At 56.0% G+C, this 57671-nt stretch carries 46 protein-coding genes and 3 pseudogenes (1 of these 49 running past the window's edge); 24 read left to right on the plus strand and 25 right to left on the minus strand.

All coding sequences use genetic code 11. The features are described from left to right. Positions 1 to 615 precede the first annotated feature (615 nt). The 8 genes from AC2FFA_RS10105 to AC2FFA_RS10140 all read left to right on the plus strand — a co-directional run bounded on the left by AC2FFA_RS10105 (position 616) and on the right by AC2FFA_RS10140 (position 11559). A complete protein-coding gene (locus AC2FFA_RS10105; protein ID WP_496670713.1) occupies positions 616 to 1641 on the plus strand; it encodes a LacI family DNA-binding transcriptional regulator in 1026 nt (341 codons plus the stop codon). Positions 1642 to 1735: 94 nt separating this feature from the next. After that, the gene (locus tag AC2FFA_RS10110; protein WP_117873314.1) at positions 1736 to 3037 is read left to right on the plus strand and encodes an ABC transporter substrate-binding protein; all 1302 of its coding nucleotides are present in this window, start codon (positions 1736 to 1738) and stop codon (positions 3035 to 3037) included. 106 nt (positions 3038 to 3143) lie between these two features. Then, entirely contained in the window at positions 3144 to 4010 is an 867-nt protein-coding gene (locus tag AC2FFA_RS10115) for a carbohydrate ABC transporter permease (RefSeq protein WP_117873316.1), read from the plus strand. Between the two features lie 12 nt (positions 4011 to 4022). After that, positions 4023 to 4853, plus strand: coding sequence for a carbohydrate ABC transporter permease (locus AC2FFA_RS10120; RefSeq protein ID WP_117873318.1), 831 nt, complete (start codon positions 4023 to 4025; stop codon positions 4851 to 4853). Positions 4854 to 4865: 12 nt separating this feature from the next. After that, the gene (locus tag AC2FFA_RS10125; RefSeq protein WP_496851536.1) at positions 4866 to 5870 is read left to right on the plus strand and encodes an ABC transporter ATP-binding protein; all 1005 of its coding nucleotides are present in this window, start codon (positions 4866 to 4868) and stop codon (positions 5868 to 5870) included. Next, entirely contained in the window at positions 5867 to 6640 is a 774-nt protein-coding gene (locus AC2FFA_RS10130) for an L-iditol 2-dehydrogenase (RefSeq protein ID WP_496851538.1), read from the plus strand. The genes AC2FFA_RS10125 and AC2FFA_RS10130 overlap by 4 nt, the downstream gene beginning before the upstream one ends. After that, a complete protein-coding gene (locus AC2FFA_RS10135; RefSeq protein ID WP_496851540.1) occupies positions 6640 to 8145 on the plus strand; it encodes a mannitol dehydrogenase family protein in 1506 nt (501 codons plus the stop codon). The genes AC2FFA_RS10130 and AC2FFA_RS10135 overlap by 1 nt, the downstream gene beginning before the upstream one ends. A gap of 489 nt (positions 8146 to 8634) precedes the next feature. Further along, positions 8635 to 11559 carry a M10 family metallopeptidase C-terminal domain-containing protein gene (locus AC2FFA_RS10140; RefSeq protein WP_496851542.1) on the plus strand — a complete coding sequence of 975 codons (2925 nt, stop codon included), beginning with the start codon at positions 8635 to 8637 and terminating at the stop codon, positions 11557 to 11559. Between the two features lie 106 nt (positions 11560 to 11665). Here the strand turns inward: AC2FFA_RS10140 and AC2FFA_RS10145 are convergent. Next, positions 11666 to 11785 (minus strand): annotated as a pseudogene (locus AC2FFA_RS10145) (IS3 family transposase); the annotation flags it as partial. A 373-nt stretch (positions 11786 to 12158) separates the two neighbouring features. Further along, positions 12159 to 12848, minus strand: coding sequence for a GntR family transcriptional regulator (locus AC2FFA_RS10150; RefSeq protein ID WP_496682981.1), 690 nt, complete (start codon positions 12846 to 12848; stop codon positions 12159 to 12161). Positions 12849 to 12960: 112 nt separating this feature from the next. Between AC2FFA_RS10150 and AC2FFA_RS10155 the strand changes: the two are divergent. The 3 genes and pseudogenes from AC2FFA_RS10155 (at position 12961) to AC2FFA_RS10165 (ending at position 17113) form a co-directional block, all read left to right on the plus strand. Continuing rightward, a pseudogene (locus AC2FFA_RS10155) lies at positions 12961 to 13846 on the plus strand (AbrB family transcriptional regulator). A 211-nt stretch (positions 13847 to 14057) separates the two neighbouring features. After that, the gene (locus AC2FFA_RS10160) at positions 14058 to 15797 is read left to right on the plus strand and encodes a type I secretion system permease/ATPase (RefSeq protein WP_371415324.1); all 1740 of its coding nucleotides are present in this window, start codon (positions 14058 to 14060) and stop codon (positions 15795 to 15797) included. Then, positions 15797 to 17113, plus strand: coding sequence for an HlyD family type I secretion periplasmic adaptor subunit (locus AC2FFA_RS10165; RefSeq protein ID WP_496718209.1), 1317 nt, complete (start codon positions 15797 to 15799; stop codon positions 17111 to 17113). The genes AC2FFA_RS10160 and AC2FFA_RS10165 overlap by 1 nt, the downstream gene beginning before the upstream one ends. An 11-nt stretch (positions 17114 to 17124) precedes the next feature. Here AC2FFA_RS10165 and AC2FFA_RS10170 read toward each other — a convergent pair whose 3' ends face one another. From AC2FFA_RS10170 to AC2FFA_RS10180, 3 genes are read right to left on the minus strand one after another with little or no spacing between them, the layout of a single operon-like run. Continuing rightward, the gene (locus tag AC2FFA_RS10170; RefSeq protein WP_496851544.1) at positions 17125 to 18132 is read right to left on the minus strand and encodes an ABC transporter substrate-binding protein; all 1008 of its coding nucleotides are present in this window, start codon (positions 18130 to 18132) and stop codon (positions 17125 to 17127) included. Then, entirely contained in the window at positions 18111 to 19478 is a 1368-nt protein-coding gene (locus AC2FFA_RS10175; RefSeq protein ID WP_496851546.1) for a sensor histidine kinase, read from the minus strand. The genes AC2FFA_RS10170 and AC2FFA_RS10175 overlap by 22 nt, the downstream gene beginning before the upstream one ends. Next, positions 19468 to 20136, minus strand: coding sequence for a response regulator transcription factor (locus AC2FFA_RS10180; RefSeq protein WP_117873333.1), 669 nt, complete (start codon positions 20134 to 20136; stop codon positions 19468 to 19470). The genes AC2FFA_RS10175 and AC2FFA_RS10180 overlap by 11 nt, the downstream gene beginning before the upstream one ends. A gap of 108 nt (positions 20137 to 20244) precedes the next feature. On the opposite strand from AC2FFA_RS10180, the gene AC2FFA_RS10185 reads away from it, so the two are divergent. From AC2FFA_RS10185 to AC2FFA_RS10205, 5 genes are all read left to right on the plus strand, one after another. After that, positions 20245 to 21225: a Bug family tripartite tricarboxylate transporter substrate binding protein gene (locus tag AC2FFA_RS10185; protein ID WP_117873335.1), complete on the plus strand. Its 981-nt coding sequence runs from the start codon at positions 20245 to 20247 to the stop codon at positions 21223 to 21225. Positions 21226 to 21292: 67 nt separating this feature from the next. Then, the gene (locus tag AC2FFA_RS10190; RefSeq protein WP_117873337.1) at positions 21293 to 21775 is read left to right on the plus strand and encodes a tripartite tricarboxylate transporter TctB family protein; all 483 of its coding nucleotides are present in this window, start codon (positions 21293 to 21295) and stop codon (positions 21773 to 21775) included. Position 21776: 1 nt separating this feature from the next. Further along, positions 21777 to 23288, plus strand: coding sequence for a tripartite tricarboxylate transporter permease (locus tag AC2FFA_RS10195; RefSeq protein WP_496851549.1), 1512 nt, complete (start codon positions 21777 to 21779; stop codon positions 23286 to 23288). Further along, the gene (locus AC2FFA_RS10200; RefSeq protein ID WP_496851550.1) at positions 23281 to 24465 is read left to right on the plus strand and encodes a CaiB/BaiF CoA transferase family protein; all 1185 of its coding nucleotides are present in this window, start codon (positions 23281 to 23283) and stop codon (positions 24463 to 24465) included. Before AC2FFA_RS10195 ends, AC2FFA_RS10200 begins: the two co-directional genes overlap by 8 nt. Next, complete coding sequence (locus AC2FFA_RS10205) at positions 24462 to 25229, plus strand: citryl-CoA lyase (protein ID WP_496851552.1); 768 nt, start codon at positions 24462 to 24464, stop codon at positions 25227 to 25229. The genes AC2FFA_RS10200 and AC2FFA_RS10205 overlap by 4 nt, the downstream gene beginning before the upstream one ends. 4 nt (positions 25230 to 25233) lie before the next feature. Here AC2FFA_RS10205 and AC2FFA_RS10210 read toward each other — a convergent pair whose 3' ends face one another. From AC2FFA_RS10210 to AC2FFA_RS10240, 7 genes are all read right to left on the minus strand, one after another. Further along, positions 25234 to 26430: an acetate/propionate family kinase gene (locus AC2FFA_RS10210; RefSeq protein WP_496851554.1), complete on the minus strand. Its 1197-nt coding sequence runs from the start codon at positions 26428 to 26430 to the stop codon at positions 25234 to 25236. Continuing rightward, positions 26427 to 27824: a bifunctional enoyl-CoA hydratase/phosphate acetyltransferase gene (locus AC2FFA_RS10215; RefSeq protein ID WP_496851556.1), complete on the minus strand. Its 1398-nt coding sequence runs from the start codon at positions 27822 to 27824 to the stop codon at positions 26427 to 26429. Before AC2FFA_RS10215 ends, AC2FFA_RS10210 begins: the two co-directional genes overlap by 4 nt. A 172-nt stretch (positions 27825 to 27996) precedes the next feature. Beyond that, complete coding sequence (locus tag AC2FFA_RS10220; protein WP_496851558.1) at positions 27997 to 30174, minus strand: Tex family protein; 2178 nt, start codon at positions 30172 to 30174, stop codon at positions 27997 to 27999. Positions 30175 to 30327: 153 nt separating this feature from the next. Further along, complete coding sequence (locus tag AC2FFA_RS10225; protein ID WP_496851560.1) at positions 30328 to 31068, minus strand: aspartate/glutamate racemase family protein; 741 nt, start codon at positions 31066 to 31068, stop codon at positions 30328 to 30330. A 39-nt stretch (positions 31069 to 31107) separates the two neighbouring features. Next, positions 31108 to 32346 (minus strand): NAD(P)/FAD-dependent oxidoreductase, encoded by a 1239-nt coding sequence (locus tag AC2FFA_RS10230; protein ID WP_496851562.1) that lies wholly within the window; start codon positions 32344 to 32346, stop codon positions 31108 to 31110. A 1-nt stretch (position 32347) separates the two neighbouring features. After that, positions 32348 to 34561 carry a TRAP transporter permease gene (locus AC2FFA_RS10235; RefSeq protein ID WP_496851564.1) on the minus strand — a complete coding sequence of 738 codons (2214 nt, stop codon included), beginning with the start codon at positions 34559 to 34561 and terminating at the stop codon, positions 32348 to 32350. 79 nt (positions 34562 to 34640) lie between these two features. Continuing rightward, a complete protein-coding gene (locus AC2FFA_RS10240) occupies positions 34641 to 35648 on the minus strand; it encodes a TAXI family TRAP transporter solute-binding subunit (RefSeq protein WP_496851566.1) in 1008 nt (335 codons plus the stop codon). A 129-nt stretch (positions 35649 to 35777) separates the two neighbouring features. Here AC2FFA_RS10240 and AC2FFA_RS10245 point away from each other — a divergent pair, with 129 nt between their 5' ends. Further along, on the plus strand, positions 35778 to 36722 hold the full coding sequence (locus AC2FFA_RS10245; protein WP_496718198.1) for a LysR family transcriptional regulator: 945 nt from the start codon (positions 35778 to 35780) through the stop codon (positions 36720 to 36722). A 44-nt stretch (positions 36723 to 36766) separates the two neighbouring features. Here AC2FFA_RS10245 and AC2FFA_RS10250 read toward each other — a convergent pair whose 3' ends face one another. The 4 genes from AC2FFA_RS10250 to AC2FFA_RS10265 all read right to left on the minus strand — a co-directional run bounded on the left by AC2FFA_RS10250 (position 36767) and on the right by AC2FFA_RS10265 (position 42791). After that, entirely contained in the window at positions 36767 to 38980 is a 2214-nt protein-coding gene (locus AC2FFA_RS10250) for a hybrid sensor histidine kinase/response regulator (RefSeq protein WP_496851569.1), read from the minus strand. Between the two features lie 3 nt (positions 38981 to 38983). Further along, positions 38984 to 40153 carry an FIST N-terminal domain-containing protein gene (locus tag AC2FFA_RS10255; protein WP_496851571.1) on the minus strand — a complete coding sequence of 390 codons (1170 nt, stop codon included), beginning with the start codon at positions 40151 to 40153 and terminating at the stop codon, positions 38984 to 38986. A gap of 46 nt (positions 40154 to 40199) precedes the next feature. Next, positions 40200 to 40883, minus strand: a complete 684-nt coding sequence (locus tag AC2FFA_RS10260) for a response regulator (RefSeq protein ID WP_496851573.1) — start codon at positions 40881 to 40883, stop codon at positions 40200 to 40202. Positions 40884 to 41024: 141 nt separating this feature from the next. Then, on the minus strand, positions 41025 to 42791 hold the full coding sequence (locus AC2FFA_RS10265) for a PQQ-dependent methanol/ethanol family dehydrogenase (protein ID WP_496718194.1): 1767 nt from the start codon (positions 42789 to 42791) through the stop codon (positions 41025 to 41027). A gap of 175 nt (positions 42792 to 42966) precedes the next feature. Between AC2FFA_RS10265 and AC2FFA_RS10270 the strand changes: the two genes are divergently transcribed. Then, the gene (locus tag AC2FFA_RS10270; RefSeq protein WP_496851575.1) at positions 42967 to 43521 is read left to right on the plus strand and encodes a hypothetical protein; all 555 of its coding nucleotides are present in this window, start codon (positions 42967 to 42969) and stop codon (positions 43519 to 43521) included. A gap of 2 nt (positions 43522 to 43523) precedes the next feature. Here the strand turns inward: AC2FFA_RS10270 and AC2FFA_RS10275 are convergent, their stop codons facing one another. The 6 genes and pseudogenes from AC2FFA_RS10275 to AC2FFA_RS10300 all read right to left on the minus strand — a co-directional run bounded on the left by AC2FFA_RS10275 (position 43524) and on the right by AC2FFA_RS10300 (position 47929). Beyond that, entirely contained in the window at positions 43524 to 43919 is a 396-nt protein-coding gene (locus tag AC2FFA_RS10275) for a c-type cytochrome (protein WP_496851577.1), read from the minus strand. 121 nt (positions 43920 to 44040) lie between these two features. Continuing rightward, complete coding sequence (locus AC2FFA_RS10280) at positions 44041 to 44580, minus strand: sel1 repeat family protein (RefSeq protein WP_496851579.1); 540 nt, start codon at positions 44578 to 44580, stop codon at positions 44041 to 44043. A 555-nt stretch (positions 44581 to 45135) separates the two neighbouring features. Beyond that, positions 45136 to 45225 (minus strand): annotated as a pseudogene (locus tag AC2FFA_RS10285) (ABC transporter ATP-binding protein); the annotation flags it as partial. Positions 45226 to 45335: 110 nt separating this feature from the next. Beyond that, positions 45336 to 45743, minus strand: coding sequence for a cupredoxin domain-containing protein (locus tag AC2FFA_RS10290; RefSeq protein WP_496851582.1), 408 nt, complete (start codon positions 45741 to 45743; stop codon positions 45336 to 45338). Positions 45744 to 45800: 57 nt separating this feature from the next. After that, positions 45801 to 46763 carry a YVTN family beta-propeller repeat protein gene (locus AC2FFA_RS10295; RefSeq protein WP_496851584.1) on the minus strand — a complete coding sequence of 321 codons (963 nt, stop codon included), beginning with the start codon at positions 46761 to 46763 and terminating at the stop codon, positions 45801 to 45803. Between the two features lie 2 nt (positions 46764 to 46765). Beyond that, positions 46766 to 47929 (minus strand): ABC transporter substrate-binding protein, encoded by a 1164-nt coding sequence (locus tag AC2FFA_RS10300; protein ID WP_496851586.1) that lies wholly within the window; start codon positions 47927 to 47929, stop codon positions 46766 to 46768. 163 nt (positions 47930 to 48092) lie between these two features. Here AC2FFA_RS10300 and pedF point away from each other — a divergent pair, with 163 nt between their 5' ends. The 6 genes from pedF (at position 48093) to AC2FFA_RS10330 (ending at position 54123) form a co-directional block, all read left to right on the plus strand. After that, positions 48093 to 48773, plus strand: a complete 681-nt coding sequence (pedF, locus tag AC2FFA_RS10305; RefSeq protein ID WP_117873375.1) for a cytochrome c-550 PedF — start codon at positions 48093 to 48095, stop codon at positions 48771 to 48773. A 78-nt stretch (positions 48774 to 48851) separates the two neighbouring features. Next, complete coding sequence (locus AC2FFA_RS10310) at positions 48852 to 49688, plus strand: substrate-binding periplasmic protein (RefSeq protein WP_496851588.1); 837 nt, start codon at positions 48852 to 48854, stop codon at positions 49686 to 49688. 71 nt (positions 49689 to 49759) lie between these two features. Further along, entirely contained in the window at positions 49760 to 50284 is a 525-nt protein-coding gene (locus AC2FFA_RS10315; RefSeq protein ID WP_496851590.1) for an SRPBCC family protein, read from the plus strand. 28 nt (positions 50285 to 50312) lie between these two features. After that, complete coding sequence (locus AC2FFA_RS10320; RefSeq protein WP_117873381.1) at positions 50313 to 50795, plus strand: (2Fe-2S)-binding protein; 483 nt, start codon at positions 50313 to 50315, stop codon at positions 50793 to 50795. 80 nt (positions 50796 to 50875) lie between these two features. Next, on the plus strand, positions 50876 to 53236 hold the full coding sequence (locus AC2FFA_RS10325; protein ID WP_496851592.1) for a xanthine dehydrogenase family protein molybdopterin-binding subunit: 2361 nt from the start codon (positions 50876 to 50878) through the stop codon (positions 53234 to 53236). A 95-nt stretch (positions 53237 to 53331) separates the two neighbouring features. Further along, entirely contained in the window at positions 53332 to 54123 is a 792-nt protein-coding gene (locus AC2FFA_RS10330) for an FAD binding domain-containing protein (protein ID WP_496670795.1), read from the plus strand. Between the two features lie 46 nt (positions 54124 to 54169). Here AC2FFA_RS10330 and AC2FFA_RS10335 read toward each other — a convergent pair whose 3' ends face one another. From AC2FFA_RS10335 to AC2FFA_RS10345, 3 genes are all read right to left on the minus strand, one after another. Continuing rightward, positions 54170 to 55057 (minus strand): FAD:protein FMN transferase, encoded by an 888-nt coding sequence (locus AC2FFA_RS10335; protein ID WP_496851594.1) that lies wholly within the window; start codon positions 55055 to 55057, stop codon positions 54170 to 54172. Beyond that, positions 55054 to 57093 (minus strand): 4Fe-4S binding protein, encoded by a 2040-nt coding sequence (locus tag AC2FFA_RS10340; RefSeq protein ID WP_496851596.1) that lies wholly within the window; start codon positions 57091 to 57093, stop codon positions 55054 to 55056. Before AC2FFA_RS10340 ends, AC2FFA_RS10335 begins: the two co-directional genes overlap by 4 nt. 417 nt (positions 57094 to 57510) lie before the next feature. Then, positions 57511 to 57671: the 3' end of a BCCT family transporter gene (locus AC2FFA_RS10345; RefSeq protein ID WP_496851598.1), read on the minus strand. 1666 nt of this gene lie beyond the right edge of the window; 161 of the gene's 1827 nt are visible here — the last part of the coding sequence; its start codon lies off the right edge, out of view — the gene reads right to left on this strand; it ends in the stop codon at positions 57511 to 57513.

Below are 57671 nucleotides of genomic sequence, written 5' to 3' on the forward strand. Positions count from 1 at the left end.
TCAATCCATCCAAGCCTGCATCTTTGGTCCATGGGTATAGACCGCGGGTCCCAGCTGTACGCGCCAAAATGGCCTCAACGGATTTTCCTGCTCCATGTGTCTGTCGGACCGGTTCATAGACGTCGGCAGGACAGCATAGGCTTCTGATGGCACGAGGTATTTGTCCCTTGCAGCCTCAAGATTGTCGATTCTCGCTAAGAACTGAACCCGTGGTCCCCCAAGACTTGACCCATGTTTGTTAACGCACCAAGTGGTCTCAAGCCGTTTTAATCCCTTGGCAGATGATATGAGATTTTCGAATACATCTGTCGGAGCCAAAACGGGAAAAACCTTGTGATCTTAGGTGCAGTTTGGTCCGACCGGGAATGCGCCTGCGATGTGGCCAACTTTCGGTTGGGCGATGTGAAACTCATTGAGGATTTGCACGTATTCGATCGTTATCTGCATAGGCAAGTTCGACCACCGATGTTGCGGCATCGATCCCGAGATTCTGTTGAACTCTTTGCGACGTGTCGGTTGCGTGAGGTTGCTCTGGCTATTGATTTTTTTGCGCGCGCAAAGAATATGTAAAACTATGATAAGTTCATGGCGAACAAAACCAGCAGGCAGACTGGCATGACCAAGATAAAGAATATGGAAGAGTTTGCGGCCCTCAGCGGCATCTCGCGACCCACGGTTTCTAAATATTTCCACGATCCCGACAGTGTTCGCCCCACAACGCGGAGTCGTATCGAAGAAGCGTTGGAGCGGTTTGACTATCGCCCCAACATTTATGCGGTCAACCAGAACCGGAAGCTGACCAAGAATATCGGAATCGTCGTGCCCTATCTGGCTGATCCGTTCTTTGCCGAAATCGCGCGCTATTTGGAACAAAGCTGTATCGCAGCTGGATATCGCCCGTTCCTGTTCAGCTCTCATGGTGAGCAAAAACTGGAAACCGAAATTCTGGACGGCTTGCAATCCATGAAGCCAGCCGGGGTTCTTTTGGCACCTTTGGGGCGCATCTCGGACAGATCAGCAATAGAGAAATTCTGCGCCAACGTACCCACAGTTTTGTTCGACAGTAACTTGGATGGTTTAGGGGCCGCATTCGTAGGTTCCGACAACTTCAGCTTTGTCTCACAAACCGTTGAATACATGACCCGTACCGGTGAACCGCCCTCGTTCTTCGAAATGCGCACTCCTGCGAACCCAAATGCCAACAAACGAAGGAAAGCCTACATCGAAGTGATGGAGCGCCTCGGATTTGAACCGCATATAATCAAAGTCGACGGCAAAGGTTGGGCGTTTGAAGAAATCGGCCAAAGAGGCGCACTGAACGTTCTGGGGGAACGTGGATTGCGAACCAACTCGGTGTTGTGCAGCAATGATCGCCTGGCCATCGGCTTTCTTGCAGCTTGCTACAAACAGGGGATTCGAGTCGGTCGGAATGACGATTGCAAGTTGCGTGTGGCGTCAAATGATGACCACCCTTTCGCGCAGTTTACTTGCCCATCCCTGACAACGGCTGCGCATGACTACGACAATGTCGCCGACCGCAGTGTGAAAACACTGTTCCAACTCATTGAAAGTGGAGGGAAATTCAAAACGAGATCTGAAACGTTGTTCCCTGCAAGACTGGTTTTGAGGGATTCCGCGTAATCTTAAAAATTAACGCGCGTAAAGTTTTTATTGACGCCGCGACAATTTTTGCATTACGTTCTCTGCACGACATCCAAGCTCAGGGAGGACAGGGATGTATTTGAGAAACGCACTTCGTGCGGCGACTGCAATGACACTCGTCGCGACGGCAGCAGCTCATGCGGATACCTTAACAATAGCGACCGTGAACAACGGCGACATGATCCGGATGCAGGGCTATACCGATAAATTCACCGAGGCGACCGGAATTGACGTCGAATGGGTGACGTTGGAAGAAAACGTGCTGCGTCAGCGCGTAACGACCGACATCACGACCAAAGGCGGTACGTTCGACATCATGACAATCGGCATGTATGAGACGCCGATCTGGGGCGCGAACGGCTGGCTGGTGCCGCTGGATGGCCTGTCCGAAGAATACGACGTTGGTGACATTCTGCCAGCGATGGCAGGTGGGTTGAGCCATGACGGAACGCTTTTCGCGGCACCGTTTTATGGTGAAAGCTCGATGATCATGTACCGCACTGACCTTATGGAAAAGGCGGGCATGGAAATGCCGGATGCGCCGACCTGGCAGTTCATCAAAGAGGCCGCCGCCGCGATGACCGACCGCGACGCCGAGATCAACGGCATCTGCCTTCGCGGCAAAGCCGGTTGGGGTGAAGGCGGAGCCTTTATCACTGCGATGTCCAATTCATTCGGCGCCCGCTGGTTCGACGAAGAATGGAAGCCCCAGTTCGATCAGCCGGAGTGGGCAGACACGCTGAATTTCTACGTTGAAATGATGAACGAATCCGGTCCTGCCGGCTATGCCACCAATGGGTTCAACGAAAACCTGTCGCTGTTCCAGCAAGGCAAATGCGGCATGTGGATCGACGCGACAGTTGCGGCGTCTTTCGTGACCAACCCTAACGACTCTACGGTCGCAGATCACGTAGGATTTGCGCTGGCACCCGACACTGGATTGGGCAAGCGGTCCAACTGGCTTTGGGCGTGGGCACTGGCTATTCCTGCTGGCACACAGCAAGAAGATGCTGCCAAGCAATTCATCGAATGGGCGACCTCAAAGGACTACATTGAGTTAGTGGCCGAAAGCGAAGGATGGGCAAACGTTCCCCCGGGTGCACGTACGTCTCTGTACGAAAACCCGGAATACCAAAAGGTTCCGTTCGCCAAGATGACACTGGACTCAATCCTGTCAGCTGATCCGAACAGCCCGACGGTAAAACCTGTCCCGTATGTTGGCATCCAGTTTGCCGCGATCCCGGAATTCGCAGGCATTGCCACACAGGTGAGCCAGGAGTTCTCGGCGGTATATGCCGGACAGCAAACGGTTGAGGAAGCACTTGCCAAAGCGCAGGCTTTCACAGCTGAAGAAATGGAAGCCGCCGGTTACTGAGGCATCCTCCCAACGGGTGGGCAGAGGTCTGCCCCCCGTTCAACCCTTCCACAATTCGCGTTTTTCTCGCAGGCTGAGTTACGCCTGAACAGAGAGGGTTTGCGTTATGGCTACTCAACAATCCCGATCAGTTGCCCGCCTGATGATGGCACCCGCAGTGGTCCTGCTGCTTGGCTGGATGCTCGTGCCTCTGACGATGACGCTGTATTTTTCTTTCAAGAAATACCTGCCGCTGCGTGGAGGTGATCTGGGTTGGGTCGGGTTCGACAACTACGTTCGTTTCGTATCCTCCAGTTCCTTCTGGCCTGCAGTTCAGGCGACTTTGGTGATCGTTGGCGGCGTGCTGGTGATTACGGTCGTCCTGGGCATTCTGCTGGCCATGCTACTGGATCAGCCCATGTGGGGACAGGGCGTTGTCCGCATTCTTGTGATTGCGCCATTCTTTGTCATGCCGACCGTATCAGCGCTGGTCTGGAAAAACATGTTCATGGACCCGGTGAACGGTTTGCTGGCCCATCTGTGGCGCTTTTTCGGGGCTGAGCCGATTTCGTGGCTGTCCGAGGCGTCGATGACTTCGATCGTCATGATCGTTTCGTGGCAATGGCTGCCCTTTGCAACGCTGATCCTGCTGACCGCTATCCAATCTCTGGACAGTGAACAGCTGGAAGCGGCCGAAATGGATGGCGCGCCGCCGCTGAAACGCTTTTATCACATCATCCTGCCGCATCTTGGTCGCGCCATAACGATTGTGATCCTGATCCAGACGATTTTTCTATTGTCGATCTTCGCCGAGATTTTCGTGACCACCGGCGGCGCCTTCGGCACCCGTACACTGACCTACATGATCTTCCAGCGCGTTTTGGAAAGCCAGAACGTTGGCCTCGGATCTGCCGGTGGTGTCTATGCAATCATCCTTGCCAATATCGTTGCCATCTTCCTGATGCGCATTGTCGGCAAAAACCTGGACGCGTGAGGAGACAAAACCATGGCCCGCACCGTCACGACACAACGCAAAACACTAAACACTGCCTTTGCCTGGGCCGTAGGTCTGCTGATCTTCTTCCCAATCCTCTGGACGATCCTGACCAGCTTCAAGACCGAGGCGCAGGCAATTGCAAGCCCACCGATCTTCCTCAACTTCGACTGGACGCTCGAAAATTACGCCATCGTGCAAGAGCGCTCGGACTACATGCGGTTCCTGTGGAATTCGGTCATCATCGCAGGCGGATCGACCGTTCTGGGTGTGATCGTGGCGATACCCGCAGCCTGGGCGATGGCGTTTGTTCCGTCCAAACGCACCAAGGACATTCTGTTGTGGATGCTGTCCACAAAGATGTTGCCTGCAGTTGGTGTTCTGTACCCGATTTACTTGCTGTTCATTCAGCTGGGTTTGCTGGACAGTCGCGGTGGGCTGGTCGTGGTGCTGATGCTGATCAACTTGCCGATCATCGTCTGGATGCTCTACACCTATTTCCGCGAAATTCCCGGAGAGATCTTGGAAGCGGCGCGCATGGACGGCGCGACTTTGAAAGAGGAAATCCTCTACGTCCTGACCCCAATGGCCATTCCCGGCATCGCATCAACCGTTCTGTTGAACTTCATTCTGGCCTGGAACGAGGCATTCTGGACGCTCAACCTGACTGCCGTTGATGCTGCACCGCTTACGGCCTTCATCGCCAGCTATTCCAGCCCGGAAGGTTTGTTCTTTGCCAAGCTCAGCGCGGCGTCGACCATGGCGATTGCACCTATTCTGATCCTCGGCTGGTTCAGCCAGAAACAACTTGTCCGCGGCCTGACCTTCGGCGCTGTGAAATAAGGAACACGACTCATGGGACGTATACAACTCAAGTCTGTGACCAAGAAATTTGGCGACGTTGAGGTTATTCCACCCTTGGACCTGACCATTGAAGATGGCGAATTCACCGTTTTCGTCGGCCCATCGGGTTGTGGCAAGTCCACGCTCCTGCGCCTGATCGCGGGGCTGGAGGATATCACCAGCGGCCACATAGAAATCGATGGCGCAGATGCAACAGACGTGCCGCCCGCCAAACGAGGACTGGCTATGGTGTTCCAGTCTTATGCGCTTTACCCGCATATGACCGTTCGCAAGAACATCGCATTTCCGCTGCGCATGGCGAAACTGGACCAGGCTGAAATCGACAGGCGGGTTGAGGGCGCGGCCAGTGTCTTGAACCTGACCGACTACCTGGATCGCCGCCCGGGCCAGTTGTCCGGTGGTCAGCGTCAGCGCGTCGCCATTGGTCGGGCCATTGTTCGTGAACCCGCTGCTTTCCTGTTCGATGAACCGCTCTCCAACCTCGACGCAGCACTGCGGGTCGGCATGCGGTTGGAAATCAGCGAACTGCATGAACGCCTCGCCACAACGATGATCTACGTGACCCACGATCAGGTAGAAGCCATGACGATGGCCGATAAGATTGTTGTACTGCAAGCCGGTGTGATCGAACAAGTAGGCAGCCCGCTGGAATTATATCGGACGCCGCGCAACCTGTTTGTAGCGGGGTTCATTGGTTCACCCAAGATGAACTTCATCGCAGGACCGGAGGCCGCAAAACACGGGGCCCAAACGATAGGTATTAGACCGGAACACATTGCAGTTTCGGAAACCGAAGGAGAATGGTCCGGGGTCGTTAGCGTCTCGGAACACCTTGGTTCGGACACATTTTTCCATATCCACGAAACCGGTTTGGCTGAAACGATTACCGTGCGTGCAGACGGTGAGGTCGGTTTCCGTCATGGGGATCGCATACACCTGACACCACGCGCCGATGTGATCCATCGATTTGACGTAGACGGCCTGCGGATCGAATGAAACGTCTGACGGGCAAAACAGCCCTGATCACTGGGGCAGCGCGGGGCATTGGATTGGCATTTGCCAGGGCCTATGTGGCAGAGGGTGCGCGCGTCGCCGTCGCCGACATCGACTTCCAGCGCGCGCAGGACGTAGTCGCCGACATTGGCGCGGCGGCTTTCGCTGTCGAGATGGACGTGACCAACCAGCTGAGCATTGATCAGGCTGTAGCAAAAACCGCGACCCAATTCGGCCCGATCGACATTTTGATCAACAACGCAGCTATCTTCACCGCCGCACCAATCATTGAGATTGAACGCGCCGACTACAATCGCGTTTTTGACATCAACGTCGGGGGTGCGCTGTTTACGATGCAGGCAGTTGCCAAACATATGATCGAGCACGGAACCAAAGGCCGAATTATCAATATGGCCTCGCAGGCGGGACGAAGGGGCGAACCTTTGGTTGCTGTCTACTGCGCCAGCAAGGCGGCGATCATATCCCTTACCCAATCGGCGGGGCTGAACCTGATCTCTCATGGGATCAATGTAAACGCGATTGCCCCCGGTGTCGTCGATGGCGAACATTGGGACGGCGTGGACGCCTTTTTTGCAAAGCATGAAGGCAAGCCCCTTGGCCAGAAAAAGCGTGAAGTGGCGGCAGCTGTTCCATATGGCCGGATGGGGCGCGCGGAAGACCTGACAGGCATGGCGGTTTTTCTGGCCTCTTACGAGGCCAAGTACATCGTCGCGCAGACTTACAATATCGACGGCGGAAACTGGATGAGCTGATGGACCCTGTGGCGAACGCGAAATCTCCTACACTGCTGCGGCAAGACCGCCTTTCAGATCTGCCAACAACCATGAATACTCCGAAGTATGAACGTTCGGATCTGACGCCGGGCATCGTTCACATTGGATTGGGTAACTTCCATCGCGCGCATCAGGCCTGGTATATTCACCAGCTCATGCAACAGGGGCAGGCCCATGACTGGGCGATCGTCGGGGCGGGTGTGCGAAGCTATGACGCCGCTATGCGAGAGCGACTGCTTGCACAGGACTGCCTTACAACGCTGATCGAGTTGGGTCCAAAAGGAATGTCTGCTGAGGTGATTGGCCCAATGATCGATTACCTGCCGATCGAGGAAAACAACGCCGCCCTCATCCAGGCGATGGCCGCGCCGGCTACTCGGATTGTTTCGCTGACCGTTACCGAAGGTGGTTATTTTCTGGATGCCAACAACGGCGCCTTCGATACTGATCACACTGACATTCGTCATGATGCAGATAACCCCAATCAGCCCCGTACGGCCTTCGGTGCGATGGTTGCGGCCCTCAGACAACGGCGCGCCGAGGGCTTGAAGCCGTATACGGCGCTCAGTTGCGATAATCTTCAAGGCAACGGATCAATTTTGCGAAACTGTATTGTCGGATTGGCGCGCATGTCCGACCCGGAACTGGCCAGCTGGATTGACAGGAATGGCGCGTTCCCGAATTCAATGGTGGATTGCATCGTGCCAGCAACGACTGACCAATTGGTTTCGCAATGCCTTACCCTTGGCGTCGATGACAAAGCGCCCGTCTCGCATGAGAACTTTCGCCAATGGGTAATCGAGGATGCCTTCTGTGCCGGGCGCCCGCCTCTCGAAAAGGTCGGAGTAACACTGACCCACAACGTTCATAGTTACGAGAAAATGAAGTTGCGCATTTTGAACGGAGGTCATCAACTGCTCGCAAATGTCGGAGAAATACTGAATGTTCCGACGATTGCCGACTGCATGAAGGATCCGGCCATCGCGGCATTCTTTGGAAAAGTGCAAGCTGAAGAAATCCTGCCTCATGTCGAAGCCGTTCCCGAAACAACTGCGCAAGAGTACCTTGAGTTGGTTGAAAGGCGATTTGCAAACACTGCGATTCTTGATACCACACGCAGGGTCGCATTCGACGGATCGGCACGACATCCGGGATTCTTGCTGCCTTCGCTGCGCGATGCACTTGCATCAGGTTCTTCTGTACACGGGCTCGCGCTTGCCGAAGCGTTCTGGTGCCGGATGTGTGCGGGTGTTCGTGAAGATGGCTCCGAGATCACTCCTAATGACCCCCAGTGGGAAAGCCTGAACAGAACAGCGCTGGCGTCCAAAACCGAACCTGAGCTTTGGCTGGAGCAGGGTTTCTACAGCGGTGACTTTGGAATCAGCCCACACTTTTCCAAAGCCTTTGCCCGCTGGCTGACGCTGATATGGCAGCGTGGCAGCCGAGTCGCCATTGCTGAGTATGTCGCCAACGGTTCAACGTAGCAAATCGCTCTCGGCGCTCAGTTCGATCGGTGTGCATGCACCGCGGTTTCTGGCTTTTGGAATTTTATCTGATGTCAGCGCAAATGGAACGCGTAATCAGGCGAAAGACGTGTGGATACCACCTTCGGCGATCCTGACTGATACAAAAACACTGGAAATCCCCCCCCGACAGAGCCTGCAAGGCAAGTCTTTGCGGGGATAAGGAAAAACCTACCCTCCGGATCAAAAGCGTCAAGAGGAGTTCCGCAAGCTGAGGCGGAAATTGGGTCGAGCACCCCACCGCAATCGGCCGCAGGTGTCGCCGTACAGGTAGTGCTCGCGATATTCTGTGCACTCATGAGACGATTCTACCGTTGAAAGAAAGTGTCATTTGAAACATGGTGTCACCTACTGTTTCAAAAGGATCGGTGCGTAATAGCTTGTCATAAAAAGAACAATTTAAGCGTGCATCCGAGTGCAATCTAATCTTCCGACGTACAGGGCTGTGCAATGGCTACTACGACTATAATTCCAAGACCTTCCGCTTCTTCTCCGCTCAGCTCGATACAAGGTTTTGTTGCCTACGGTGACGGCAATCCTTCGAACACCACCGTAATTTCCTATCACTTCGAACAATACGTGGGCACACAAGCGTGGAGTGCAGAATACAAGGCGGAATTCCGAGCGGCTCTCTCTGCTATCGAGGCCGTGGCAAATGTGAGCTTTGTCGAGTCCGGCAGTGCTTCAGCCGACTTGGTGGAAGCTATTGCGCCCACAAGTTTTTTTACAGATCCCAGAACGCTTGGCTACCACTACACGCCATCAAGTCGTCCCTCCGAAGGGGCTTTCAATACCGCTTTTTGGACCGCTAATTCTGGTCTAGGTGGCAACGGCGATCCGGGTGGTTACTTCTTTACTACATTGGTTCATGAACTGGGGCATGCTCTGGGGTTGGCTCACCCGCACGATTCTTTCCTAGGAACAACCGTGATGAATGGCGTCACATCGCCATTCAATTCATTCGGGACCGGTAACCTGAATCAGGGTGTCTACACGGTGATGTCGTATAATGACGGCTGGACCCAACAGAACGGAATTCTCTCTGTCAACGCAACTTATGGTGGTTCAACTGGGTTCGGCGCTCTGGACATTGCTGCGTTGCAGGCGATGTATGGCGCCAATACCAGCCACAACTCTGCCAACAATACCTACACGCTTCCTTGGGCAAACGTTGCGGGTACCGGCTATCAGTCTATTTGGGATACTGGTGGAAACGATACCATCCAGCATGTTGGCAGTTCGAAGGCGCGGATCGACCTGCGGGCCGCAACACTGGACTATTCCGAGACCGGCGGCGGCGTAGTGTCTTACGCAGAGGGCATAAAGGGCGGCTTTACAATCGCTCATGGCGTTGTGATTGAAAACGCGATCGGTGGGACCGGTGACGACGTGATCGTCGGGAATACCGCTCAGAACGTTCTGAATGGCAACCATGGTCACGACAAGATCTATTCAGTGTCCGACGGAACCAACAACAATACCGTTTATGGCGGCTTGGGGAACGACACCATTTATCTGGCGAACGGTTCCGGCGCTGACCAGGTTTCCGGTGGCCAGGGCGATGATTGGGCCATTGTTACCAACAATGCCGGCTCGTTTTCCGGAGGAAGCGGTACTGACACAGTCCGATTTGTCAGCGCCATCAGCAGCTATCTGTTCATCAAAAACGGCACGAAATACGAATTTATCGATGCCGTGTCGCGTATCACCTTTACGGTGGAAGATGATGTCGAGGCCATTCAATTCCTGAATGGATCACAGGCGTATAGCCGTTCGAACATCGAAACGGCCATGCAACTCTCGGATATCGAGACAGCCGGCACGACATTGAAACACGCAACTCAGGGCATTTACGTACTGGATGCAGGCAGCTCGAACGTGACGCTGATTTTTAATGGTCAGGCTGTTGGTCAAAACACGATTGCCGGCTGGCAGGCCATTCAGGCCGAGGCTTCGGGCGGCGGTTACAAAGTGTTGTGGAAAAACGTGGATGGGACATATGGGGAATGGACCGTCAACTCCAATGGTCAGTTCCTCAGCAGCAGCAGCATCGGCAATGTGGCAGATGTTGAGGCCTTCTATGGCGCTGATTTGAACAATGACGGGCTGACGGGTCACGGTACGGTCACGCTTGAATCCAATGGCTCCACGACACTCGTTTCGTCAAGTCTGGGTTCGTATTTTATTAACGGCACCATTGAACTGACGCTCAACGGTGCCAAGGCCGGCCCGGGCAGCTTCCCCGGCTGGCAGGCCATTCAGGCTGAGGCTTCTGGCGGCGGCTACAGGGTGCTATGGAAGAATTCGGACGGTACGTTTGGGGAATGGGTGGCCGATGCCAGTGGCCGTTTTGTCAGCAGCAGCACCATAGACGACGTTCGAGATGTCGAGGTCTTCTATGGCGCCAACCTGAACAATGATGCACAAATCGGCCATATCACGACCAGCATCGAGTCCAACGGTTCCACGACGCTGGGATGGTCAACCAATGGCGCATATGTAATTGGCGGCAACATCGACTTGAAGCTCAACCAGGTTATTGCCGGTCCTGGCAGCTTCCCCGGCTGGCATGCGCTTCAGGCCGAGGCTTCTGGCGGCGGTTATCGGGTGTTGTGGAAGAATTCCGACGGGTCTTACGGAGAATGGACTACGAACGCGGCTGGTGAATTCCAGAGCAGTGCAACAATCAACAATGTTGCGGATGTCGAGGTCTTCTATGGCGTTGACCTGAACAATGACGGGCTGACGGGTCATGGAACGATCAACATTGAATCCAACGGCGGGACAACGCTGGGGGCGTCAACCCAGGGTGAATATCTGATTGACGGCACCACGACTTTGACATTCAACAACGCCACTGTCGGGCCGAACAGTTTCCCTGGCTGGCAGGCCATTCAGGCCGAAGCTTCGGGCGGCGGCTACAGGGTGTTGTGGAAGAATTCGGATGGGTCCTATGGGGAATGGGTCACGGATTCCAATGGTGTATATGTCGGTTCCAACACCATCGCTGACGTGGCGGCAGTCGAAACCTTCTATGGCTTTGATATCGACGGCAGTGGGACAGTCGGAAACGGACTGCCCAAACTCGCTCGAGTTACGGCAGCCGATCAGAACACACCGACGGGTGAAGAAAATTTGGGAATGTCTGATTGGGATGAAACGGTCGATTATCTGAAGTTCGTCGCCGATCTTGGCGGTCACGAAGACGCAGAAGACGACTACACGCTGGTAAGCTTGCATCAGGCTCAGGATACGGTGCTCCCTGTTTCCGAAGACCCCTTGGCCGCCTTGTCGAGTGGAAACATGGACATCGAGGACGACGAGACCAGTCCGACACTTATGCCCCTTTTGGACGAAGACAGCTTTTGGGTTTAGAAAAACTTTGGCGCTGGAAGCGGCCCGTTCGGTTAGACTGACGGTGCCGTTTCCGGCGTAGTTCAAAGTGGACGTGTCGCATGTTAGTGCGGCCCCAAGTGCTTGGTTAGACCACTTTCCGTTCGAAGGCGGCTGGGCTTTTCCAACCTATTGCTGAGTGCCGTCGACGTGGGTTGTAGACGCCATTGATGTATTCGAAGATTGCCAATTTGGCAGTTGTTCGGGTCGGCTAGGGTCGCAGCCAAATCAGCACCGCATTGGCAACTGCATCCCTCATCGTGCCCTGCCCCAAGATCGAACCGGCCATGATTTCCCCGGCGTCGCCAAAGGTTTCTTGTTTCGCCGTTTGCGGGCGAACATTGCGCTGTTTCGACGACCTCGAGCCCCAGACAAGTGAAGGTTACGCAAGTCCACTGAGAAAATTCGCAGAATGGCGGCTTGCGGCTTAGGCATGTGTTCGACTTCGCCGTATGTCCCGATCAAAAGGTCCGAGAGGCTTGAATGAATGCAGTGAAAATGTCGGGTGTGATGAGAATTGCCACCACCGATCACAGTGATGTTCTAAGCATCTTTGTGAGGAGGTATTTTTTACGTTTGTCCTATTGACCTTGATCGGTTGTGCGGTCGCGTTTTTGAAGGGCGCGAATGCGCATCCTCTGGGCAGCCTCAATATGTGCTCGCATTTCCATCTCGGCCGCTGCGCTGTCGCGAGATTTGAGGGCTGTCATAATGCACCGATGTTCAGCGACTGCGGCATCCGCCCGCTCATTGTCCAACAGTTGTGACGGTCCAAGAAACAGCAGCGCCTTTTGCAATGAAAGCATGGATTTCGTCAGAAACCGGTTTTTGGCCGCATCCAACAGCGTGGCGTGAAACACCCGGTTGATCCGGGCAGCTTCCGGCCCGGTACCTGCTTTGGCAAGTCGGTCGTTCAGAACCTCCAGCTCGTCCAATTCGACATCTGACGCAGCTCGGGCCGCCAGGCGGGCCGCAGTACCTTCGAGCACGGCGCGCATCTCATAGAGCTCCATCACTTCGGCATAACTCAGGCTTCGGACCGATGCGCCCTGTCTCGGCACATGCGTGACAAGCCCATCAGCCTCAAGCTGTCGGATCGCTTCGCGAACAGGAGTTCGGCTGACGCCCAGCCGTTCAGACAGGTCTATTTCTCTCAAGCGATCGCTGGGCAAAAGCGCGCCTTCGCGAATCTCATCCAGCAGCCGCTGATACACGGTATTGCCTTGTGGGCCCGGCTGTTTCGCGTCGTCCTGGTAGATCATCATGCTCATACTTGCATTTTGCATCCAGTCGAATACAACAGAATACATTATGGGTCAATGGCAACGGAATTCAAGTTTTTCCCGTTTCAAAGAACCCCTTTCCCGCCTTGTGAAAAGGTAGGTGATTTTTGGAATTGCAGTGCTTGGCACAGCAGTCTTTTGGATATTGGGTCTTCCGCTACCGTTCTTGTTCGGCCCCATGGCCGCTTGCCTGATCGCCGCACTGGCCCAGGCGCCGATGAACGGGTTTGGGCAGGTTTCCGTCGCAGTCAGGACGGTCTTGGGCGTTGCAGTTGGTGCATCGATCACGCCAGCGCTATTCGTCAATTTGCCCAAGATGGCCGCATCGATCATGTCGGTCCCCGCCTTCATTGTCCTGATCGCTCTTATTGGTGTGCCGTTTTTCGCAAAGTCTGGGGGTTTGACGAAAAACCGCTTTTTACGCGGCGATGCCGGGCGGATTGCAGGACATAAACCTTTTTTGGCACCGAGGCTGGAGCCGAGCCGAGAACCCTGTCTTTGATCCATGGTACGCGCGTGTTGATCATCGTCACTTTGGTACCATTGTTCCTGACGGTTTACTACGGTGCCGACCTCACCAACCCTATTGGGCAGCCAGCGCATGAGTTACCAGTTCATGAGCTGCTGCTGATGGTTCTGGCGGCACTTATTGGCTGGAAAGGTGGAGAAAAATTGCGCTATTGGAGTAAAGTATGTCGGCGTGACTTGGGGTGAATTGCGCCGGATCGTTGCCTATGTTGTTGTGCTGGCCATTCTGGCCGCAGGATTCACTGCCGTAGTTACAACTCTTGAGTTGGGAAGCCCCGTCGAAGCTTTTCTTGCTTTCGCTCCGGGGGGGGCAGGCCGAGATGACGGTTCTGGCAATTGTTTCGGGCGCTGATCTAAGCTTTGTCATCACTCATCACCTGACACGGATCGTGCTGGTCATCATCGGCGCACCCATCGCCGCCAACCTAATCTTGCGTTGGTCCAATCCGCGGAAATAGTCAGGTCCTTTAGGCATCGACCCCAGAGCTTTGATGCGATAGTGGCGCAAAACACAAATGTTATGACATTCTTTTTGGCATTGGCCAAAAAGTGCCCTTTCCTGTGCATGGTCTGCGGTTTCTTGCTCAAAAAAACATGTGCAAACTTGGCAACGCTGAACTAACTTTCTAAATGCGGCGTTGCCTTCCGGAATGATGTGGATTTAAAACTGTGAAACCTCAACACCGCGTATCAGCGGCCCCTCGCCATGAATTGCGCAAAGTGCGCAATCAGGGCATCGCCTTTCTGGCCTTGGCGTTTTTGTTCAGCATCTTCGTTAACCTGCTCATGCTCACAGGTCCCCTGTTCATGTTGCAGGTATATGACCGGGTTCTTGGCTCGCGAGCGGTTGAAACTCTGACCGCACTGTTTTTGCTCGTCGCATTGCTTTATGCGCTGATGGCTATGCTCGATTATGCGCGTGGTCGCATCGTTGCCCGCTTTGGCGCCCGGTTCCAGTCGCAACTGGATGAACGCGTTTTCGAAGCCACATTGCGCCGATCCCTGGTGCCTCAGGTGCGATCAGCTCCGGCGACCGCACTGCGAGATCTGGAGGCCATTCGTACCTTGTGTTCTTCGCCCGTATTGCTTGCAGTGATGGATATTCCGTGGACGCCCGTTTTCCTCGGGGCAATTTTCCTGTTTCATCCACTTCTTGGCTGGTTGGCAGTTGCAAGCGGCTTGCTACTGGTAATGATTGCACTGCTTAACCAGGCCCTGACCAGCCGAAAGGTGGCCGCTGCGCAATCTGCAGCGGCACGAGCGAACGCTTTCTCTGAGCAGGCGAGGCAAGCGGCGGAAGTTGTGCGTTCTCAGGGAATGCAGGCGGACGTCACCAAGCGGTGGTTGAACCAGCGAACGGATGCTTTGCGTCAAAGCATTTCTGCCAGTGACTGGACCGGTAGCTTCACGTCGCTGACTAAATCGCTTCGGCTATTTCTTCAATCGGCTATGCTGGCTCTGGGCGCGTGGCTGGTTCTGCAAAACGAAATGACTCCGGGTGCGATGATTGCAGGCTCGATCCTTTTGGGGCGTGCCTTGGCACCGGTCGAGCAGGCTGTCGGCCAATGGGGATTGATCGAACGGGCACGCACGTCCTGGATCTCTCTGACCCGGTTTCTGGACCAGACACCGCCGGAAGAACAGCGGATACGTTTGCCGATCCCCAAGTCGCAACTGGAAGCCAAATCCCTGACAGTAATCCCTCCGGGCGCTTCTGCGCCAACGTTGCGGAATGTGAACTTGAAACTGGAACCGGGAAAGGCGCTTGGTGTCATCGGAAAAAGCGGATCGGGCAAGACGACCCTAGCCAAGGCATTGCTTGGGCTTTGGAGGCCCGCAGCCGGCGAGATCCGGTTGGGCGGCGCCACTTTGGACCAATACGATCCAAACGATCTGGGCAGCCATATCGGGTACTTGCCGCAGCAGGTCACTCTGTTTAACGGAACCGTTGCTGAGAACATTGCGCGGATGTCGGAAAACCCGGATTCCGAGGCGGTGGTTGCGGCGGCCAAAAAGGCCAATGCACACGAACTGATCCTGTCATTGGAAAAAGGCTATGGCACATTCCTTGAGGGCAATGACAGTCAGTTGTCGGGCGGTCAGAAACAGCGCATAGCGTTAGCCCGCGCGCTATATGGCGATCCGGTCTTGCTCATTCTTGACGAGCCGAACTCGGCCCTGGACGCAGACGGCACCGAAGCCTTAAATGCGGCCGTGCGTGGCCTCAAGGCGGCAGGAAAAGGCGCCATCATCATGACGCACCGCCCGCAGGCCATTTCGGAATGTGACGATCTGGCAGTCGTCGAAAAAGGCCAAGTGGTCAGGTTCGGCAGTCGCGATGAGGTTCTGAACGCAATGGTCCAGAATGCGGGCGCGATTAAGCGCAAGCTCAGCCCCGTAGGTGAATAATGGCGAAAAAATCTACTAAAAAGCCGCTGCCAGTCTGGGGCATCAAAACTCCTGCGTTTGTAGGATTTCTTGCCCTTGGCATTCTGGTTGGCGGATTGGGGCTTTGGGCCGTGAAAACGCGGCTGGCCGGAGCAATTGTTTCTCCGGGTGTAATCGAAGTGCAGAGCAATCGTCAGGTCGTTGAACATCCAGACGGCGGCGTGGTTGGCGAGATTTTCGTGCGCGACGGTGATGGAGTCGCTTCGGGCGATTTGCTTTTGCGGTTGGATGACACGTTTATGTCGTCGGAACAGACTATTGTAGAGTCTCAACTCTTTGATCTGCTGGCCCGCCGTGCCCGGCTTGAGGCCGAACGGGACGGTTTGACATCCGAAGACTTGGCGGCACGCCTGGCCGAGGTTCAAAAAGAAAACAACATTGATCCCGACCTGATTGAGGGACAACAGAACCTGTTTGACGCCCGCCTGGAAACTCTGTCCAAGCAGGATGAGCAGCTGCGCAAACAGCTGGTTCAGATCGAAAGCGAGATTGAAGGCACACAGGCTCAGTTGGTCTCATTGCGCCGCCAGACCGAGTTGATTGAGGCGGAGTTGGAAGATCAGCAAAGCCTGTTGAGCAGGGGTTTGACGCAGAACAGCCGGGTTCTGGCGCTGCAACGGGAAGAGGCCAGCCTTACAGGTGAAATCGGCAAGTTGGAAGCGGCTGTCGCGCGACTGAAGGGACAGATTGCGTCTACCGAGATTCAGATTGTCGAACTGACCGCGACCCGACGGGAAGAAGCAATTACCACTTTGCGGGACGCTCAGGCACAGGTAGCGGAACTGTGGGAGCGACGCCTGTCCTTGGCAGAACGTTTGACCAGGCTGGAAATCCGTGCGCCTGTCAGTGGAACTGTCTACGGCAGTCAGGTCTTTGCATTGCAATCCGTCATTCAGCCGGGCGAACCTATGATGTATGTGGTTCCGCAGGACACGCCGCTACTGGTTGCTGCGCGGGTCGATGCAATCCATGTGGATCAATTGCATGTTGGGCAACCCGTTGCCCTGCGGTTCCCGGCGTTCAATCAACGCGAAACGCCCGAACTTGAGGGACAGGTCAACAACGTCTCAGCGGACACATTCACGGATGAACAGTCTGGTTTCACCTTTTACCGCGCCGAAGTAGTGCTGAATGACGGTGAGATCGACCGGCTCAATGGTCAGGAACTATTGCCGGGCATGCCGGTTGAGACACTGATCAAGACCGATGAACGCACACCGTTGTCCTACCTTGTGAAACCAATGGCGGACTACTTCAATCGCGCGTTTCGCGAATGATGCGGACGCGGTTATCGCTGGATAACCGCGTTTTCCCATTCAGCCAGAAAACGGCGGCGTTTCAGCTTGTCCAGAAATGTCATGAGGGCCGGGTCCAGCCCAATCGTTTCGCGGTCAGTGCCAGTCTCGTGTGTTGCCAAGGGTGGCAAGGTAACGCGGTCGCCTACCCGCTCGGTTTGGTTGGAAATCAGGTGTTTGAGAAAAGACGTGGCAGCGTCCGGTTGAGGGGTGCCATTCAATACCATCGCTGTACGCATCATGGTTGTCTGAAAATCTGATGGCAGGATGATTTCCACGGTGTCCTTGCTTCCGGCGCGGGCTTCGGCATAGCTGCCCAGAACATTGTAAGCCACCGCAATCTCTCCATTGACGAGGTCATCAATCATATCTGCCGAACAACAGTACAGGCGCACGTCCAATCCACCCATTACCTCCATGAGCCGCCAATAGGTCTCAGACGCACGGGCATCCTGTGTTGCGAACAGGTAACCCAGACCGGATTGACGGATATCATAGGTACCTACTCGGCCCCGAAAATCATCGGGGTGCATACGAAGGATTTCAATCAGTTGTTGCCGGGTCTCTGGGATATGGCCACCGGCAAAGGCCGCCCGGTTGACCATTATGGTCGCGGGTTCAGAGGTGAAAGCGAAAAGGCTTTGATGCCATTGCGCCCAGGATGGCAGTGATATGTCGTCAATGATGCGCCCAAATCCGTCGTTTGCCAGCTTCAGTTGCAGATCCATCGCACTGGAGATTACGACATCAAAATCTTCGGGCGCGGCACGGACTATTCGGTCAATATCCGCGGTGCCTGTCACCATGTATTCAACAGAGATACCGGGGTTTTCTTCGATAAAATCGGCGATCAATGGCTTGAACAGAAAGGTGTCCGTGCTTGAGATGACGCGAAGACGCACCTCATCCGTCGAGGCGTTGAATACCTGCCTGTCCTCCCAGATCTGGGCGACAGCAACGACAGGAAGACTGAAGAAGATCAAAGCGATAAAACTACGCAAGCGCCGCCCCCTTGCCGATTGGCCAGTTCCAGTGTGCCGCCATGGGCAGTTGCGACGTCCTGAACGATAGTAAGGCCCAATCCCGATCCGATGGTACCGCTTGCGTTCTGCCCGCGTTCAAAGCGGCGTGTCAGCGTATCGATTTCGTTTGGGTGAAACCCCGACCCACGGTCTTTGACGATTATCTGAATGTGTGGTTCTGAAACAACCTCTATGCGGACAAAACTGTCCGCAGGAGCATATTTCAGAGCATTGTCGATCATGTTTCGCACAGCGTTTTGAATAAGGATGGGGTCACCTGAATAGGAAACCTTTGGATCGCCGCTCAGGGAAAGTGACAAGTCCTTCATCTCGGCTATTGGCGTCAGGCGTTGCACCAGATCATGGACCAAAGCGTTGAGATCAATGTCTTCGCGCTCCAGATGATCGGCACGGAACGTGATCATCGCGTGGTCCAGCAATTGCCCTGCCGCGCGCGAACTTTCATCAATGGCCCGCACCATCGAGCGCAAAGCTTCTCGGTTTTCTTCCTTTTCGACCCTCTGCAAGGTGGCATCGGCGTAAGATCGGACTGTTGCCAGAGGGGTACGTACCCGATGAGCAGCCTCGGCGATAAAGTCTTCCGATTGGCTCAGCGACTGATCCAGTCGCCCCATCAATGAGTTCAACGACGCCACCAACGGAGCCATTTCGCGGGGTACGGGTTTTTTAAACGGGCTCAGGTCCTGCGGGCCGCGCCGCGTGACAGAAGTCGTAAGCCTGTTCAATTGGCCGATAGTAGATGAAGTTGCCCAAAACGACAGTGCTGCGGCAAGGGCAAAAAAACTGATGCCCAATACCGCTGCGTTGCGTGAAATCTGGTCCAGGGTTTCCGCAAGCGCATCCTGTGTTTGGCCCAATGCGACCTCGATGACGGATTGTTTGTTCAGGCCCACAAGGGTCCGCCGCGCGCTGACTTGACGGATAGTTTCACCCCGTATCTGACTGGATCGAAAGCTCCACTTGCTGTCGAATTGCCCAGTGATCGGCGGCAGATCTTCGTATCCGGAAAGAAACACGCCATCCTGAAAAATCGCATAGAAAACCCGGTCATCGGATGGCGTGCTTAGCATTGCGAAGGCTGCGTAGGGAATATCAACCTCCAACTGACCGTCGCGCAAGGCGGCCGCGTCCAGAATTGACGTGACCGACGCCCCGAGGATGTTGTCTTGTCCTTGTTGCGCGACCTGTGCGGCATAGTTGCGAACCGCAACAAACAGAAGAAACGCAAGGATCGCGGCACCACCAATCAAAGTCAGAACCAACCTGTTCCGAAGCGATCCTGACACATGAGGATCAGGAGGCATGATCCAGCCTGTATCCAAGACCGCGGAGCGTGGTGATCTTCAGGTCCGAAGGTTCAAGATGTTTGCGAAGGCGGCCAACGTAAACCTCGATGGCATTGTCCGAGACGTCGTCATCATAAGAAAAAAGCCGGTCCGTGAGCTTTTGTTTCGAAAACACCTGTCCCGGCGCACTGATGAACAGTTCCAGAAGGCGCAGTTCACGGTTGCGCAACGAAACAGTTTCATCTCCGACAGTTAGATGACCTGCCAAAGGGTCAAAGACTATGCCACCCACTTCTATCGTAGTCCTGGCATTCCCGGATTTGCGGCGCAGGACGGCGCGGCAGCGAGCCTCAAGCTCGGCATGATCGAAAGGCTTGGTGACGTAATCGTCGGCCCCCAGATCCAGAGAGCCGATTCGATCCGAGACCTGGCTGCGTGCCGTCAAAATGATCACAGGGGTGTCCAGATGGCCTGCACGATGCCGTTTCAGAAAGTCGCGGCCGTCCCCATCCGGTAACATGATATCCAGCAGGATAAGGTCGTATTCCTGTGTTTCTGCAAAAGCGGTCGCCTCATCCAGTTTAGACGCGTGATCAACCACATGGCCGTCCAACCTCATGCGGGAACAGATGGCATTTGCCAGATCAATATTGTCTTCCACAAGCAGGAATTTCATGGGGTTTTTGCTATTTTTTCGCTCGTGACAGGTTGATGTCAGGTTGATGTGTTTTTGTTCTACCCAATCTGTGCCGCTATGCGGCCGGTTGTCAAATGGGAGGACATAATGACGACATTCACACTGGGCCGTCGCGCCCTGATCGCAGCTGTGGCTGCTTTTGGTCTGGCCGGGCCATCTCTGGCTGAAGAACAGGTCGTGGACAGCATCCACTTTCTGATCCCCGGTGGTGCCGGTGGCGGCTGGGACGGTACCGCGCGCGGCACGGGCGAAGCGCTGACAAAAGCGGGTCTCGTAGGCACGGCGTCATACGAAAACATGTCGGGTGGCGGCGGCGGCAAAGCCATTGGGTTCCTGATCGAAAATGCCGACAGCAACCATGGCACGCTGATGGTGAACTCCACGCCAATCGTGATCCGTTCATTGACCGGTGTATTCCCTCACAACTTCCGCGATCTGACGCTGGTTTCGGGCACTATCGGTGACTATGCCGCGATCGTCGTGGGCAAAGACAGTCCAATCAATTCGATGGAAGACTTGCTTGCCGCTTTTGATGCCGACCCAAGCGGCACTGCGATCGGTGGCGGCTCTGTTCCCGGCGGCATGGACCATCTGGTTGCCGCCATGGTGATGGAAGCAGCGGGTAAAGATGCGCTTGGCGTGAAGTACATCCCCTATGATGCGGGCGGCAAAGCCATGGCGGCCCTGCTGTCGGGTGAGATCGCAGCCCTGTCCACCGGTTTTTCGGAAGCGGTCGATCTGGCAAACGCGGGTGAAGTCAAGATTATCGGCGTGACGTCCGAGGAACGCGTTGATGCGGCTCCTGACGCGATGACGATGAAGGAACAGGGTATTGATACCACGTTTGTGAATTGGCGCGGCTTTTTCGCGGCCCCCGGTCTGCCCGAAGACAAGCTGGCTGCCTACCAGGAAGCGATTGCCAAGATGTATGACACCCCGGAATGGGAAGAGGTTCGTGCACGCAATGGTTGGGTCAACATCCACAACTCGGGCGCTGACTTCCAGTCGTTCCTGGAGCAGCAGGAACAGCAGATCGGCGATCTGATGAAAAAGCTGGGTTTCCTCTAAGCCCTTATTCAGGCAGAGCGGGTAGACCGCTCTGCCTCCTCACGAACAAGAGCAGGGAGGGGGTCTCATGGCGCTGGATCGCTGGATCGCACTCATTCTTCTGGGTGTGTGTTTGACATATGGCTACGCCGCTTGGTTCACGATGGATGGCGGTCTGCCCCCTTTCATGCAGAGAAACCCAATTTGGCCCAGTACGTTCCCCAAAGTGCTATCGGTTCTGGGTATCATCACCACCACGATCATTTTGCTGGGCTTTGAAAAGACGGAACCAAAGGAAGCCGATATCGATTATCGGCGGTTGGGAGAATACCATCTTGATCAGGCGCTTATGCTACTGGCCTTGATGGTCGTCTATGCGCTTTGCCTGCGCCCCGTCGGGTTTCTGATCTCGACTTCGGCCTTTCTGATCCTCGGGTCTTTCATTCTGGGTGAGCGGAAATGGCACGTCATGCTGCTCGTCGCGCTGATCGCCACCGGCTCGGTCTGGTATCTGGTTCAGGAAGTTCTTGGCATCTACATGCGCCCATTGCCGGGCATTTTCGGAGGCTGACATGCTCGAAGGACTACTGATCGGCCTGCAAACGGCCTTCTCAATTCAGAACCTGCTGATGGTCATCGCAGGGTGCCTGATCGGTACTTTCATCGGCATGCTTCCGGGTCTTGGGCCGATGTCGATCATCGCCATCATGATCCCGGTCGCGATTTCCATGGGCGACCCGTCCGCAGCGCTGATCTTGCTGGCCGGTGTGTATTACGGCGCCATCTTTGGCGGTTCGACGTCTTCTATCCTTCTTAATGCGCCGGGGGTCGCGGGGACCGTGGCTTCCAGCTTTGACGGCTACCCAATGGCCCGCCAGGGCAAAGCAGGCAAGGCGTTGACAATTGCTGCTATTGCAAGTTTTGCCGGCGGTACGATCGGGGCCATTTTGTTGATGGTCTTTGCCCCCGCTCTGTCTTCGGTGGCGCTGTTGTTCCACTCGGCCGAGTATTTCGCGCTCATGGTCGTGGGCCTGTCCGCAATCGCAGCCTTCGCAGGTACTGGTCAAGTGGCCAAGGCGGTCATCATGACGCTTGTTGGGTTGATCATGGCAACAGTTGGTGAAGGCGCATTGTTCAACTTGCCGCGTTTCACCATGGGTATCATGGACCTGCAATCGGGCTTTGGCTTCATCACGCTTGCCATGGCCATGTTCGCCTTGCCCGAAGCGCTGTTTCTGGTGCTCAAACCAAAGGATCTTCAGGGAGATGACGGCGAGATCAAAGACCTGCGCATCACAGGCAGTGAAGCCAAGGCCATCGCGCCTGTGATCGGCCGTCAATCGGTACAGGGGTTCTTCATCGGGGTTCTTCCCGGCGCAGGCGCAACGATTGCCAGCTTCCTCGGCTACGCGGTCGAGCGCAACATTGCCCCTAAAGAGGAACAGGAAGAATTCGGCAAAGGGTCAATAAAGGGTCTGGCAGCGCCCGAAACGGCCAACAATGCGGCATGTACCGGTTCTTTCGTGCCGCTGCTGACGCTGGGCATTCCCGGGTCTGGCACCACCGCGATTCTGCTTGGCGCTTTGATTGCCTTGAACGTGACACCTGGCCCACGCCTGATGCTGGACGAGCCACAGATTTTCTGGGCCGTGATCATGTCAATGTTCATCGGCAACCTTGTCCTGCTGATCCTGAACCTGCCGCTGATCCCATATATTGCCAAGGTTCTCTCGGTTCCGCGCACTTACCTGATCCCCTTCATTCTTTTCTTCACCCTGATGGGGGCCTATATCGGGCAGAATAACGCGACTGAACTTTTGATACTCGTCGGCTTCGGTATTTGCGCCACGGCGTTGAAGTTTGCTGACTACCCGCTTGCACCGCTGCTGATTGGCTTCATCCTTGGTGGCATGATGGAAGATAACTTCGCCCGGTCGATGCAGCTTTATGACGGCATCGCCTTCATCTGGGAGCGTCCAATGACGCTGGGTCTTCTGGTTATCGCAGCGCTATTGGTGCTTCTTCCCAGCTACCGCGCGCGCCGCGCACGGGCTCGGGCAGCAGGGGTTGCCGAAGGTGACTGAGCCGCTGGCAGGAATACGGGTTCTCGATCTGACGAATGTCCTCGCGGGTCCGTATTGCTGTTATCAACTGGCGCTTATGGGCGCTGAAGTGATCAAGGTCGAGCGCCCTGATGGCGGCGACCTTGCCCGCGTCCTGGGAGCTGATCCTGCCAGAAACAAGGCCGGTATGGGCGTCAGTTTTCTGGCGCAAAATGCTGAAAAAAAGTCCATCACGCTCAACATGAAAACAGAAGAGGGCAAAGTGCTGCTGAAGCGGCTTGTCCAGACCGCGGATGTTTTGGTGGAGAACTTTCGCCCCGGTGTGATGGATCGGCTTGGACTTGGATATGGCGTCTTGCGCGATGTGAACCCCAACCTGATTTACTGCGCCATAAGCGGGTTCGGACAGGATGGTCCCCGCCGAGGCGATCCGGCATATGACCAGATCGTGCAGGGTATCAGTGGCGTGATGTCCGTCACCGGAGGACCAGACACTGCGCCCTATCGCGTTGGTTATCCATTGGCGGATACGGTCGGGGGGATGACGGCCGCGTTCGCGGTTTCTGCTGCCCTGAACGCTGATCCTCGGGGAGCCTATCTGGATGTGGCGATGTCCGAGGCTGTGATTTCGACAATGGGTTGGGTCGTATCGAACTATCTGGTGGGTGGTGTCACTCCGGAAGCTCATGGCAACGAAAACACCACGTCAGCGCCGTCAGGAACATTTGAAACCTCTGATGGCCTCATCAACATTGCCGCCAACCGCGACGAGCAGTGGCAGGCACTGGCCCGTAATTTGGACCGCAAAGACCTGCTGGATCACCCGGACTACGAAACACGCGAAGACCGTAAGCGCAATCGCCACGCCCTGCGTGAGGCGCTGGAGGAAACTCTGCGGACCAGAGCGGCATCGGACTGGGCAAGCGAACTCAACGCAATTGGAGTGCCAGCGGGGCAGGTATTGACCGTGCCCGAGGCGCTTGATGACGAACAACTTGCTGGTCGCGGCCTGATCGGGTCTTTGCAGGTGCAGGGCGAAGACATGAAACTTGCGGGAAGCCCTGTTGTATTGAATGGATTACGGCAAATGCCGCGCACCGCACCACCACAGCTCGGGGCGGACAATAGTACGATCTGGTCTGAAATTGGGCTATCCTGCGCGGAAATTGACGCCTTGAGCAAGGAAGGCATCATATGAGCGATGTGTCCGATTGGTGGACGACTTCCATCATCGATATGGAACCGGGTCGGATCGACCTGCGAGGGGAGCCGATCCAGAATCTGATAGGGCATCTCAGCTTCGCGGAAATGATCTGGTTCATGGTACAGGGCGACCGACCATCTGGCGCGCAGGCCCAGTTGTTCGAGGCCGCGTTGGTCGCCGCCGTGGACCATGGACCTCAGGCGCCTTCCATCGCGACGGCGCGCATGGCCGTGACCTGTGGGCTGCCTCTCAACAACGCGATGGCCAGTGCCGTGAACATGTTGGGGGATATTCATGGTGGCGCTGGCGAGCAGGCCGTTGCCCTGTACCATTTCGTGGCGCAACATCCTGGCCGTTTGGAGCAGGCGCTGGATGAGTGGATAGAGAGCGAAGGAAAGATTTTGCCTGGCTTTGGCCACCGGTTCCACACCCCGACTGATCCCCGTGCACCGCGCCTGATGGTATTGGTTTCAGAGGCCGTGAAAAACGGGGCTTGTAATGGTCACTTTATGCGGATCGGGCAAGATATTGAGGCTGAACTGGCACGGCGCAAGGGGAAACCCGTTCCGATGAACATTGATGGGGCCACAGCGGTTATCTACGCCGAGCTTGGCTTTGCACCGCCGCTGGCGCGCGGTCTCTTCTGCCTGTCCCGATCTGTTGGCATTCTGGCCCATGCGTGGGAACAGATGCAGCAGGGAGGCCGGAACAAGGGACCGACTCCGCCTGCCTATCGCTGGACGTACACCGAAACGTAGGTCGCTAGGCAGTTCTGAGCCGAGGACGTTTGGCCAACAGATCTGCCGCTGCACGGGCAATAACCAGTTCTTCATTGGTCGGGATTGTCATGACCACGACGCGTGACAGGTCAGTTGAAATGATCCGGTCATTGTCCGCATTTGCGTCAGGATTCAGCTCGATGCCCAGCCATCCCATCCCCGAGCAAACCCGGTCACGCACCAGACGCGAGTTTTCCCCGATCCCACCGGTGAATACCAAGGCATCGATTCCGCCGAGAATGGCCGCCATTGCCCCAAGCTCGCGCCGAATACGGAAAGTGAAATAGCTGATCGCCTGACGGCTTTCGCGTGTGTCCGCCTTTTCCAGGGTGCGCATATCGTTGGACAACCCGGACAGGCCCAACAACCCGGACTTCCGGAACAATAGGTCTGAGATTTCGTCAGCGGTCAGCCCTTCCTGGTCCATCAGATACAGGACCACTCCGGGATCCAGTTGACCACAGCGTGTACCCATCGGCAGCCCGTCGAGGGCTGAAAACCCCATGGTCGAGCCCACTGATCGCCCTCCGATCATCGCACACATTGATGCACCATTGCCCAGATGGGCCACGACCACGCGTCCTTCGTGCAGAAGCGGCGCTGTTTTTGCCATGTGATCCGATATGTATTCATAGCTGAGCCCGTGAAAGCCATAGCGTCGAACACCTTTGTCGTAATACTCGCGCGGCAAGGCGAAAACGTCGTTCTCCCAAGGGTGATTTCGGTGAAAGGCCGTATCGAAACAGGCAATCTGAACCGCGTTTGGAAAACGTTCCATCGCCGCCCTGACCCCGGCCAGATTGTGCGGCTGATGCAAAGGCGCAAACGGAGACAACTTGTCCAGCGTTTGAATGGAAGCCTTGGTCAGCGGCACAGGTGCGTCAATGTCAGGTCCACCGTGGACAACACGATGCCCTACCGCAGTTACGTCGCAGTTAGGAAAAGAGCGGGCCAGCAGGTTCAAAACCCAGTCCAGGGCCGAGGCGTGATCACTGATTTCTCCGGCGGTGCCGCTGGCAAGGACACTTCCGTCGGAAGACTTTGCTTTAACAAGCGGTTCCTGTTCACCAATGTTCTCGACCGCACCGGTGCAAACCATGATTGGATCGTCTTCGGTTAGTTCAAACAAGCCAAATTTCATCGAAGACGATCCAGCGTTCAGTGTCACGACATGTGTCATGTGGGTGCTCCGGTGCGTGAAAGTGAGAAGGAGTCGTGCAGGGCTGCCACGGCGCAGGATGCAAGTCGAGCCTTGTCGTCATCGGCACGGCTGGTCAAAATGATGGGCGCTTTGGCCCCCATGACCACACCGGCGCCTTCTGCATTGGCGATATAGGTCAGTTGCTTGGCCATCATGTTCCCGGCGTCCAGATTGGGCACCACCAGAATATCCGTTTTGCCGGCAACATCAGACACGATCCCCTTGGACCGGGCAGCAGCAAGGCTGACCGCATTGTCCATGGCCAGAGGGCCGTCGACCAACCCACCCGTAATCTGGCCGCGTTCCGCCATTTTCGACAGCAGGGCCGCATCGACGGAAGATCGGATCGCCGGATTGACGGTTTCGATTGCAGAAAGAATACCTGCCCTGGGACTTTCGATCCCCAGCGACAAGGCCAAGTCGATTGCGTTCTGGACAATGTCAATCTTGGTTTCCAGATCCGGTTCGATATTGATCGCCGCGTCTGTCACCAAGAGTGGTCTGGGTTGTCCGGGCACATCCATGACAAAGACATGGGTAAAGCGGCGACCGGTGCGCAGGCCATTCTCGCGCCTGAGCGCGGCTCTTAACAGTTCGTCCGTATGCAGATGCCCTTTCATCAGCGCCTTTGCTCGACCTTCCGCAACAAGATCGACCGCCGTGTTGGCCGCGCTGAAATGATCACTTTGCGGTATGATTTCAATCCCTTCCAACGACGCTCCGATTTCGGCGGCAGCGTTGGCGATTTTGTCCGGGTCACCGATCAGAATGGGGGTGATGATCGTCTCATGCGCGGCCAACAGGGCTCCACTCAGGGCATTGGGCTCTTCCGGAGCCACAACAGCAGTAGGCATAGGCGGCAGCGGGCGTACCTTTTCCAGCATGGCATCAAAATGACGATGACGTTTCACCACCAGCCCAGGCAAATCCAATTCGGCAAACACCATCTCTTTCTCCGGCGCGATCACGACGGCCTGCCCGCTGACGATCACGGCTCCGTCCGATGGGCGCGTAACGACCGTGTCAAAGACAACTTCCCGGTTTGGTCGCTTTTCCAAAACGGTGACTTTGGATACCAGCTCATCACCTGCATGCGCCCTTCCAACAAAGTCAAACCGCTGCGATTTGTAAAGCGTCCCTGCCCCCGGCAGAACGTTCCCCAAGACTGCCGAGATCAGGGCTCCCACGAACATTGCAGGTGCAACCGCTTCTTTGGTGTGGTCGCCGTCGCCGTCTTCGCTGGCTAGATGGAGAGGATTGTGATTGCCCGAATTGTTGGCGAACACATAGAAATCGTCGACCGAGCAAGTGCGGACCAACTCGGCGGTATCGCCGACCTGAAGCTTGTTGTAAGGCTTGTTGTGGTACTGCATGAACTATAGTTTCTGTTTCGATCCGTTTGGCGGCGCTGTGAACTCTCTTGCTGATACCCAGGTCAGCGCTCAATGAAAACAATGCATACTGGCTGCCCGTATCGGTCTGCACGCTATTTCCGGTGGGTAACGCCTTCATGTCGTTACACCCGGATAATGTGCAGATTGCAGATCAGGCGCGCTGCTTTCCGCCGCCGCCCTGTTTGCGCATCGAAAGACCGATACGCTTTCTGGGCACATCCACCTCGACAACGCGCACTTTCACAACTTGCCCGGCCTTGACGACCTCATGCGGGTCCTTGACGAAGCGGTCCGCCAGCTGGCTGACATGAACCAGCCCGTCCTGATGAACGCCCACATCCACAAAGGCCCCAAAGGCCGCCACGTTTGTCACGGTGCCCTCAAGAACCATTCCGGGCTTCAGATCGGTTATCTCTTCGATGCCATCCGCGAAACTGGCCGTGACAAAACTGGGCCGGGGATCCCGTCCGGGTTTCTCAAGCTCGGCAAAGATATCCAGAACCGTGGGCAGGCCGAAATCTTCGGTTACGAATTGTTGTGCCCGCAACCCTTTCAAGGACTCTTCATGGCCCATGATGTGCCTGATATCCCGCCCGCATTCCGACACGACGCGGCGGGCGACTTCATAGGCTTCGGGGTGCACCGACGACGCATCAAGCGGTTCAGCGCCGTCCCTTATGCGAAGAAACCCGGCGCACTGTTCAAAGGCCCGCGGACCCAAGCCTGCGACGGACAACAGGTCTTTGCGCGATTGGAACGGTCCGTTCAGATCGCGATGGGCGACGATGGCTTCGGCTTGCGCGGGGCCCAGTCCCGACACACACGCAAGCAAAGGTGCAGAGGCTGTGTTCAGGTCAACCCCGACCGCGTTCACGACATCCTCAATCGCAGAATCCAGGGATTGCGACAGGCGGTGCTGGTCAACGTCATGCTGGTATTGCCCCACGCCGATGGATTTCGGTTCGATTTTGACCAGTTCTGCCAAAGGATCTTGCAATCGCCGGGCGATGGACACCGCCCCGCGCAGCGAGACATCCAGATCGGGGAACTCTCGTGCTGCCAGTTCCGACGCGGAATAGACCGAGGCCCCGGCTTCGGACACAACCACCTTAGTTGGTGCTTTTACCGTCTTGGGGAGCAGATTCAGTGTGTCTGCAACCAACCGTTCAGTTTCTCGGCTCGCGGTTCCGTTCCCGATGGCGATCAGCTCGATCTGGTGGGCCGAGATCAGATTGAGGATGGTCGCCTGCGCCCCGCGCAGATCGTTTTTTGGTTGAAATGGATAGAATGTATCAGTGGCGACGACCTTACCCGTTGCGTCAACCACTGCCGCCTTCACGCCAGTGCGGATGCCGGGATCAAGACCCAAAGTAGCCCTGGCACCTGCAGGCGCGGCAAACAGCAAATCCTTGAGGTTGCGCGAAAAGACCTGAATTGCCTCGTCCTGCGCCCGGCTGCGTAGATCGGCCATCAATTCGACCATCATGGACAGCGAAAGCTTGACCCGCCACGTCCACCCGGCAACTTTGCGCAACCAGGCATCACCCGGTCCATTGCCGCGTGTCTGCAAATGTGCGGCAACAATGGTCTCGGCCCGTGCAGCCCCAAATTCCGGTTCCGGCGCGATATCAAGCGAAACAATGCCCTCTTTTGAAGCCCGCAGCATTGCCAGCGCCCTGTGCGATGGAACATCCGCCCAACGCTCGGAATGGTCAAAGTAATCGCTGAACTTGGCGCCTTCCTTTTCCTTCCCGTCGATAACCCTGGCACTGAGCTGCGCTTCGCGCTGCATGAACATACGCAATTCACCCAGCAGTGTCGCATTTTCCGTCAATCGTTCGGTCAGAATGTCGCGCGCGCCGTTCAGCGCGTCTCGAGGGGTGGCAACGGCTTCGCTCAGGTATGCCTTGGCCAGTGTGTCCGGGTCCGCATCGCGATCGGCCAGAATGGCTTCGACCAGGGGTTCCAGCCCGTTTTCCCGCGCGATCATCGCCTTGGTACGCCGTTTGGGTTTGTAAGGCAGATAGATGTCTTCCAGCTGTGCCTTGGTTTCGGCCCGAGCTATAGATTTGCTCAGATCTTCGGTCAGCTTCCCTTGATCTTTGATAGAATTCAGGATGGTTTTGCGCCGTGCTTCGAGTTCACGCAGATAGGTCAAACGCTCGGACAGAAGACGCAATTGGGTATCGTCCAACCCACCGGTTGCTTCCTTCCGATAGCGGGCGACAAAGGGAACCGTCGCACCGTCATCCAATAGATTGATCGCAGCACCGACCTGATCGGGACGCGCTTTGATCTCGGTGGCTATGGTGCGGGCGATACGGTCCAAAGGGGCCTCCTGAAACGGCAGTGGAGTGGCTTCTTAACCAGCCGCTTCAGCAAGGGAAAGTCCCTTGTACCGGTCCGTCGAAAGGTATCAGCAGGTAGCCACTGTTTTTGCGGCTAATTGGCATTTCTTGGACACTACCAGCGTGTGACGGCCTCAACTCCAAGGCATCAACCCGCAGTACCCGGTACGCGCGCTTACTGTATGCGCCATTTGCGCTAGCGTCGTCAGGTCAAAAACAGGCAGTCTCAGTTCTTCCTGAATGCGTTTTGCATAAGGGGGAAGATCCGTGCATTCTAATACCACGGAGCGTATTTCAGGCGTATCGCGCTTCAGCCTATGCGCAGCATCCAACACTTCGGCCTCGATCAAATCTGTGTCCATGCGGGTGCACGTGTTGCGCAGGATGACCTCGGCAAACTCGCTGGTGTGCTGCAAGCCCTGCACGGCAACAGGAACGCCCCCCGCCCCAACGCCTTCGAAATGGCGTTGTGTCAGTGCCGATGAATCCGCTGTAATCACCCCGACCGGCGCGCTGGCCCCGGACATGTGAAAGGCCAACGGCACCTGTATCAGGCTCGAAGCGAAGACAGGCACCGATACGGCCTCGGCCAACTCTTTTTGGAACAGGGCGAGAAACCCGCAACTTCCGGTAATGGCGCGCACGCCTTCAGCCTCAAGCCGTTGCGCGCCTTTTATGAAGGGGTTCAGCAAATCAGGCGTCGGATTGTTCAGCAGCGTTGGCACCGTAACGCCATCTATCATTTCGTACAGCACCGGGAACGGCAGGCTGGAAGGGTTCTTGATATGCCCAGGTGGTTTGGGGAAATAGCTTTCCAGACACAAAACCCCGATTGTGGCTCCGCAGATATTCTGTCCACCCTGGTAGATCGGCATGATGGGGTAATCCTTCTTCGAAACGGTGGCTGGCGCGAGTTAAAAGCGTGACAAGGCGAATGAATCCAACGGGATGTTGAGGCGTTGCCCTGACACCAAGTCGGCCACCAACTCACCGGTTTTTGGGGCCATCATCAAACCGTAATGGGAATGACCAAAAGCGGTGAACAGGCCCTTGTGCCCCTCTACCGGACCGATCGCAGGCAAACTGTCAGGAAAAGACGGGCGTCGGCCCATCCAGAACTGCGTATCCGAGGTGTTCAGATCCGGCATCATTGCGCTGGCCTGAGCGGTCAGAAGCGACTGTTTGCGTGGATCTGGCGGCGCGTCGACGCCGCCGAATTCGGCCGTACCGGCCACACGCAAACCGTCCTGCATCGAACTGGCAACCACCTTGGCGTCCACGTCCATCACCGAGTTTTCCAGGCTGGCAGAGGGGGTCGGAAATTGGACATGGTATCCACGCTCGGCCACCAGTGGCACGGGCAAACCCAAGGGTTTCAGCAACTCGGCAGACCAAACCCCGGCGGCCAGCACGACAGTATCGGCGTGGATCGTGCCGGCCGGCGAGGTCAAATGCCATTGTCCGTCTTCCGTGCGCTTTATTCCTTTGACTTCTGTCCGCACGAACTCGGCGCCTTGTTGACGGACCTTGTCGGCCAAAACCGCACCGACCCGGCCGGGAGACGTAACCCGCGCCTGTCCCTTGATCAGGATCGCAGCGTTGAAATCTCTGGAAAGCGCGGGTTCGATCCGGCGCAATTCTGGTCCGTCGATCCGCTCAAGATGTCCGCCTTTTTCCTGCCGGATCAGATATCCCAGATCTTTCAGGTCAGCCTGATCCGGGTTGCGAAACGCGTGGATATAGTTGGAATCAACAATAAGGTCTTCGTGCCCGGTATTTTGCAGATGTCTTCGGTACAGATCTATCGATGGACGGCACAGCACCTCCATTGCGTCCGAAATGTTGCGTACGGATTTCACGCTTGAACTCTTCAGGAATCTCAGGCCCCAGGGTATCATCCTGGGCCAGAACGAGAGCCTGACGGTCAAAGCGCTTTTCGGGTCCAACAGCATCCGAGGGATCGTTTTCCAGATGCCGGGCGTGGCCTGCGGGATCACCGACCACGGTGAGACGACACCGGCATTGCCGAACGATGTCTCCTGCCCCGGTTCTCCACGGTCGATCAGCCGCACGGCAATACCGCGCTCCTGCAAGGAGAGCGCACAACATAGGCCGACGATCCCCGCGCCGATGATGGTCACTTGTTCAGGCATGTCAGACCGTTGCTTGAGTTCGGCTACGGGCGATCAACTGTGTGACAATGACAGGAGACGCCACCGCCAATGCGATCAAGTCAGCCGTCAGAGTGGGCGCCACGAAGATAATCCCGGCAACGACCATCAGGATGCGCGACACGAGACCGAGTGGCTGCAACCAATACCCCACGACCGCTGCCGAAAGCGCGATGACACCGGCAATACAGCTGGCTGCGGTATAGGTGAATTCCCAAAGATCAAACCCGGTGGAAGACACGAACAGCAAAACCGGCGCATAGACGAACGCCATTGGCGCGATTACTTTACCCAGACCAAGCGTAAAGGCGGACAGCCCGGTGCGGAACGGGTTGGAATTCGCAATCGCTGCCGCCGCATAGGCCGACGTACAGACCGGAGGTGTGATCTCGGACACCACGCCGTAATACAGTACGAACAGATGGCTTGCGATGGGCGGAACGCCAAGCTGGGCCAACGCAGGCTGCGCGACCGAAACGAGCATGATGTACAGCGCCGTGGTTGGAATGCCGGCGCCCATCAGAATGCAGACGATGGCAATGAAAACCAGCGAGATAAACAGTTGCAAGTCTTCCATCGCAAACAGTTGGAAACTGCCGAATGAGATCATGTTATAGAGATCTGCCGCCAGGTTCCCCGCACCTTGTGTCACCATGAATCCGATGCGGAAACCGATACCGGTGGTGTTGATCACCCCTACAACGATACCCACCGCAGCCGCCGCAGCGCCCACAGCCAGAGAGTATTTCACACCCAGTTCAACCGCCTGCAGCATCTCGGGCACTTCGATACGTTTCTGAGGGTTAAGCGTGGCGATCACCGACAGCCCACACAGGATTGCCGTCATGGTCAGGTCAAAGCCTCCATCCGAGAACTTCCACAGGACGAACCCAAGGAAGGCTGCTGCATAGATCAGTGTCGGAGGTTGCTTGATCCGCGACATGCCTGCGATGACAGCAAGCGAAATGCCACAGAAGGCCGACATAAATGGCGTGTAGCCGGTGAAAAGGACCACCAGCAGGCCGATCAACGGCACGATGTTGGCCCAGCCTTCAGTCCAGACAGCCTTGAGCTGCGGCAACTGTTCTTTCGCCAGGCCCTGAAGGTTCAGCTTGCGCGCCATCAGATGCACTACGGCGAAAACACCCACGTAATGCAGAAGTGCCGGAAATATCGCAGCGATCACGATGGTGGTATAAGGCACCTCGAGAAACTCAGCCATGATGAAGGCCGCAGCCCCCATGATGGGTGGTGTGATCTGGCCGCCAGCCGAGGACGCGGCCTCGACGCCGCCCGCAAAATGGCCGGGGTATCCAAGGCGCTTCATGTTGGGAATGGTCAACGCGCCGGTCGAAACGGTGTTGGCCACCGAAGAGCCCGAGATCGTGCCGAAGAAGGCCGAGGATACCACCGACACCTTGGCCGGACCGCCCGTATAGCGACCCGCCAAAATTGTAGCGTTGTCGATGAATAATTGCCCCAGCCCAGTTCGCTGGGCGATCACGCCGAACAGGACAAAATGGAACACGATGGTCGATACGACCCAAAGCGTTACACCATAGATACCTTCCTGCGGAAAATACATCGATGATACGAAGGTTTTGAAGTTCACACCCGGGTGCTGCAACAGCCCGGGAAAATAGGGGCCCAGCAATGCGTAAGAGATGAATACGCAGATGATCAGAGGCAGGACCCAGCCCAACGTGCGGCGTGCAATGTCCAGTACCAGCAGGATGATCACGACCCCCAGAATCACATCATAGTTGTTCGGGTTGCCCATGCGGAAGGTCTGCTCCTCGATCCCAAGAAACGGAATGCCGCGCCAAGCGAAGCCCACGTATAGTGCGGCGATGATGCCAAGCATCATGAATACCAGATCATAGAGAGGGATATTGCCGACGCGGAATCGGCTGATTTTGAGCGCATAGAGGCTTTTCACCCCGATAATCGGGATTGTGGCGTAGACCAGAATGAACAGCAGGGCCAGATAGATGCCCATATGCCAATGGTCGGCAGGCAAACCGAACCCAGCCGTGAAGAATTCGTAGAACGCAAAAATCAGGGCGACCACGCGCAGCACCTTGCCTGCGGTGGGCGTGACCTGCCGGACAGCGGCACCCTCGTCGAACTGTTCTTCGATTGCCGCAAGTTCCTCGGCCGTCAGTTCGTGGTCATCAAGTTTCTGGGTCTCGGACATGATGGCCCCCCGATTTCGCATAATTCCAGAGTGCGGTGCCCCGACCGGGGCACCGACGACAGGTTTCAGTCAGGTGTGGCTATTGAAGAAGACCGGCTTCTTTATAGAATTTCTCAGCACCCGGATGCAGCGGAACACCCAGTGCCTCGACGCCATCGAGGGCAGTATCAGGCGTGATCTGCTTGCCCTTTGCGTGGCCGTTGTCCAGCAGCTTGCGGGTATTATCGTTCCACATGGCTTTGGTCAGCTGATAAACCAGATCTTCGGACAGGTCCGATGACACAACCAGCATAGCGCTGACCGCTGGGGTTTTGGTTTCAGTGTCAATACCCTCATAGACGCCACCCGGAATGGCCGAGGGGATATAGGCAGGGATAATCTCGTTAATCTTTGCCAAATCTTCATCGGTGAAAGAATGCAGGTTCATGCCCTTGGTCGAAGACAGCTGCACCATTGCGGCAACCGGCCAGCCCGCCGCGTAGAAATAGGCGTCCAGTTGGCCATCGGCCAGACGTTCGGCACTCTGACTGTTGTTCAACTCGGCCTCATCCATGTTGTCACGGTTGACGCCCCAGGCTTCCAGCATTTGCAACACAGCGACCTGCGTTCCCGAACCAGCTTGCGCGATACCGACGCGCTTGCCTTTGAGATCACTCAGATCGTTGATGATCTGACCCGCGGGAAGAACCAGGTGCAGGTCTTCGGGGAACAGGTTTGCGACGATGCGCAGTTTCGGGTGGGGTTTGCCTTCAAACTTTCCCTCACCCAGATACATCGAACGGGTTACGTCAGCCGCGGCCAGGCCGGCCTCAAGCTCGCCGTTTTGCACGGCGGCATTGTTGAAGACTGATGCGGTTGTTGACTGTGCGATCGCGATCAACCCGGGCACGCCGCATTGGCCGCCCTCTTCACAGGGGCGTGAGCCCGGAGGGGCCGAAATCCCGTTGGCGATGGTCCCGCCGATCGGGAAATAAGTGCCGCCTGCACCACCGGTGCCGATGCGGAAAAAAGTTGGGTCCTGTGCAAACGCTGGTGCAGCCAGTGCGCCAGCCAAAGCCAAACCCGTCAGGCATTTCAAAAATCTCATCGTAAGCTCCCAGTTTTGGATCATTGGATTCGGTTTGTCCGAACTCTGATCCAATCAGCCTATGGAGTTTTATCATAAATACAAATTTGTTATATTTAACAAAACGAAAGTTTATCTTATGTATTGAGCATGAACCTTGCTCAATTGACAGTTTTTCGTGAGGTGATGGAAACCGGGTCCATCTCTCAGACCGCAAAGAAGCTGAACCGGACACAACCCGCGATCAGCCTGGCAATCAAGAACCTGGAAAGAAGCCTTGGACTGACCTTGTTCGAACGAAAAGGTCGGCGTTTGATCCCGGTGCCCGAGGCGCACTACCTGTTGGCGGAAACCACTGGGATACTGGACAGATTATCAACGGTTTCCAGCACGATGCACGGGCTTCTTAAAGGAAGCTCAGGCAATCTGAATATTGCTGCCATGCCGGGACCGTCCATTTTTGCCTTTCCGAATTTCATCAGCCGCTCGGTTGGCGGGAACCCGGACATCCGGGTTACGCTGTCGACCCGCAGTTCGCCCCAAATAATGGAACTTGCTGGTACCCAGAACATCGATTTCGGGTTTGCCGATTTCGAGCACCCGGTCGGAAAGAAACCACAATTCACGGCAGAAATCATAAGTGGAGATTGCTTTTGCGCAATGGATCGAGACAATCCGCTGGCTCAAAAAAAGACCCTGACGATTTCAGACCTCGATAGCGTGCCAATGGGTGGGCTGTACGACACACACCCTTTTCAAAAGAAAGTGCAGCGTGCTTTTCAGATGGTTTCTGCGTCTTACAAACCAAGCGTGACATGCCAGTATTTTCTGCCACTCATACCCTTTGTCGGATCGGGACAATGCTGCACTATAGTCGATCCTTTGACCGTTGCGACAGAACGAAATCTAAACATCTCAAATGGCCGTGTCGTTTTCCTGCCTTTCAAGGACCCGCTCAGATATGAATATGCGATCCTTACGCCGGATCATCGCCCCCCTTCACAGTTGGCGCTGAAAATAAAGGCGGGCTGGAAGGCGGAAGTTGTGTCTATGCTGGTTCAAACCAAGGCCAATCCGCGGACAGAAGATATCTGAAAGAAACGTGGCTGACCTGCAACTCAACCGACAACTGGAAAAACTCACGCGTCGCGTACCATGGAGGCTTCCAGAGTTGATTTGAGCAGTTGTGGATCGATTGGCTTGTATAGAAGGGGCAACTTTGCTTGCTTGCATTGCTCGACAAGCTCAGGTGATCGATTGGCTGTAATAATACAGCCAGGCAGATGCCCAAATTCATCTGTCAGGGCGCGCATGGCGTCCGTCCCTGTTTTCCCGTTGTTCAATTGATAATCTGCGACGACAAAGTCTGGAAGGATGCCTATCTCGCGCAGAAGACTGATTGCTTCGTTTTCGCTTTCGCATTCAAGAACTTCGACGCCCCAGGATTCGATGGTCATAGTTAAAGCGTTGCGCAGATTTTCATCGTTTTCGATCAACAAAGCGATGGCGTTGCCGGGCACATTGAAACTTGGTTTTTGTATCGCTGAAGAGCCGAGGGAAATCTCTGGCTTCGCTTTCGTCAAAGGTATCTCGACCGAAAAGCCCGTCCCTTTTCCGACTTCGGAATGAAGATGGATGGGGTGCTGTAGCAACCCACAGGCCCGCTCAACAATCGCAAGACCCAACCCCATGCCTTCGGCAGCGCTGGCATCCGAATGCAGGCGCTGAAATTCCTGAAACACAATATCTCTTTGATCTGATGCTATGCCGATGCCCGTGTCCCAGACCTCCAGGGCAATTGCGTTTTTGCGATGCCTGACACCGACAAGAACTTTTCCGGTCTCGGTGTACCGGATCGCGTTTGACAACAGGTTCTGCAATATCCGCCGAAGATAACTGGCATCGCTTGTGACCAAAGCCTTCGTGTCGACAAAACGCAATTTCAGACCTTTGGCTTGGGCGACGGGCCGAAAAGCGTCCTCCATTTGTGAAAAAAGCTCGCCCACCGACACCGTAGACAGATGCGCCGTGGCTCGACCGGAATCCAGCTTAGATATATCCAGCAAGGCTTCCAGAATGTGTTCGACACTGTTCAGTGCACTTTCGGCTTTTGCTGCAACGCTCCGAGCGGAGTCTTTGTCCAGGCCGCTGCCCAGTGACGCAACATAGAGTTTTGCCGCAGACAGAGGTTGCAGCAGGTCGTGGCTGGCGGCTGCCACAAAGCGCGATTTTGATGCATTCGCCCGCTCGGCCTCATTCAGCGCATCCGCAAGTTCCATTGTGCGCGACGCCACACGCTGTTCCAGCATTTCCTTGGCTTCGTACAAAGCCTCAGCAGACTTTCGTTCTGCAGTCACATCAGTAAAGGAGATCACAAATCCCCGGTCAGGCATTTCCTGGGCAAAAACAGACAGTATTTTTGATCGCCCCCGATGCATCTGGAATTGAAGAGGGCGGCGAGAAGTCTGCCGGCTGACCCAATCCAGCAGATCCGCCTCGGTAATCCCTTTCTCAAAGCTGATGTTGTCGCTGAGGCGATTGGACAGGGTTTCAAACCGTGTGCCCATCTGAAACTGCGTGATCGGTATGGCCAAAAGCTCGCTTGCGCGGGTGTTCCATCCGATCATGCGGTGCTTGTTGTCAAATATGCAGACGCCCTGATCGATATGCTCAAGCGTTGCGCGGATCAGCCTTGCCTTGTCGTCAAGAATGCGAACCCTTTCCTGCCGCTCGATCCGCATGATGTCTGTTACGTCGGTTTGCAGGATCACAGTACCACCGTCTGGCGTGCGGTGTTCGGACACTTGAGACCATCGATTGCCGGCAAGACGAACATTGAACACCACGTGGTCATCTGCGTGGCGATCCAAGCGGCTTTTGGCCCAGTCCTGGGAGGTCATTGTCTCTGGCAGGGACAGGAACCCGGATTGGCTGACCAATTCTACATACTCGGTAAACCGCAAGCCGGGGCTCAGCTGTTCCTGAATGTCAGGCATATGCAGCCCAAACCGGCTGTTGCACAGCACCAGTTCTTCGTTGCGATTGAACAGAGCAAACCCTTCCTGCACCGTTTCGATCGCGTTCGCCAAATCCGCCCGCGCCGCTTCGGTTTCCTTGTTGGCCTGCGCCAACCTGGCGTTGGAGTCATTCAGAAGCTCAAGCGCGCGTTCAAGCTCATCCGTTCGGGCGCGAACTTCTTGCTCCAGAACCGCTGCGCGCTGAAACTGTGCATAAGCCGCGCCCGAGGCGTCGGTGGATTCCTCGACACGCCGCATGAGGGCCTCGACGATTTTCCTCAGCTTTTCGTTCTGACGATCAAGCGTATCCGAGGGATCTGTGAGATGCTCGATCATGCCTTACTCTTTCTTGGGCGGGTAAATTGCGACGCCGGTCAGGGTCTGGTTCACATGGATCGAATTGTATTGTTCTCCGTAGGTCGAGAAACCGACCACGTGATTGCGGGACAGGATGTTCGAGATCTCGTGCGTCTTCTGCTTTTCCTGAGCCTCCAGCCGACGAAGAATGCAGTCACAGCCCAGAATGGTGTCGGGTTGCTGTTTGTCGGTCAGTAGCCCGATTTCTTCCTGCAGGTGTTCGACCATGTCTCGGGGTTCTGCCAGAGTCAGAACCAGCCCCTCGTCAATAGCCGAGAAAAAGACGAGATCCCCGTTACCCGCCACCTGCTGAATTGCGCGAACATGGTGTTTTCCACCGATCTGCACAACGACAGGATGGGCCGCAAAGGTAAATGTCGTCAATTGTTCCGGGTCTTTGCCGAGAATACGGGCATATTCGCGCGCAGCGGGTTCGGCATTGATTTCCTGAACGATGCGTTTGGCCGGGTCCGCCTTGGTCACCACCATGCGGCGGGCGGTGGGGACGAGGTGATCGGTTTTGAACACCTTTATCGGACACCGCGTGCGAACCTGGGTCAGTATGGCGGCATTACTCCGTGCCTGCCCTTGATGCAGAACATAGGTGCGCCCGAATTGGGTTCCATCCCCCGCCGATCCACCGAACAATGGTACCGGCCCAAGCCCTACCGCCAATTCCGACGTCAGCTCATCTTCTTTTGTCGACAACCCGTCGATCATCAGGAAGGTGAATTCATGATCCCACTCCGGCGCGTTTTCCATCATCGCGTTTCTGTTGTGGATCATCTCTTTGATGATGCTGTCGGCGTCGAACTTGTTCAGGTCCGGAACAAGAACCGTGCATATTTCGAAATGGGATCGTGGCAGGCCGATCGCGACGATCTGATCTTCACAGTAACCACTATCCGCCAACTCTCCTGCGGTGGTGCAACCAACTACCGGGGTTGGAGCAAAGGCGTGCGCGGCTTCCACAATCACGGCGGATGCATCTGCGTTTGGGCTTACAAAAAGTATGACAAGCGCAAGCGGATCATCCCCCAGCTGGCGTTCAAGCGTCTCGATTGACTGCCTGGTGTCGTGTTGTGCAAAAGCCGTTTTAACGATGCCTGGCGCACGGGCTTGGGCTGTCGCCCACCCGACTGCTTGGTCCATCGTGCCTCCTCCCTAAAAGCGCGACGATGACATAAGAGTATGACGCTTAGCCTTGGTCTTGCAAGACACTGGCAAAGGACGCCTTCTTAGCGATCAGAACCGCCTGTGTGCGGCTTTGTACACCCAGTTTTCGCATTATTGCGGTCACATGTGCCTTGACCGTGGTTTCAGCAATCGACAGGTCATAAGCGATTTGCTTGTTCAGTTTGCCTTCGCAGATCAGTTGCAGGATGCGCGCCTGTTGATTTGTCAGCGTTGCTAGGCGATTTACCGCGTCGCTGTGTTCGTCCTCTTCCGTCCCGTCAATCAAAACGCAGCCTTCAGGCACAAAGACATCGCCGGAATGTACTGTCTCGAATGCAGTGCGGAACACGTCGCGCTGACTGTGCTTGGGGACATAGCCTGATGCACCGGCCTGTATCACCTGACTGACGACGCGGCTGTCGGTCAGCGATGACACGACAATTACCGGAGCATTTGCTGCCGCCTTCAAGCGGATAAGGCCATCCAGCCCGTCCACATCCGGCAGGTTGAGATCCAGCATAACGGCGTCAGGTTTCAGCCCACTTGCCAGCAGATCCATCGCGCCCTCCAGCCGGTCTGCCGTGTGGATTTCTCCAATCTGTGCCACACTTTGCAAAGTCATCGACAAGGCGTCGCAAAACAAAGGATGGTCATCAACGATCAGCACTTTTTCGAAATCGTTTCTTGCGGCGGATTCAGCAAGCATTGGGTATAGCCTTTTGCATTCAAATGGTCTCCAGCCTAACCAATCCTAGCAACGAAAGAAATCCACGCATACTGGCGGAAGGTCGTATAAAAACGCGCGCCCGGATCAGGGGCGCGCGTCAGAGCTTTGTATCGTCCTGGGTCAGTTAGCCGAAGCCAGTTCCTTCGGCAGGCGGAAGGTCCACAAGGTGCCACCCTGGTTCAGGTAGTTGACCTTTTTGGCCACCTCACCACCCCAGAGCGGAACCGCGCCGCCCCAGCCGGAAATGATCGAGACATACTGTTCGCCGTCCTGTTCCCACGTAACGGGTTGGCCGACGATGCCCGAGCCGGTCTGGAACGACCACAGTTTTTCACCGGTTTCGTCATCCAGCGCGATGAACTCACCTTCGGGCGTGCCGAAGAACACCAGCCCGCCAGCCGTCGTCATCACACCTGACCACAGCGGCGCATCGTTCTTGTATTCCCATTTCCATTCCCCGGTATCCGGATCAATCGCCTTGAGCGAGCCGATGTGATCTTCGTAGTTTGGCTTGATTGTAAAGCCTGCGCCCAGATAGGCGGCACCCTTTTTGTAGGAGATCGGCTCATTCCAGATATCCATGCCCCATTCGTTCGATGGCACATAGAAGTTACCGGTACGCTGCGAGAAGGCCATCGGCATCCAGTTTTTGCCGCCAAGGAAAGAAGGCGACGCAAAGATCACTTCACCCTTCTTGCCATCAGCCGCTGACGCCGGATCGCCGGGGCGGTTGTCTTCGACAAAGATCGGGCGGCCGGTCTCATCAATGCCGGACGACCATGTGATATCCTTGACAAAAGGATTGGCTGAAACAAAGGCGCCATCTTCGCGGTTCAGAACATAGAAATACCCGTTGCGATCAGCGGTGGCGAAACGCTTGTTTCCTTCACGGTCGGTATAGGCCACGACCTCATTTACACCGTCATAGTCCCAACCTTCGCGTGGCGTCGTTTGGAAGTGCCACTTGATGTCGCCGGTTTTCGGATCGATTCCAATGCGGCTGGCCGCATAAAGGTTGTCTCCGGTATTTCCTTCCGTCGGCGTACCCGCGTTACGCAGCCACGAGTTCCACGGTGCCGGGTTTCCGGCCCCGAAAACAAGCGTATCCGTGTCCGCGTCATAGGAACCGCCCAGCCAGGTCGCGCCACCGCCGGTTTTCCACATGTCGCCGGGCCATGTTGCGTTTAGCTCGCCTGTCATGGTGCTTTCTTCACCGTTCAGCGTACCCATATGGCCTTCGATGACCGGGCGTTCCCACACCAGATCGCCGGTGTCCACGTCACGGGCCTGCACGGTGCCAACGATGCCGAATTCACCACCGGAATTTCCGGTAATCACCAGCCCGTCGACGATCATCGGAGCAGCTGTGTAAGAGTACCCCGCCTTGTAGTCAGCGATTTTGTCGCGCCACACAACGTCACCGGTGTCTTTGTTCAGGGCCACAATCCGGGCATCAAGCGTCCCGAATATCACCTTGTCACCGTAAATAGCGGCACCGCGATTCACCACGTCGCAGCACGGGAGAATGCCTTCGGGCAAACGCGCATCGTATTGCCAAACCTCTTTGCCGGTCTCGAGATCAATCGCATACAGGCGCGAATACGAACCGGTGATATACATCATGCCGTCATAGATCAGCGGCTGGGTTTCCTGCCCACGCTGCTTTTCACCACCAAGGCTGAATGCCCAGGCAGGCAACAGGTTCTTGACGTTGTCCTTGTTCAGCATGTCCAGCGGGCTATAGCGCTGCAAGTGGCGCCCCATGCCGTTTGTTACGACCTGGGTCGTAATAGTCTGGTCGTTGGCCAGATCGTCCTCAGTAACTTCTGCATGGGCCACGCCCGCTGCAATCACGCTTGCGACCGTCACCATTATAAACCGGTTCATCGGTGTCCTCCCTAGACTTGTGTCTTCCCTCCACGCCGAATCCCCGACAGGTCGGAGCTGTGGGCGTGAGTATTATTCGCAAGGGGGTCTTTCGGCGAAATTGCACAATGGTCGTAGGGAGGGAGTCACGGATTTCAACTAGTGTGGTGCGTGTTTTTGGTGCTCGGAGGAAACGATGCAGAAAGTTCTTGCAGGGCTTATCGTATTGGGGTGGTCCGCCTGTCTGCCGGCCAGCGCTGACCCACTAAGCGGAAAAAAGCAGGTATTTCTGATCGGCAATGGGGCGGGCAAAACCCTTGTCGGGAACATCAGCTTTAGCCCGGAAGGTACCTTTTCTGCTTACAAAATCGACCTTACCATTGGACCGTTCACCGAACACTTCCTGTCCATGCGTCCGTTTCGATGCCTGGAAGGATCGGACAAACACTGGTGCCATGTCCCTTATCCCTACGCTCTGCAACGTAAGGTTTCTGTAGGTGATCTGACCGATCTGGAATACGACCTTTTGTTCATCCACAAAGGTGCAACCGAATACGGCATCAATATGTGGAACGGCGTTTACTATCAGCTCCGGATCGATGGTGATCGACTGGTCGGAGAGTTGCACGAAATGGATATGGGTCTGCTGGCGGTCCCGCCGGCTGAGGGTGAACTGAGGCCGGTCACAGACAAGGACATTCACCAAGCCGAACCGGACAGCCACTGGCTGCCGAGGCTTGTCATCGAATAGCTCTACCGAGCCGAGATACTGCCCAGATACGCCAAAATAAAGTCCTGAACCGTGCGATCTTCGATCCCGACATGGCGCATTTTTGTGCCAGGCATGAACCCGTCGTTATCTTCCATCCATGCCCGCAACGCTGCGGGCGTCCAGACGATCCCGGACCCGGCCAGTGCTTCGGAATACTCATACCCTTCGACGGTTCCGGCGGCCCGACCCAAGATATTGTCCAGTGGAGGCCCATAGCTGGGGTCAGTGGAATCAGGGGCGTGGCAGCGTCTGCATTCTGAGTAAAACAGCGTTTCTCCGGCTTCGACCTTGACCTTATCAAAAGTGCTTTCGGCAAAAACAGGATATGGTGAGACTGCAAATGCGGCCAAACCGAGGGAAAGGATGATGTGTTTCATGTGATCCTCCGACATTTGTGCAAGGATACATGCCGCACATCATTGGGCGGCTTGACTCACATCAAGAAATTCGCCGCCGAGCCTTATCCTTTGGTCGTAGAAATCTGACAAAAACGAGGATTCAGAATAGAGGCGCGTATTTCCACTCATCCGCATCAGGGGTTACTTCGTTCGGGTCGTAGCCCGAGTCCTGCAAGCGTTTGGCGATTTTCAATCCGTCCCGAGCAGCCGCGTCGACATAGGCGCGCCCGAGCCTTTCGTCTTTCACAACGCCATGTCCACGCAGCAGATTGAGACCGAAGTTGAACTTGCCCACCGGGTCCCCCAGGTCAGCCGCGCGTTTGTCCCATGCCGCGGCCGCGTCAGGGTCGTAGGGACCACCCAGCCCGTTATTGTCCAACTGACCCATCCACGTCATTGCGCCGGTATAACCTGCCTCAGCACAGGTTCTGAACAGGGTACGTGCCATATCATGACGGCCGGACTTCGTCATGTAATAGCCTGACGCACAGGTTGTCATATCGGTGACGCCGTTTTCGATATTGCTCATGACTTTGCCCCACCCGGTGTCTTGCGGATTAAGCGTGCCGTATTCGTCCTCAACCGTCTGGGCTGAGACGGCTGTGGACAAAAGCAGTGCAACAGTGGCGGTGCGGAACATGATCAAACCCTCCATCTGGCCACCACAATAGCCGACCGGGTTCGGAAATTCACGCCTGCGATGGTCGTAGACGCGATAATCCTTTGAGCGCTTGATCCCGCGTGACGGGTCGTATCCCCACAGTGACCACCAAAGAAAAACTACTCCGGCAAAGATCGCCCCTTAAAACGCCTATGCATTGAATTGCCCGTAAGGGCGGCTCGACAGCATGGGTGAAGGGATAGAACGCGCAAATATCGCGCGATAAAACTGAACTTTCTGACATTTTCCAAAGTGCATTAATCGCGGATGACAGATTAACCGCGGAAGACAGACAGAACATCGGCAAGATGAGGAAGTTCATCACACCCGCGAAGTTTTCAAGCTGTTTGATACCGGATGAACGCACAAAGCTTCGCGAATGAGGATAGCGCGTAGTGCGATCAATCTGGCCTTCGTGTCGGCGCACCGATTTTCAACAGGACCCCTTGCTGCAACGGCATTCCTTTTTTGACCTCTTCACAGGCGTCTGCTGAGGAAGGCGGCCGCGATCCTGACCAGCGCCAGCCTCGGCTGCTATGTGATGTCAAAGCCAGCGATTTCGATAGATCCCTGCGTTGTAGTAAACAGCCGCGTGAGGATGGAAAACCGTGTCGCCTTACCTGCACCGTTAGGCCCCTACAGCGCGCAAACCCGCCTTGTGGGACGTGAATACTTACGTCTTCAAGCGCGTTTTCCACCAAAGGTGTAACTGACGTTTCGGACTGAAAGCCCTGTCACTTAATGGTTATTTCGAGTCGCTGTGTTTCCCCGGCACTTCCCGGCACCTTCAGATGGTAACTGCCTGGCTTAAGCGCGACAAAGCCTATTTCCATCTCGCCTGCTTCGTCGAACTCAATGGAATCAAGTCCCAGAGGACGGATCTCCAGACCTTCGACGACGATTTCGTCGATCCAGATCGCGCGGAAGAATTCGGAGCCGGTGATCGCCAACTCCTGACTACCGTCACCGTGAATCTCGAATTCGTAATACGTGCCGGACTTCAATTCCCAAGGGGCATCAGCCAGAGGCACACCGGCAGAAAGAGTAATTGGCGATAAGTCTTCTTTGTTTCTAGCTGAGAGAATGCCAGCAAGACCAAAGCCTTTGTCATCCTGGGCCAGCGCCAAATTGGGTAGCGCCACGGCCAGCACGGCAATTGAGCGGGCAAAATGATTCGTTTTCGGGTCTCCTGAAAGTGCTTAATTCGTCGGGCGGAAAGCTGCACCCCAAGGGAAGCGCCCGACCTTGATCGTTTTGATGGGTTCACGTTTGGCGACGTCTATAACGGTGACATCCCCGGACACGCCGTTTGTGGTGAACAAAAGCGACTTGTCCGCGTTGAATTCCATGTGCCAGACGCGGCGCCCGACCAGGACGTAATCTTCGACCTCGAAAGTTTCCGCGTTAACGGCAGCCACGTGGTTCGACGGACCCAGAGCAACAAAGGCGGTTTCATCCCCGTTCGATAATTCAAAGCCCACTGGCTGGACCCGATCAGGGTGGACACCATCCACCTTGAACTCGATTTTGGCCTTCTCGGCCTGTGTCGCCACATCAAAAACAGTGATTGTACCGCCGATTTCAGAGCTGACCCAAAGCTCGGTTCCATCTTTGACGAATTCAGCGTGGCGAGGGCGTGAGTCGACCAGAGTGTTGGCGAACAACTCCTGTGTTTCGGTATCAATCCAATGAGCCATATTGGTGGTTTCGGACGTGGTGATGGCGATCTTTCCATCGGGTGAAACCGCCATTCCTTCAGGTTCGATGCCCACGTCAATCTGGGCAATCACGCTCCGCGACACCGTATCGACGACAGTTGTGATCGCGTCATCTTCGTTGGCTATGTACAGATGCTGATCATTGGGATGCAAAACGAACTGTTCAGGGTCTTCGCCCGACGGCAGATCATGAAGGATTTCTCCGGTTTCGGGGTCCATTACCTGCACCGAATCGCTGTCTGACGCACAGATGTAAAGAACGGAGTAGTCCTTGGAAAACGTGATCCCTCGTGGCCGTTCACCGGTTTCAAGGGTGCGGATCACTTCAAACGTTTCGATGTCGATCACACTGAGCGTGTCGTCTTTTTCGTTGCTTACCCAGATTTCATCTGCGGCTGCCGGAGCGCAAAATGCTGTTGCAGCCAAAAGGGTGGCTACCTTCATCTTCATTCCTCCTTAAAGGCCGTGCACTGGCTTTCGGGCTCATCAATGCCAAGCGTATCCAGTTCCGTTCGTTGATGCAGGAAACCCTCGAGCGGTGCGAGGGCCACGACAGCCCGTTCTGTCACCAAAGGGATTGGTTGGCGCAACTGGCCATTCCAGGCACGAAAGTTCATCGCCCGGCCCTTGAAACCCGCCAATTCAAATCTATCCGACAGAATGTATTCCCGCAGAACAGCAGGATCGCCAGATTGTGTTCGGGTCACGGCCTCGCCCAATGACCGAAACGCAGCCCATGCCGAGTAGTCGATTGACCTCATCGGTCGTCCTGTTTGATCGGCGAACCGGCTCTGCAACTGAACCGCCCCCCATTGCTCGACCACGGGCGACCACGTCACCGGTCGCAACCCTTCCGAACCTGCAACCGGTCTTGGTTCCCACGTGTTGAACGGTATGTAACGGGCAAAGTCGTTCAGTTCATCAGCTACCAGCAAGACATCGTAATCCCCGAAATCCTGAGTAAAAACTGGAACTTCCTGGGCCGCATTACGTCTCAGGTCAGCATCAAAACGCCAGGTCTTTTCTGCACGAAGTTCCAGTCCGAACTTGGTCAACGACTGTCTGAAGGCGTCTGCAAAGGCCACGTCCGACACGTGCTCTCCGGTGATCAGAACCAGATCGTCCCAGCGTCTTTTGACCAAAAACTGTGCCAGTGCGTCCGTGCGCATCGCGTCAGACGGCATAGTGTGCAGCAGGTTGGCGCGGCAGGTGGTATCTCTTAAGTCGCGATCAGGTGCTGACGCGTTGAACAAGATGGCTTCGGCAGCCTCCGGAAGGTCAGCCACAGCCAGTTGCGCCCGCGCCGGAGCGTCCAAAATCAAGAAGTCTGTCTGGGATAGGGCCTGGCGCGCTGCGGCCAGCCAATCACCGTCTTGAGGGACCGTCATAACTGTCAGTTCGTATTTGTGACCCAGAAACTTGGCCGTCGTCAGATTGTCTGTCAGTGCCAGTTCCGCACCTGCCGCACCAAGGTCTTCGGGTATTTGATCAAGGTTGGACAAAACCGGTGGACGCTCAACCTGTTGCTGCAGGTAAACAACAGACACGGCAACCTCAGCCGCGGTCACCATTGGTAACAAAACAAGAGTTGCAAAGACGCGAAAAAACATGGCCGTGTTTGCTCCTCCTCCGGTGCTGCTCCACTAAAATGGGTCCTTGGGTGGCATGCCATTCGACCTTAGTCGCAAGCATTGGCTCATCTGCAACCAAGGTCGAATTTCATGGCGTTTGTCCCTGGGCTATGACCGGGGTAAGCATCAGAAGGAGGAGACGATGCGTCTTGTTTTTTTTAACACAGCGCTGGCTGCCCTGACCGCAGGCGGTATGGCGTTTGCGCACGGAGATGTCGCCCCGCAACCTGTGAATACAGATGCCTTACCGGATGTGGGTGAGGAATGGTTGATCGAAAACCCCTATCGCGATCAGGGTGAGGACGTTTGGCAAGCCGCCATCGAAATAGGCGATTCCGGATACAATCAAAACTGCGCGCGCTGCCATGGGTTGGGCGTGGTTTCCGGCGGTTTGGCACCTGATCTGCGCTACCTCGAGGCTGAAGAATACGGCGACGAATGGTATATGGAGCGGTTCCGCGAAGGGTATACTCAGAACGGGATCACTAAGATGCCGGCCTTCGGAGAGTTATTGGGGCAAAAGGCCGCCTGGGCCATTCGCACCTATATCGAAACGCGACCCGATGACGGCGCGCTGGACGATCATAGTGACCGCCTGAAGGAAATCCGCGACCTGCTGGCCTCTATGGCCGATGGCGGTGAAGGCGATGCCGCTGCCCTTCAGTCTGAGCTCAACGAGATTGCAAGCACCATAGAAACAGGATCGGGTGCCCCTGTGGCTGACAGCGTGGCCTTCCGTGCCGCTGTTCTGATCTCGGGCGACAGTCCTGATTTCGCGGAAGCAGCAGAACAACTGACAATTGGATTGTCTGCCGCGCAATAGGGCGGCAGACTGAGGCACATGATCGGGCGCTCACTTTTTCTCTCCCTGTTGGCTGCCACCCTTTCAACCGGGATGGCTATGGCCAGATGCGAGGATCATGTGCCTCAACCCAAACCACAAAACGCCAGCCGGGATATCGTTGGCGCCGATCTCGATACCATTGTCGAGCGTGGCTATATCGAATTCGCCGCCTATGACGATTTCCCACCATGGTCCTATGAGAAGGACGGCAAGATACAGGGCGTGGACATCGACATAGGCAGGTTGATTGCCGAGGAGCTGGATGTTGAAGCGCGTTTCAATCTGGTGGCTGCCGGAGAAAACCTTGAGGCCGACCTACGCAACTGGATCTGGAAGGGACCCCTGATCAATGGGCGGGTCGCAAATGTGATGTTGCACGTTCCGTATGACAGCGAATTCGCCTGCCGGGTCGAACAGGTGGTTTTCACCGGGCAATACCATGACGAGGAAATCGCCATCGCATATAGCCGCGATGCCTATCCAGACGACCCGCCAGTTCCTGCTTTTTTCCGGTTCGACACCGTCGCAGTAGAGAATGATTCGATTGCTGATTTCTATTTGTCGGCATTTCCTGGCGGTCAATTGGCCCAAAACTTGCACAGATATCCCACCGCTGCTGAGGCAATGCAGGCGCTTGCCGGCGGCGAGACAATGGCGGCCATGGGACCGCGTGCCCAACTTGAAGCCGGACTGACCCCGGCGCTGGACATCCATGCTCCACCCCTGCCCGGCTTCGCAGTCAGCTCATGGACCAGCGGTGTGGCAGTTCATTTCGCTTACCGCGGTCTCAGCTATGCTGTTGATGATGCCATCAATGCAGCGTTGCAGGACGGGCGCATCGCCGAAATCTTCGAACGTCATGGTCTTACGCATTTGCCCCCGGCGCTGCGGTGACTACACCCAAGGTCTTATAGGCATGGCGGTGAACACCGCGTAGCGTAACAAAAATTACTGGGAGAAGTGAAATGGAACTTAGTGACAGCCGCGTCATCGCCGCGCCGCGATCCAAGGTCTGGGACTCGCTTTTGTCGGCAGAGGTTCTGAAAGAATGCGTGCCGGGATGTCAGGAGATGACAGGCTCGGTCGAAGACGGGTTCGAGGCCACCGTCGTGCAAAAAGTAGGCCCGGTCAAAGCGACGTTCAAAGGCTCTGTGACCCTTTCTGATCTCGTGGCGCTTGAAAGCGTGAAGTTATCGGGTGAAGGTAAGGGAGGAGCCGCCGGATTTGCCAAGGGCGCGGCCGACGTCACGTTGTCGGATGTCCCGAAAGGTACGCTGCTGACCTACAAGGTTGATGCGCGCGTCGGCGGTAAACTGGCTCAGTTGGGGGGGCGAGTCATTGATGGGGTTGCCAGAAAAATGGCCGACCAGTTCTTTGAGAACTTCCAGAATGCGGTCGAACCTCAGGATGCACCCGAGCCCGAACCCTCGGATGAGGAAGAGGCCGGGGAAGAAAAGAAAGGTTGGTTCAAGCGCGTGTTAGGCGGTTGAACCTTTGGGATTCAGGGAGGAGAAAGTCATGAAGATTTCCATGACCGTGAACGGCAAAGCTGTGAGCGGAGAAGTCGAAGGCCGGACATTGCTGTCCGGTTTTCTGCGCGATCATCTGTCTTTGACGGGGACGCATGTAGGATGCGACACCGCGCAGTGTGGCGCATGCGTGGTACATGTGAATGGCGAGGCGGTGAAGTCGTGCAACATGCTGGCTGCTGAAGCAGATGGCGCTGATGTCGGAACTATTGAAGGTCAGGCATCGCCGGATGGTTCGCTGAACGTTATCCAACAGGCCTTTCAGGATCACCACGGCCTTCAGTGCGGATTCTGCACGCCGGGCATGGTGATGAGTGCGGCAGCGCTGCTGAAAGAGAACCCACGCCCGACCGAGGCCGAAATCCGGAAGTATCTGGAAGGCAATCTGTGCCGCTGCACAGGGTACCATAACATCGTCAAAGCAATCATGGCCGCATCCGGTCAGGACGTTGGCAGCATAGCTGCAGAATGATGCCGCTGCGGGCGTGATCGTTACGCCCGTGGGATGAGTAAGGGATGCTACAGCATCCGTTTATGGGAGGAGAACAAGCAATGCCCAAAGACAGTGGCATCGGAGCCAGTTCCAAGCGGCGTGAAGACGTACGCTTTCTGACCGGAGCAGGCAATTACACCGACGACATCAACGTACATGGCCAGGCCTATGTACATTTTCTGCGGTCCGACATCGCACATGGCCGTATCAAATCCCTGGATACATCGGCAGCCGAAGGGATGCCGGGCGTGGTCAAGGTTTTCACCGGTAAAGACTTTGAAGGCGTGGGTGGGATGCCCTGCGGCTGGGAAGTCACCGACAAGCACGGCGCGCCCATGCAGGAGCCGCCGCACCCCATTCTGGCGCAAGGTAAAGTGCGCCATGTGGGTGATCCCGTTGCTGCCGTTGTGGCCGACAGTCTGGAACAGGCACGCGACGCGGCTGAGGCAATCGATGTCGACATCGAAGAACTGCCTGCGGTGATCAACATGAAGGCAGCCGCGCAGGATGGCGCAACGCTGGTTCATGACGATCTGAAGAACAATGTCTGCTATGACTGGCAGCTGGGTGAAGCGGACGACGCCAAGGTGAACGAGGTGTTTGCCAACGCGGCCCACGTCACCACTCTGGATCTGGTAAACAACCGGTTGGTTGCCAACCCGATGGAACCGCGCGTCGCCGTAGGCGAATACAAACGCGGCACGGATGAGTACACGCTGTTCACCACGTCGCAGAACCCGCATGTGATCCGCCTGCTGATGTGCGCCTTTGTTCTGGGCCTGCCCGAGCACAAGGTACGCGTGGTGGCCCCGGATGTGGGCGGTGGCTTTGGCACCAAGATCTTCCACTATGCGGAAGAGGCATTCTGCACCTTCGCTGCCAAGGCCTGCAATCGCCCGGTCAAATGGACATCGAGCCGGTCCGAGGCGTTCATGTCCGATGCCCATGGCCGTGACCATGTCAGCAAGATCGAGCTGGCACTGGATGCCGACAACAATTTCGTAGGGCTGCGCACCAACACATACGCCAATCTGGGTGCATACCTGTCGACATTCTCCAGTTCGGTTCCGACCTGGCTGCACGGCACGCTGATGGCAGGAAACTACAAGACGCCGGTCATTCAGGTGAACGTGAAGGCGATGTTTACCAACACGGTGCCGGTGGACGCCTATCGCGGTGCAGGCCGCCCCGAGGCGACGTACCAGCTGGAGCGAGTGGTCGATAAAGCCGCACGCGAACTGGGTGTCGATCCGATCGCTCTGCGCCGGCAGAACTTCATCACTCAGTTCCCCTACGACACGCCGGTAGCGCTGACCTACGACACCGGGGATTACAACGGAACGATGGACAAGCTTGAGGCCGCCGCCGATCTGGCAGGTTTTGCAGCGCGACGGGCGCAAAGCGAAGCCAAGGGCAAGCTTCGGGGACTGGGCATCAACTGCTATATCGAGGCTTGCGGCATTGCGCCGTCGAACATCGTCGGCATGCTGGGGGCCCGGGCGGGTCTTTATGATGCCGCGACCGTTCGGGTGAACGCCACCGGTTCGATCAGCGTCATGGTCGGCGCGCACAGCCACGGTCAGGGCCATGAGACGGCCTTCCCGCAGGTTGTGGCAGACATGATCGGCATCGACGAATCGATGGTCGAGATCGTGCATGGCGATACGTCCAAGATTCCGTTTGGCATGGGCACCTATGGCTCGCGTTCGCTCGCGGTTTGTGGTTCGGCGATGGTCAAGGCGACCGAAAAGGTGATCGACAAGGCCAAAAAGATCGCCGCCCACCTGCTGGAAGCGTCCGAGGCAGATATCGAGCTGAAGGACGGTCAGTTCAGCGTTGCGGGTACTGATAAATCAGTGGCCTGGGGCGATGTGACCCTGACGGCTTACGTCCCGCACAACTATCCGCTGGAGGTTGAGCCGGGGCTGGAAGAGACCGCGTTCTATGACCCGGCCAACTTTACGTTCCCATCCGGAGCTTATGCCTGTGAGGTCGAGGTTGATCCCGAGACCGGGCAGGTCAGCATCGAGGCCTTCACTGCCGCTGATGACTTCGGCAACATCGTCAATCCGATGATTGTGGACGGTCAGGTGCATGGTGGCATTGGTCAGGGAATTGGCCAGGCGCTTCTTGAGAACTGCGCCTATGACGAGAATGGCCAACTTCTGAGCGCGTCCTTCATGGACTACGCGATGCCGCGCGCTGATGATGTGCCATTCTACGGTGTGGATCATTCAAGCCAGACGCCATGTACGCACAATCCCTTGGGCGTGAAGGGCTGTGGCGAAGCCGGCGCAATTGGCTCACCCCCTGCGGTGGTAAACGCGGTTCTGGATGCGCTGAACTCTGGTGGCAAGGCGGTGGACCATATCGACATGCCGGTGAGCCCGTCGCGCGTCTGGGCAGTGATGAACAGCTAAGAGGAGAGGGCGGACCGGGGGCCAGCCCCCGGACCCCCGAGATATTTTTAGCCAGATGAAGGGCGGATCCGCGCCTTTCGGAAAGGAAAAACGAAATGTACAGTTTCGAGTTTGAGAAACCCTCGACCATTGCTGATGCGGTTGCCGCACTGACGGCCGAAGATGCGCAGGCGTTGGGAGGCGGACAGACGCTGATCCCCACGTTGAAGCAACGGTTGGCGGCCCCCTCCAAGTTGGTGTCGATGAGCGGAATTCCCGAGATGCAAGGCGTTTGCGTCGAGGATGATGGATCGGTGTCGATCGGTGGGGCGACATCGCACGCCGTGGTGGCCCGCGAGGCTGCAGGAGTGCATCCTGCGCTTGCCGCGCTGGCCGGTCAGATTGGCGATCCGGCGGTGCGCAATCGCGGGACCATTGGCGGTTCGGTTGCCAACAATGACCCTGCGGCCTGTTATCCTGCAGGCGTGTTGGGATCAGGGGCAACTGTTGTGACCAATACACGCCAGATCGCAGCCGATGACTATTTCCAGGGAATGTTCACGACAGCGCTGGATGAAGGAGAGATCATCACGTCGATCCGTTTCCCGGTACCGCAAGCGGCGAGCTATCAAAAGTTCCTGCAGCCGGCGTCGCGTTTTGCGCTTGTCGGGGTCTACCTGGCCCGCTTCGCAGACGGAGTACGCGTCGCTGTAACCGGCGCGAGCGAGGACGGAGTTTTCCGGTGGTCCGAGGCTGAACAGGCGCTGAACAAAGAATTTCGCCCTGATGCCCTTATGGACCTGCGCGTGAACCCAGCAAACATGATTGCGGATCTGCATGGGAGCAAAGAATACCGAGCACATCTCGTTTCGGTCCTGACCAAACGCGCGGTTGCAGACTGCCTATAATCCACTCTCAAAGAACTCGAAAAGCCTCGGTGTAATCCGGGGCTTTTTATCCTTGCAGCGTGACCACTTTTCCACTGGGGCGAACACAGATCGCGATGTAATCGCCGGCTGCTCGCGCGAGGGTCGCTGCAATTTCAGACTCTGAGGCGTAACAGAATGCTGTTGAAAGCGCATCTGCTGCCGCAGCATCCGGCGCCTGGATACTGACCGTTGACCAAAGCGGTGCGTATTCGCCCATCGGGTCGATGATGTGAGCGCCTCCAGACCGCAGGAGCATGACGCCGGGACTGGACGTAGCGATGGCGCGGTCTTTCAAATGCGCTACTTCGACAAGCCCGTGCACTGGATCCGAGACGCCCAGCAGCCACTGACGACCACTTGCAAAATACTCTCCGATATTGACCAGGACCTTTTCCCACCCGGCCTTGCGCAAGGCGTGTACGACCAGATCGGTGGCGAAACCTTGAGCGATTCCATTCAGGGTAAGCGCTTGACCTTGACCCAGCTGCACTCGGTTCTTGGATAGACGTACGCGATCCCATCCAATCAGCGCTCGAGCGTTTTGAACTTCTTTCACTGAAGTCGCTTGCCAAAGTGGCTGAACCGTCGGATCAAAGCGACCATTCGTGAGGTCGTAAGCCGCATTGCACGCTTGCAAGAGAGACACGAAAGCGGGATCGGGGCTTTTGAGATGCCCTGTTCGGTTGAGTTCAGATAGGGCGGAGTCCGGGCGGTACAGGCTGAACAACGTTTCGCATTTTTCCAAAATGGATCGCAGACTGGCAATGGCGTGTTTTGCCTCCACAGGGTCGGCATCCAGTGTCAGACCGATATCGGCCCCCATGGCGTAGCCCCGCCAACGGGTAGGCAGCGCATGAGATGGAGATGCCAATGAAGCAGCAGAAATGGCCAGGAAGCGGCGGCGATTGATCATTCGGCAGCGACCTCTCTTGTGCGACGACGAGCCGCGACGATCAGAGGAACACAGCGGTTGCGGTCATCGTGTATGGCGACGCAGTCGAGACACTGAAAACACTCATCATACTGGATTTGACCGGTTTGCTTGATTGCGCCATATTTACATTTGACCTTGCACAGCTGACAGGGTGACCCGCATTCGGCACGGCGCTCGATCCAGTCGCGGCCGCGAAGCAATCCGCCTAGCGCAAGGAACGCGCCCAAAGGGCAGACATATCGGCAAAAGCCCTTGAACAAAACCATACTCAATACCAGCCAGAAGACGGCGTAGGCGACGTAATACCATTCCCGGACAAAGAATGTCGTGATTGCAGTTTTGAATGGCTCAACCTCTGCCGCTTTGTCGACCTGATCAGGCGCAGCAAGCACAACCACCAGCAACGCCATCAGAACCGCGTATTTTAGCCACTTCAAACGGTTGTCCCATTTTGGCGTCGGTTCGATTTGACGTATGCGCAGAGCTTTGCCGAGATGATGCGCGAATTCCTGAAGAGCGCCGAAAGGGCAGAGCCACCCGCAAAACAATCCCCTGCCCCATACGATCAGACCTGCAAGTGTCACCATCCAGATCAGCAACGAGAACGGATCATAGAGCAGGAAGGTAAAACTGCCGCCGTCCAGGACAGTGCGCAAAGCTCCTAAAACCGTGACGATCGACAATTGCCCCTGGCCCCACCAACCAACGAAGACCGTGACAAAGGCCAGAACAGCAAGACGTATGGGAGTAAACAGTGGCTGGGCGGCCAAAGCATTCATTCGCAGTGCCAAACCGGCCAACAGAACAGTCAGAAACAGGCTCAGAATGATCAGATCGGATTGGCGATTTCGCAGCGCTTCAAGCCAGGGCGGTGCCGGTGCAATCTGCTCCGGTCGATCAAAGAACCTCTCAGGAGTGACGTGTGCAACCTCCAAAGTGACAGAACCAGTTTCAGGCTGGAACATGCCATGTTCGCGAACCGACAGAACCTTCAGCACCCATTCCCGGGAAGGTTCGAAGCCCAAGCGCCGGTCAGTGCGCAAGATCATGGCGACACCATCGGGTATGTCGTCGGCCAACTCGACCAACAGATCAGAGTCCCGCAGAGCGACAGGCAAACCGCCCTGTTCTGCCGAAACCCAGTCGGGTGATGTATTGCGGACGAAATCTTCGCTGACCAAACCATGGCGTGCCGATTCGATCACAAGGATCGGTTCGTCATTGTCCGAGATTTCCATGAAGCGCTGTAACTCTTCATAACTGTCTTGGGACAAGACAGCGCGCGCGATGGACTTCGGACCCACATCTACAACCCAGAGGTCCAGATAAGGGTCGTCGGGGTTGTCCTGCGCCTCGGGATCGTCGTCTTCCCACAGGGTGCCATCGAACAGAGCGTCAACTTCCGCATTGGTGTAAACCTTGCGTGTCGCGATGCCTTGACCGACCAGATCCTGCCAGTTGAGTTCCTCTTCATAATCTGGATTCGGAAATGCAGGCGGTGCACTTGCCAATCCCTGCATTTTCTCGCGCGCGACGGCCAAAGCCGCGCCCATGACGGTTTCATGCGCGATCCGCACACTTGCTGTCGCCTTTGTAACCCCGTCCAAATAGACCAATGAGGATCCGCGTGCTGCATCGCCGTACGGGTTTCCGACAACGATCGAATCCGATATCGAAAGGCCCCCATATTGTTCGAAAAATTTATGGAACGGGGCCTCTCCCAGCCCTGAGACAAATATCGGCTCGTTATGTTCGATCAACTGCACGTCCAGAAAACGCCCTTCAAGATCCAGCACGATCAGAATATTGATCGGCGCGCCGGAAAAACCGGGTAGCGGTACTAAAGGTTCCGATTCAAAGACGTATCCCGCTTCGGCCCCACCGGAGTTCAGCAGGCTGTAGACGCCGTTTTCGTTCAACACCTCTCCCAAGGAGAACGGCGCACGGATGTAGGGCTCCATATCTTCACGCGACAATGGTTCGGCCAAAACCGCCAGGCTGCTGAACAGCAGCATCAGACTTCCCAGGAGCACGCGCATGGTCGAAAGACTAACTTTCCGTCCTGCAATGGGACATTCGACGAAAGTCCTAAGTGACTGCGCGGCCACCCTCGGGCAGCCCTGCATTCAATGCTGGCCGTTAAAGCGATTAGTTGCCGCAGCCCTGCCAAAGTTGCGAGCAGAAAGAACCCGACTTTAGCAGGTGTCACCGGCCCCGGTCTGCAAAAAAGTTACCACGGCACCAAGAGCAAACAAAAGTTCCAGATATGCAGCTGTCCGATGAAGAGCTGAACTTGGTTCACAGCTCAGTCCAGCACATCTTCGACCTCGGGGTGATATTGGGTTTTTCACTTCAAAGGCTACGCTCTGCCAAAAAAAGAACAGGCCGCCCGGTTAGGACGGCCTGACCCGGTTTTTTCTTAAGCCTATGCCTTACTCGGCTGCCTGCGTGCTGCTGGCAGAGTGCTTGTCACGCTGACTATCGCGGAACAGCGCTTTGGCCAGCGATACGCACATCAGGCCCATCACCATTGTGAACGGAAGCGCACCGATGATCATGGCATTGCGCAGCGCGTCCATCGGGTTGTTTTCAC

The sequence above is a fragment of the Ruegeria sp. YTSB088 genome (genome assembly GCF_059609825.1).

What these genes read in the sequence shown, in the direction of transcription:
- AC2FFA_RS10235 (WP_496851564.1), bottom strand. Translation starts at nt 34,561, where the DNA reads ATGTCCGAGACCCAGAAACTTGATGACCACGAACTGACGGCCGAGGAA.
- AC2FFA_RS10120 (WP_117873318.1), top strand. Translation starts at nt 4,023, where the DNA reads ATGGCCCGCACCGTCACGACACAACGCAAAACACTAAACACTGCCTTT.
- AC2FFA_RS10310 (WP_496851588.1), top strand. Translation starts at nt 48,852, where the DNA reads ATGGCCAGATGCGAGGATCATGTGCCTCAACCCAAACCACAAAACGCC.
- AC2FFA_RS10205 (WP_496851552.1), top strand. Translation starts at nt 24,462, where the DNA reads ATGAGCGATGTGTCCGATTGGTGGACGACTTCCATCATCGATATGGAA.
- AC2FFA_RS10185 (WP_117873335.1), top strand. Translation starts at nt 20,245, where the DNA reads ATGACGACATTCACACTGGGCCGTCGCGCCCTGATCGCAGCTGTGGCT.
- AC2FFA_RS10225 (WP_496851560.1), bottom strand. Translation starts at nt 31,068, where the DNA reads ATGCCGATCTACCAGGGTGGACAGAATATCTGCGGAGCCACAATCGGG.
- AC2FFA_RS10135 (WP_496851540.1), top strand. Translation starts at nt 6,640, where the DNA reads ATGGACCCTGTGGCGAACGCGAAATCTCCTACACTGCTGCGGCAAGAC.
- AC2FFA_RS10180 (WP_117873333.1), bottom strand. Translation starts at nt 20,136, where the DNA reads ATGAAATTCCTGCTTGTGGAAGACAATATTGATCTGGCAAATGCCATC.
- AC2FFA_RS10255 (WP_496851571.1), bottom strand. Translation starts at nt 40,153, where the DNA reads ATGGACCAAGCAGTCGGGTGGGCGACAGCCCAAGCCCGTGCGCCAGGC.
- AC2FFA_RS10165 (WP_496718209.1), top strand. Translation starts at nt 15,797, where the DNA reads ATGGCGAAAAAATCTACTAAAAAGCCGCTGCCAGTCTGGGGCATCAAA.
- AC2FFA_RS10105 (WP_496670713.1), top strand. Translation starts at nt 616, where the DNA reads ATGACCAAGATAAAGAATATGGAAGAGTTTGCGGCCCTCAGCGGCATC.
- AC2FFA_RS10325 (WP_496851592.1), top strand. Translation starts at nt 50,876, where the DNA reads ATGCCCAAAGACAGTGGCATCGGAGCCAGTTCCAAGCGGCGTGAAGAC.
- AC2FFA_RS10175 (WP_496851546.1), bottom strand. Translation starts at nt 19,478, where the DNA reads ATGCCTCCTGATCCTCATGTGTCAGGATCGCTTCGGAACAGGTTGGTT.
- AC2FFA_RS10245 (WP_496718198.1), top strand. Translation starts at nt 35,778, where the DNA reads ATGAACCTTGCTCAATTGACAGTTTTTCGTGAGGTGATGGAAACCGGG.
- pedF (WP_117873375.1), top strand. Translation starts at nt 48,093, where the DNA reads ATGCGTCTTGTTTTTTTTAACACAGCGCTGGCTGCCCTGACCGCAGGC.
- AC2FFA_RS10195 (WP_496851549.1), top strand. Translation starts at nt 21,777, where the DNA reads ATGCTCGAAGGACTACTGATCGGCCTGCAAACGGCCTTCTCAATTCAG.
- AC2FFA_RS10210 (WP_496851554.1), bottom strand. Translation starts at nt 26,430, where the DNA reads ATGACACATGTCGTGACACTGAACGCTGGATCGTCTTCGATGAAATTT.
- AC2FFA_RS10215 (WP_496851556.1), bottom strand. Translation starts at nt 27,824, where the DNA reads ATGCAGTACCACAACAAGCCTTACAACAAGCTTCAGGTCGGCGATACC.
- AC2FFA_RS10265 (WP_496718194.1), bottom strand. Translation starts at nt 42,791, where the DNA reads ATGAACCGGTTTATAATGGTGACGGTCGCAAGCGTGATTGCAGCGGGC.
- AC2FFA_RS10125 (WP_496851536.1), top strand. Translation starts at nt 4,866, where the DNA reads ATGGGACGTATACAACTCAAGTCTGTGACCAAGAAATTTGGCGACGTT.
- AC2FFA_RS10115 (WP_117873316.1), top strand. Translation starts at nt 3,144, where the DNA reads ATGGCTACTCAACAATCCCGATCAGTTGCCCGCCTGATGATGGCACCC.
- AC2FFA_RS10330 (WP_496670795.1), top strand. Translation starts at nt 53,332, where the DNA reads ATGTACAGTTTCGAGTTTGAGAAACCCTCGACCATTGCTGATGCGGTT.
- AC2FFA_RS10315 (WP_496851590.1), top strand. Translation starts at nt 49,760, where the DNA reads ATGGAACTTAGTGACAGCCGCGTCATCGCCGCGCCGCGATCCAAGGTC.
- AC2FFA_RS10240 (WP_496851566.1), bottom strand. Translation starts at nt 35,648, where the DNA reads ATGAGATTTTTGAAATGCCTGACGGGTTTGGCTTTGGCTGGCGCACTG.
- AC2FFA_RS10250 (WP_496851569.1), bottom strand. Translation starts at nt 38,980, where the DNA reads ATGATCGAGCATCTCACAGATCCCTCGGATACGCTTGATCGTCAGAAC.
- AC2FFA_RS10130 (WP_496851538.1), top strand. Translation starts at nt 5,867, where the DNA reads ATGAAACGTCTGACGGGCAAAACAGCCCTGATCACTGGGGCAGCGCGG.
- AC2FFA_RS10230 (WP_496851562.1), bottom strand. Translation starts at nt 32,346, where the DNA reads ATGCCTGAACAAGTGACCATCATCGGCGCGGGGATCGTCGGCCTATGT.
- AC2FFA_RS10320 (WP_117873381.1), top strand. Translation starts at nt 50,313, where the DNA reads ATGAAGATTTCCATGACCGTGAACGGCAAAGCTGTGAGCGGAGAAGTC.
- AC2FFA_RS10335 (WP_496851594.1), bottom strand. Translation starts at nt 55,057, where the DNA reads ATGATCAATCGCCGCCGCTTCCTGGCCATTTCTGCTGCTTCATTGGCA.
- AC2FFA_RS10340 (WP_496851596.1), bottom strand. Translation starts at nt 57,093, where the DNA reads ATGCTGCTGTTCAGCAGCCTGGCGGTTTTGGCCGAACCATTGTCGCGT.
- AC2FFA_RS10260 (WP_496851573.1), bottom strand. Translation starts at nt 40,883, where the DNA reads ATGCTTGCTGAATCCGCCGCAAGAAACGATTTCGAAAAAGTGCTGATC.
- AC2FFA_RS10275 (WP_496851577.1), bottom strand. Translation starts at nt 43,919, where the DNA reads ATGAAACACATCATCCTTTCCCTCGGTTTGGCCGCATTTGCAGTCTCA.
- AC2FFA_RS10295 (WP_496851584.1), bottom strand. Translation starts at nt 46,763, where the DNA reads ATGAAGGTAGCCACCCTTTTGGCTGCAACAGCATTTTGCGCTCCGGCA.
- AC2FFA_RS10280 (WP_496851579.1), bottom strand. Translation starts at nt 44,580, where the DNA reads ATGTTCCGCACCGCCACTGTTGCACTGCTTTTGTCCACAGCCGTCTCA.
- AC2FFA_RS10300 (WP_496851586.1), bottom strand. Translation starts at nt 47,929, where the DNA reads ATGTTTTTTCGCGTCTTTGCAACTCTTGTTTTGTTACCAATGGTGACC.
- AC2FFA_RS10150 (WP_496682981.1), bottom strand. Translation starts at nt 12,848, where the DNA reads ATGAGCATGATGATCTACCAGGACGACGCGAAACAGCCGGGCCCACAA.
- AC2FFA_RS10110 (WP_117873314.1), top strand. Translation starts at nt 1,736, where the DNA reads ATGTATTTGAGAAACGCACTTCGTGCGGCGACTGCAATGACACTCGTC.
- AC2FFA_RS10140 (WP_496851542.1), top strand. Translation starts at nt 8,635, where the DNA reads ATGGCTACTACGACTATAATTCCAAGACCTTCCGCTTCTTCTCCGCTC.
- AC2FFA_RS10270 (WP_496851575.1), top strand. Translation starts at nt 42,967, where the DNA reads ATGCAGAAAGTTCTTGCAGGGCTTATCGTATTGGGGTGGTCCGCCTGT.
- AC2FFA_RS10190 (WP_117873337.1), top strand. Translation starts at nt 21,293, where the DNA reads ATGGCGCTGGATCGCTGGATCGCACTCATTCTTCTGGGTGTGTGTTTG.